The sequence below is a fragment of the Pseudomonas zhanjiangensis genome (assembly GCF_041027545.1).
Classification (GTDB): Bacteria; Pseudomonadota; Gammaproteobacteria; order Pseudomonadales; family Pseudomonadaceae; genus Aquipseudomonas; species Aquipseudomonas zhanjiangensis.
In genome coordinates, this window is the sequence record NZ_JBFTEG010000025.1 from 1 (window position 1) to 46,190 (window position 46,190).

The following is a 46,190-nucleotide window of genomic DNA, read 5'->3' on the forward strand; positions in this document are numbered from 1 at the left end:
GCGGATCGCCTGGGCGCCCAGGTGCAGGGCCTTGAGGCCCGATCCGCAGACCTTGTTCAGGGTCAGGGCCGGCACCGCATGGGGCAGGCCGGCCTGGATCGCCGCCTGGCGCGCCGGGTTCTGTCCGCTGCCGGCGGTGAGCACCTGGCCGAGGATCACCTCGTCGACCTGGGCGCCGTCCAGGCCGGTCTGAGCCAGCAACTGGCGGATCACCGCGGCGCCCAGTTCGGGGGCGGGGATGCTGGCCAGCGAGCCCTGGAAGCTGCCGATGGCGGTACGGGTGGCGGCGACTATAACGACGTCTTGCATGTTCGACTCTCCTGGAGAACCACGCCGTAACGGGCGTGACCGATAAGCAAAAAACCGCGCCGCAGGACGGCCATGCGTGGTGGCCCCCTGCGGCGCGGCGAGGGACTCAGAAGCTCATTTCGACGACATCGTCCGGCACGATCAGCGGCCCGGCGGTCTTGCTGACGATTTCCTCGATGCTCACCCCGGGGGCGCGCTCGCGCAGGATGAAGTGGCCGTTTTCAATTTCCAGGTAGGCGAGATCCGTGAGCACCTTGCGGATGCAGCCGCAACCGGTGAGCGGCAGGCTGCAGTGTTTGAGCAGCTTGGACTCGCCATCCTTGGAGGCGTGGGTCATGGTGACGATGATGTTGTCGGCGCCGGCCACCAGGTCCATGGCGCCGCCCATGCCCTTGACCAGTTTGCCGGGAATCATCCAGGAGGCGATGTTGCCGTTGACGTCGACCTCGAAGGCGCCGAGTACTGTGAGGTCGACGTGACCGCCACGGATCATGGCGAAGGACTCGGCCGAGGAGAAGATCGAGGCGCCCTTGACCGCGGTGACGGTCTGCTTGCCGGCGTTGATCATGTCGGCATCGACTTCGGCTTCCGTAGGGAAGGCGCCCATGCCGAGCAGGCCGTTCTCCGACTGCAGCATCACGTCGATGCCGTCCGGCACGTAGTTGGCCACCAGGGTCGGGATGCCGATGCCGAGGTTGACGTAGTAGCCGTCTTTCAATTCGCGCGCCACACGCTGGGCCATCTGTTCGCGGGTAAGTGCCATGCTGAAATCCTCTTGTTATGGTCCGATCAGGCGCGCAGGGTGCGCTTCTCGATCCGCTTCTCGAAACTGCCCTGGATGATGCGATCGACGTAGATGCCCGGGGTATGGATCTGGGTCGGATCGAGTTCGCCCGGCTCGACGATCTCCTCCACCTCGACCACGGTGATGCGCCCGGCGGTGGCCACCACCGGGTTGAAGTTCTGCGCGGTGTGACGGTAGACCACGTTGCCGAAGTGGTCGGCCTTCCAGCCCTTGACGATGGCGAAGTCGCCGGTGATGGCGGGCTCGAGGATGTAATGGCGGCCGTTGATCTCGCGCGCCTCCTTGCCTTCGGCGACCGGGGTACCGTAGCCGGTGGCGGTGAAGAAGGCCGGGATGCCGGCGCCGCCGGCACGCAGCTTCTCCGCGAGAGTGCCCTGAGGGGTGAGTTCCACCTCCAGCTCGCCGCTGAGCAGTTGCTGCTCGAACAGGGCGTTCTCGCCGACATAGGAGGCGATCATCTTGCGGATCTGCCGGTCTTCCAGCAGCACGCCGAGGCCGAAGCCGTCGACCCCGCAGTTGTTGGAAACCACGGTCAGCCCCTTGACGCCGCGGCGGCGGATCTCGGCGATCAGGTTCTCCGGAATGCCGCACAGGCCGAAGCCGCCGGCCAGCACGGTCATGTCGTCGGTCAGCCCGGCCAGGGCCTCCTCAAAGCTGCCTACCCGCTTGTCGAGTCCACTCATGTCGCTGCGCCTCTTGTCGTTGTCGGTTTGGCAGCCGTGCTGCCAGGAGCGAGTGAGAGCTTCACCGCCACGGACTGATTTGTTAAGTTTGTTTTTTTAAGCCATTAATCCGAAATCCAAATCAATGACCGTCAAGCAACTGCGCGCCTTCCTCGCCGTGGCCCAGAGCCTGAGCTTCGTCCAGGCCTGCGAGCGCCTGCACCTGTCGCAGCCGGCGCTGAGCCTGGCGATCAAGAATCTCGAGGAGTCGCTCGGTGGCTCCCTGCTGGTACGCACCACCCGCAGCGTCGCCCTGACGCCGGAAGGTGAACTGTTGCTGCCGATCGCCAGGCGCCTGCTGGCCGACTGGGACAACACCGAGGAACTGCTGCGCCAGCACTTCACCCTGCAACTGGGCAGGGTCTCCATCGCCGCCATGCCCTCCTTCGCCGGCAACCTGCTGCCGGTGGCGCTCAAGGCCTTCCGCACGCGCCATCCGCGGGTCAACGTGGCGGTACATGACGTGATCAACGAGCAGGTGCTGGAGATGGTGCGCAACCGCCGGGTCGAACTGGGCATCGCCTTCGAACCGCAGTCGCTCGACGGCCTGGAGTTCGTGCCCTTCTACACTGACCGCTTCGTCGCCGTGGTACCGGCCGACTGCGCGCTGGCCGAGGCGCATGAGCTGAGCTGGGCGCAGCTGCTGGAGGAGAGCTTTATCACCCTGCAACGCCCCTCGGCGGTGCGCCTGCTCTTGGAGGAAAGCATCGCCGCCGAACACGGCCGGCTGCCGGTGGCCTTCGAGAGCCATCAGCTGGTGACCGTCGGCCGCATGGTGGCCCAGGGCCTGGGGGTCAGCGCCGTACCCAGCCTGTGCATCCAGCAGATGGAGGAACTGGGCGCCCGTTGTGTGGCCCTGCATGGGCCGCGGGTGGAGCGCCGCGTCGGCCTGCTGCGCCTGGCCGAGCACGAGTTGTCGACGGCGGCCCAGGCCCTCAGCGATGTGCTGCTGCATGTCACCGACTGGAACAGCCTGAACCTGCCGATAGGCGAAGCACGCCAGGACGGCTCCTGAAACTCCCGTCAGGGCATACCCGCGCACTGGGCACAGACGTCCAGTTAGCCGCCAGGCAGCCGGCGGCTAGCCGGTCCGGGCGCCAGCCGCTAGTTTTATTAGGGGAGGCTGAAGCCGCTCCGCTGCCGATGTCGCAGCCCTGGCAGTAACGGTCGCTGCCGTTCAAGGAACACGCCGCGCGGCAGGATAAGGTGCCGTCGCCAGGCTCGGTGCACCGACAACCGTCCAGACGAGGAACAGACATGCAGAAGCCCCAGTGGAAACCCTCCAAGGATCGTATCGCGGCGACCCGGATGGACGCCTTTCGCCGCTTCGTCAACCAGCGCCACGGCCTCGAATTGACCGACTACCCGGCCCTGCACGCCTGGAGCGTTACGGCGCGCGAAGCCTTCTGGCAAGCCATCGTCGACTTCTTCGCGATTCGCTTCGCCGAGCAGCCCCATGCCGTGCTCGAGGAAGGCCTGCGCATGCCCAGCGCGCGCTGGTTCCCCGGCGCCGACCTCAATTTCGCCGAGCACCTGCTGCGCCGCCGCGACGACCACCCGGCCCTGATCGCCATCGGCGAGGACGGTTCGCGCGAGCAACTGAGCTACGCCGAATTGGCCAAGCACGTCGCCGGCCTGCAGAAGAGTCTGAAAAACGCCGGCATTGGCGTCGGCGACCGGGTCGCCGCCTGCATGCCCAACACCTGGCAGACGCTGGTCGGCATGCTCGCCGCCACCAGCCTGGGCGCCACCTGGTCGAGCTGCTCGCCGGACTTCGGCACCCAGGGGGTGATCGACCGCTTCGGCCAGATCGAACCCAAGGTGCTGATCGCCGCCGCCGGCTACCGCTACGCCGGCAAGAACCTCGACCTCACCGACAAGCTCAACGAGATCCTCGAGCGCCTGCCCTCGCTCGAGCAGCTGGTGGTGCTGCCCTACTCACGGCCCCAGGCCAAGGCCGAGGATTTCCGCAGCGACGCCGCGATTTCCCTCTGGGCCGATTTCTACCAGGCCGGCGGCGAGCCGCAGTTCACCGCGGTGCCCTTCGATCAGCCGCTGTACATTCTCTACTCCAGCGGCACCACCGGCGTGCCCAAGTGCATCGTCCATGGCGTCGGCGGCACCCTGCTGCAGCACGTCAAAGAGCTGGGCCTGCACACCGACCTGCACGACAGCGACACGCTGTTCTACTACACCACCTGCGGCTGGATGATGTGGAACTGGCTGGTTTCCGGGCTGGCCCTGGGCGCGACCCTGGTGCTGTTCGACGGCTCGCCCTTCCACCCCGGTCCCGAGCGTCTGATCGACCTGATCGACAGCGAGTCCATCAGCATCTTCGGCACCAGCGCCAAGTACCTCGCCGCCCTGGAGAAGGCCGGTGCCCGGCCCGGCAGCAGCCACCGCCTGGAGCGCCTGAGGACCATCCTGTCGACCGGCTCGCCGCTGGCCCATGAGAGCTTCGAGTACGTCTACCGCGAGTTCAAACAGGAGCTGTGCCTGTCGTCGATTTCCGGCGGCACCGACATCGTTTCCTGCTTCGCCCTGGGCAACCCGGTGCTGCCGGTGTGGCGCGGCGAGCTGCAGTGCAAGGGCCTGGGCATGGACGTGCAAGTGTGGAACGAGGCCGGCCAGGCGGTGATCGGCGAGAAAGGCGAACTGGTCTGCGTCAAGCACTTTCCCTCGATGCCGGTGGGCTTCTGGAACGATCCCGACGACGAGAAGTTCAGGGCCGCCTACTTCGACACCTTCCCCGGCGTCTGGGCCCACGGCGATTATGCCGAGGAAACCGTACACGGCGGACTGGTGATCCACGGCCGCTCCGACGCCGTGCTCAACCCCGGCGGCGTGCGCATCGGCACCGCCGAGATCTACCGTCAGGTGGAGAAGGTCGAGGAGGTGCTGGAATCCATCGCCATCGGCCAGGAATGGGACGACGACGTGCGCGTGGTGCTGTTTGTGCGCCTGCGCGAGGGCATGGCGCTCAGCGACGAACTGCAGGCGCGCATCCGCCAGGTGATCCGTGCCAATACCACACCGCGCCATGTGCCGGCCAAGATCATCGCGGTGGCCGATATTCCGCGCACTATCAGCGGCAAGATCGTCGAACTGGCGGTGCGCAAGGTGGTGCACGGCCAACCGGTGAAGAACACCGACGCCCTGGCCAACCCCGAGGCGCTGGAGCTGTACAGGGACTTGCCGGAGCTGCAGCGCTGAGCGATGGACAGCGCCGGTAAGATCGCCTAGCGTCGAACGTCAGACAACTTGCCGAGCCCTTGGGCAATGGACAAAGACCGTGCACAGTCCCGAGTACAAGATCAGAACCATGACCCGCGCGGAAGTCGATATCGCCGTCGACTGGGCCGCCGCCGAGGGCTGGAACCCCGGCCTGCATGATGCGGATTGCTACTATGCCGCCGACCCCAACGGTTTCCTCATCGGCCTGCTGGGAGGCGAACCCATAGCCGTCATCTCCGTGGTGAAGTACGACGATCACTTCGCCTTTCTTGGCTTCTATATCGTCAAGCCTGGATACCGGGGCCAGGGCTATGGCAAGCAGATCTGGAATGCCGGCCTGGCCTACCTTCGCGGCTGCACCATTGGCCTGGATGGCGTGGTGGAGCAGCAGAACAAGTACATGAAATCCGGGTTCATCCTCGCCCATGCCAACGTGCGCTACCAGGGATACGCGGGTGGAGAGGTTGCAGCCGATGCGCAGATTGTGCCCCTGGCCACCCTGCCCTTTGCCGACCTGATCGCCTACGACCGGCCGCTGTTTCCCGCCAGTCGCAGCACGTTTCTTCGCGGCTGGATCGATCAGCCCGAGGGTACCGCGCTCGGCATCCTCCAGGCGGGGCAACTGGCCGGCTACGCCGTGCTGCGCAAATGCCGCGTGGGCTACAAGATAGGCCCGCTGTTCGCCGACACGGCCGAGCTGGCGGAGCGGCTGTTCCTGGCGCTGAAAGCACGCGCCCCCGCCGGTGCGGAAGTTTTCCTGGATGCACCGGCGGTGAACGCCGCGGCGATCGAGATGGCCCAGCGCCACGGCATGACGGTATCCTTCGAGACAGCCCGCATGTACCTGGGCACCCGCCCGGAACTGCCGATCGAACGGGTATTCGGCGTCACCAGCTTCGAACTCGGCTAGACCGCGGAGACTGTCGGCCGGCAAACGCAACTCGCATTACCACTTCAGGGATGAACAGATGCAGCGCAGCTACCACCTCGCCCAGGTCAATATCGCCAAGGCCCTGGCCCCACTCGACTCGCCGCTGATGCAGGGCTTCGTCGAGCAGCTCGATCATATCAACCAGCTGGCCGAAGCCAGCCCCGGCTTCGTCTGGCGCCTGCAGACCGATGCGGGCGACGCCACCGCCCTGCAGCCCTACGAGGACGAACGGATCATCGTCAACCTGTCCGTCTGGGACTCGCTCGAGGCGCTCAAGACCTTCGTCTACAGCGGCGAGCACCTGGGCCTGCTGCGCAACAAGAAGCACTGGTTCGAGAAGCCCGACGTGCCCATCCTGGCCCTCTGGTGGGTAGCGGCCGGGCATCGGCCCGACCTCGCCGAGGCCAAGCAGGCCCTGGCGTGCCTGCGGGCACAGGGCCCGTCGGCGCAGGCCTTCAGCTTCGCCGCTCCGTTCCCGCCACCGCAGCAGCCTGCGCCAGTACCCGAAACGCAGGCCTGAGCGCCTGCCTCGCCGCCTATCAGACAACCACCTGATCACCGCCAAGGAGAGCCCATGCAACTGATCGGAATGCTCGATTCGCCCTATGTCCGCCGCGTCGCCATCTCGCTGCAGCGGCTGGGCCTGCCCTTCGAACACCGCGCCCTCTCGGTATTCGGCAGCTACGCGCAGTTCAGCCAGATCAACCCGGTGGTCAAGGCCCCGTCGCTGGTGTGCGCCGACGGCCGCGTGCTGATGGATTCGACCCTTATCCTCGACTTCGCCGAGCACCTGGCCGGCCCAGACAGATCCTTGATGCCCAGCGGCATCGGCGAGCGCCTACAGGCGCTGCGCATCATCGGTCTGGCCCTGGCGGCCTGCGAGAAGAGCGTGCAGGTGGTCTACGAGCGCAACCTGCGCCCGGCGGATAAACAGCACCAGCCCTGGCTGGAGCGGGTGACCGAGCAGCTGCTGCAGGCCTACACGGCCTTGGAAGCCGAACTGACCCGCGCGCCCCTGGCGTGCGAGCGCCACAGCATCGACCAGGCCGGGATCAGCACGGCGGTCGCCTGGCGCTTCACCCAGGCGATGCTGCCGGACCTGGTCCCGGCCGCACAGTTTCCGGCCCTGCAGCAATTCTCCGCCGCCGCCGAAGCCTTGCCGGAATTCGCCGCGGCGCCCCATGGACTGGGCACCTACCCGGTCAGTGACTGAAGTCCCCACCACCAGCAAGGAGTAGCACCGTGGCAGGCCAGTACCCCGACAAGATCAAGACCCTCCCGCTGTTCGATGGCCGCTTCGACGCCTACAAGCTCGAGGCCAGCGGCAGCGATGTGCTCTTCGCCTCCTACCCGGCCGGCACCTCGATCCCGGCCCATGTCCATGACACCGACAACTACGGGGTGATCACCCGCGGCGCGCTGATCCTGACCACCCAGGGCTCAACCCGCGTCTACGGTGTCGGCCAGTGGTACCACGTGCCGGCCGGCGTCGAGCATGCCGCCGAGTTCGCCGAAGACACCGACGAAATCGAGTTCTGGTTCAAAGCCGGCGCTTGAGCCCGGCCAAGGAGACACCCCATGCAATGGAACGCACTGGTCCCCGAACTGCTGGTCGTGGACTATCCGGCCGCCAAGGCCTTCTACCGCGAGGTCTTCGGCTTCCAGCTGCGCTTCGAGCGCGCCGAGGACCGCTTCGGCTACTTCGAGCGCGAAGGCGCGCAACTCATGCTGCTGCAGGCGCCCGGCGCGGTCAGCTGCGGACTGGATCAGCCCGGCCCCAAGGGCAAGGGTCTGCACTTTCAGGTTGAAGTCGCCGCACTGGACGAGCTGCTCGCCCGCCTGGAAGCAGCGGACATCGAGCTGACCACTGCGGTCAGCGACTTCTGGTACCGGGTCGATGAAATAGAGCACGGTCAGCGCGAGTTCTTCGTCGCCGACCTCGACGGCTATCTGTTCAGGTTCTTCCAGCACCTCGGCGAACGTCCTGCCCGCGGCGGGAATTCAAGCGAGGTGCTGGCAGCATCCGTCCCTAGCGCACAGGAGGCATCCGTTTGTCCATCATCAGCACCTGGCTAATAACCGCCAGCGCCGCAATCATTGGGCTGCTCGGCCTGCTGCATCTGCTCCTCACCTTCCTGGGAGACAAGCTGACTCCACGCGATGAGTCGCTACACAGCCGGATGCAGGCCGTCTCACCACGGATCAGCCGCGAAACCAGCATGTGGCAGGCCTGGATCGGCTTCAACGCCAGCCACAGCTTCGGTGCCCTGCTGTTCGGCGCCCTCTACGGCTACCTGGCGCTGGTGCACGGCGCCGTGCTCGGCCAGTCGCCGTTTCTGCTGCTGCTCGGGCAGCTACTGTTGCTGGGCTACCTGGGACTGGCCTGGCGCTACTGGTTCAGCGTGCCACGCCGCGCCATCCTGCTGAGCACGGCTCTCTATACGCTGGGGCTGCTGCTCCACTGGAGCTGAGCCCCAACGCTCAGGCCCCCATGCGCCCCGGGTCTTCCGGCTCCGGGTCTTCGGCGATGTCTTCCAGGGTCAGCTCCATGCCCCAGCTGGGCGCGGCGGCCGGCTCCGGCGCCTTGACCGGCGTATCGGCTGCCGCGGCGGCTGCCTGGTTGGCCGGATTCTCCCGGTGCAGCTTGAGCTTGAGGCGCACGTTGTTCGCCGAGTCGGCGTTCTTCACCGCCTCTTCCTCATTGATGGCGCCCTCGTGGACCAGATCGATCAACGCCATGTCGAAGGTCTGCATGCCCAGGTTCTTCGACTTCTCCATGGTCTCCTTGATCTCGGAGAACTCGTTGCGCTTGATCAGGTCGCGGATGGTCGGCGTGCCGAGCAGCACTTCCACGGCGGCGCGACGCTTGCCGTCGGTGGTCTTGACCAGGCGCTGGGAAACGAAGGCCTTGAGGTTGTTGCCCAGGTCGTTGAGCAGCTGCGGACGGCGGTCTTCGGGGAAGAAGTTGATGATGCGGTCCAGCGCCTGGTTGGCGTTGTTAGCGTGCAGGGTGGAAATCGCCAGGTGGCCGGTGTCGGCGAAGGCCAGGGCGTGCTCCATGGTCTCGCGGTCGCGGATCTCGCCGATCAGGATCACGTCCGGTGCCTGGCGCAGGGTGTTCTTCAGCGCCGCATGAAAGCTGCGGGTGTCCACCCCGACCTCGCGCTGGTTGATGATCGACTTCTTGTGCCGGTGCACGTACTCGACCGGGTCTTCGATGGTGATGATGTGGCCGCCGCTGTTGCGGTTGCGGTAGTCGATCAGCGCCGCCAGCGAGGTCGACTTGCCCGAGCCGGTGCCGCCGACGAAGAGCACCAGGCCACGCTTCTCCATCACCGTCTTGAGCAGCACCTCGGGCAGCTTGAGGTCCTCGAAACGCGGGATCTCCATCTTGATGTTGCGCGCGACTATGGACACCTCGTTGCGCTGCTTGAAGATGTTGATGCGAAAGCGGCCGATGCCGGCCAGGGAGATCGCCAGGTTCATCTCCAGTTCGCGCTCGAACTCCTCGCGCTGGGCGCTATCCATGATCGAGTCGGCGATCGCCGCCACCTCCCCCGCCTTCAAGGGTTCCTGGCTCAGCGCCTTGAGCGCGCCGTTGAACTTGGCGCACGGCGGCGCCCCGGTGGACAGGTAGAGGTCGGAACCATCCTGGCTGGCCAGGATTTTCAGCATTGAATGGATATCCATGAACCGCGCTTCCATCTTGGGGAACTATTACCTTAGGCCGAAATTCGCCTGCGCTGCGCGTCAGCCTGAAGGACTACAATGTGGCGCCATTCTGGTGGTTCGGCAAATGCTGGCACAATACGCGCCCGGTAAAAATGAGGACCCCGTCATGGCAAAGGCAATGGCCCGCCACATCCTGGTCAAGACTGAAGCGGAGGCCGCGGCGTTGAAGAAGCGCATCGCCGCCGGCGAAGCCTTCGATGTGCTGGCGCGCAAGTACTCCACCTGCCCGTCCGGCAAGCGCGGCGGCGATTTGGGCGAGGTACGCCCGGGCCAGATGGTCCGCGCCATCGACCAGGTCATCTTCAAGAAGCCCCTGCGCGAAGTGCATGGCCCGGTAAAGAGCCAGTTTGGCTACCACCTGGTCCAGGTGTTCTACCGCGACTGAGTCCGCACGCCCGCATTCTCGGGCAAGACTCGCGACCTCCACCGCCCCATCACCCGACGAGCATTGCAGGCGTCGAAGGGGGATCCAGGTCAGGCAACACGCGGCTTCCAGCCACTCTGGCAGCCCGCAAGACACCCTGAACGGTGTCAGCCTTGCGATTCAGTCCGGCCGCCACCTCACCCTGGCCGCCGCGAAGCTAGCGCAAAGACCAGGCTGACCGGCCTAATTGGTTTTGCTGTCAGCCCTTTGGCGATGCGTGGCCTTGTGCCGGTCAGGCCAGGCGCCGCCCGAAGGCGTCAGGCCTCGAGAAACGCCAGCACCGCCTGGGTAAAGCGCTCTTCGGCCTCGACGTTGGACAGGTGCGCGGCCTTCAGTTCGAGCAATTGCGCGCCGTCGATGCGCTCGGCCATGAAGGCGCCATCGCTCACCGTGGTCACCGGGTCGGCGCTGCCGGCGATGATCAGGGTCGGCGCCCGGATCGCGCCGAGTTGCTCGCGGAAATCGGCATCGCGCACCGCGGCGCAGTTGGCCGCATAACCCTGGGGCGAGGTCTGTGCGAGCATGGCCACCAGCGGTTCGACCTTGCCCGGTTCGGCGGCGGCGAATCCGCCGGTGAACCAGCGTGCGATCGAGGCGTCGCGCAAGGCCTGCATGGCCGCCTGGCCATCACGCAGAACCGTTGCTATACGCGGGTTCCACACATCGGGGCTGGCGATCTGCGCCGCGGTGTTGCACAGCACCAGCCTGTCCAGGCGCTCGCCGGCGTTGATCGCCAGCCACTGGCCGATCAGCCCACCCATGGACAGACCACAGAAATGTACCTTGGCAATGTCCAGGGCATCGAGCAGCGCCAGCACGTCGCGGCCGTTGTCCTCGATGCTGTAGCAGCCGTCGCTGACCAGCGAGTGGCCATGGCCGCGGGTGTCGTAGCGCAGCACACGGAAATGCTCGCTGAAGGCCGGCATCTGCGCGTCCCACATGTGCAGATCGGTGCCCAGGGAGTTGGACAGCAGCAGCACGGGCGCGCCCTCGGGCCCCTCGAGTCGATAATTCAATTCACCGTCGGCGAGTTGGACGACTGGCATGACGCAGTTCCTCACTAGATCATTCATGACAGGACGCCGCCCCGCAGACGCGACTGCTGTCGGCTGTGCTCCGGGGCGGCGCAGTGCTCAGTATCGCTGAATCAGACGCGCTCGATGGCCAGGGCCAGGCCCTGGCCGACGCCGACGCACATGGTCGCCAGGCCTTTCTTGCCGCCGGATTTCTCCAGCTGGTGCAAGGCGGTCTGGACCAAGCGCGCGCCGCTCATGCCCAAGGGATGACCCAGGGCGATGGCGCCGCCATTGGGATTGACCTGGGGCGCGTCGTCGGCCAGGCCGAGGTCGCGGGTGACCGCCAGGCCCTGGGCGGCGAAGGCTTCGTTGAGTTCGATCACGTCGAAGTCGCTGATCTGCAGATCCAGGCGCTCGCACAGCTTGCGCACCGCCGGTACCGGGCCGTAGCCCATGACCCGCGGCGCCACCCCGGCGCTGGCCATGCCCAGCACCCGCGCCCGCGGGGTCAGCCCATGCTTCTTCACTGATTCGGCGCTGGCCAGGATCAGCGCCGCGGCGCCGTCATTGACCCCGGAGGCATTGCCGGCGGTGACCGTCTTGCCTTCGCCGTTGACCGGTTTGAGCCTGCTCAGCGCCTCCAGGGTGGTCTCCGGGCGCAGGTGCTCGTCCTGCTCGATGACGCTATCGCCCTTGCGGCCCTTGATGGTCACCGGGACGATCTCCTCGGCGAAGAAGCCGGCGGCCTGGGCGGCGGCGGCGCGCTGCTGGCTGCGCAGGGCGAAGGCATCCTGGTCGGCGCGACTGATGTGGTAGTCGTCGGCGACGTTGTCGGCGGTCTGCGGCATGGCGTCCACGCCGTACTGGGCCTTCATCAGCGGGTTGATGAAGCGCCAGCCGATGGTGGTGTCCTCGATCTTCTGAGTGCGGCCATAGGCGCTGTCGGCCTTGCCCATGACATAGGGCGCGCGCGACATGGACTCGACGCCGCCGGCGATGGCCAGCTCCATTTCGCCGCTGGCGATGGCGCGGAACGCCGTGCCGATGGCATCCATGCCCGAGGCGCACAGGCGGTTGAGGGTCACCCCCGGCACCGTGTCCGGCAACCCGGCCAACAGTGAGGCCATGCGCGCGACGTTGCGGTTGTCCTCGCCGGCCTGGTTGGCGCAGCCGAGAAACACCTCATCGATTTGGCTCAGGTCGAGCTGCGGGTTGCGCTCGATCAGCGCCTTGAGCGGCACCGCCGCCAGGTCGTCGGCGCGCACCGGCGCCAGGCCACCGCCGAAACGGCCGATGGGGGTGCGCACGGCATCGCAGATAAACACCTCGCGACTCATTCTTCACCCCCGGTCTGGCCATGGGCCGCGGCAGTGCGGGCTTCCAGGTCGCGCAGGGCGGTCAGTTCCAGTTCGGTCGGCGCGGCGTTGACGCTGACCTCGTCGGCGAAACGGATCTGCCAGCCGGTGGCCTCGATCACCTGCTCGCGGCTTACCCCCGGGTGCAGCGAGGTGACGATGAACTCCTTGGTGCCGGCCTCCGGCTCCATGATGCACAGGTCGGTGATGATGCCGACCGGACCGGCGCCGGGCAGGCCGAGCTGCTGGCGGTGGTCGCCGCCTTCGCCGTGGCCGACCGAGGTGATGAAGGCCAGCTTGTCGACGAAGGTACGGTGCGACTGCTTGAGGATGATCAGCACCTGCTTGGCCGAACCGGCGATCTCCGGCGCGCCGCCGGCGCCGGGCAGGCGCACCTTGGGCTGGTGGTAGTCGCCGATCACGGTGGTGTTGATGTTGCCGTACTTGTCGACCTGGGCCGCGCCGAGGAAGCCGACGTCGATGCGCCCGCCCTGCAGCCAGTAGCGGAAGATCTCGCCGGTCGGCACTACTGTGTCGGCGGTCTCGGCCAGTTCGCCGTCGCCGATCGACAGCGGCAGCACGCTCGGCTTGGCGCCGATCGGACCGGATTCGTAGATCAGCACCACGTCCGGCGAGGAGGTCAGGCGCGCCAGGTTGGCGGCCTTGGACGGCAGGCCGATGCCGACGAAGCACACCGCGCCATTGCGCAGGCGGCGAGCGGCGGCCACGGTCATCATTTCATTGGTGCTGTAGGCGCTCATTACTTGGCCTCCTGCTGTGCGGCCAGCTTGGCCTGGAACTCGTTAAAATCGGCGGTGCCGCGGATGTATTCGTCGATCCAGGCGCTGAAGGTCTCGCGGTCGCGGGCGATCGGGTCCCAGGCCTGGTAGAAGCGGTTGTCACGCTCGGAGTAGCCGTGGGCGTAGGACGGGTGGGCGCCGCCGGGCACGTGGCAGACCGCGGTCAGGGCCCAGCTCGGCAGCACGCAGGCGTTCATCGGCGCGTTCAGCTCGTCGACGATTTCTTCCACGGTGACGATGCAGCGCTTGGCCGCCAGGGCCGCTTCCTTCTGCACGCCGAGGATGCCCCAGAGCAGCACGTTGCCCTGGCGGTCGGCCTTCTGCGCGTGGATCACGGTGACGTCCGGGCGCACGCTCGGCACCGCCGCCAGCACTTCGCCGGTGAACGGGCAGGTGACGGTCTTGAGCAGCGGGTTGACCTTGGGCAGGTCGGAGCCGGCGTAGGCGCGCAGCACCGCGAATGGCAGGCCGGAGGCGCCGGCGACATAGGCGTTGGCCATGTCGGCGTGGCTGTGCTCCTCGATTTCCAGCGGTTGCGGCCAGCCCTTCTCCACCGCGTCGCGCAGGCGGTGCAGGGAGCCGACGCCGGGGTTGCCGCCCCAGGAGAACACCAGCTTCTTCGCGCAACCGGCGCCGATCAGCAGGTCATAGACCAGGTCCGGGGTCATCCGTACCAGGGTCAGCTCGCGCTTGTTCTGGCGGATGATCTCGTGGGACGCCGCGGTCGGGATCAGGTGGGTGAAGCCTTCGAGGGCGATGGTGTCGCCGTCGTTGACGAAGCGCTGGATCGCCTCGCCAAGGGAAATGAGTTCGGCCATCGGAGTTACTCTCGCTCGGTTGACGGTGCCACCGCATGAGGGTGGCGGGTGAGTCCACAGTAAGGCGGGCCTGCCCGGCAAACAATCCGATAATCGCTTATCCGTGCGATTACCGAACAGAGTCTAACCCAGGACGTCGACCATGCCCTCGCCCAGCGCGCGCTGCGCGTCCAGGCGCTGGACAATGCGCTCGACTATCTCCAGCCGCGCGGCTGCGCCGGCACGCATCTCGCCCATGGCCCCCAGGGCGGCGGCGGCCTTCTCCAGGCCGGTGCGGGTGGACTGTCCGATATGCTCGACGCCGACCCGCGCCTCCTGCGCCGAGCGCTGCAGGCCGCCGGCGATCTGGCGAATCTGCTCGCTGGACTCGTTGGCGCGCTGGGCCAGGTGGCGCACCTCGTCGGCCACCACGGCGAAGCCCCGGCCGTGCTCGCCGGCACGCGCGGCCTCGATGGCTGCGTTGAGCGCCAGCAGGTTGGTCTGTTTGGCAATGTCCTGAATGCTGCCGACCAGGGCGCCGATACGCAGCGACTGCTGCGACAGCCCATCGAACACCTGATCGATGCTGTCCATATAGCCGGCCAGCTCGCGGATCGCCGCCTCGCACGCCTGGATGCTGGCGGCGCTGAACTGCACCTTCTCCGCGCCCGCCTGCGCCAGGTCGGTGGCGTAGCGCATGTCCTGCTCGGTGCGCAGAATGCCTTCGAGCAGTTGGACCAGGGGCGCGCGCAACGACAGGGCGCGATCGGCCGGCGCCTCGACGAGCGGCGCCGGCGGCAATGGCGGCGCCTCCGGTTCCGCTGCCGGCAGTGGCGGCGCCGGTAGTTGCAGTTCGACCAGGGTCGGCGGCAACCGCTGATACAGCAGCCAGGCCAGGCTGACACTGACCAGTACCAGCGCCGCCAGCCACCCGTGCAGGCGGCTGTCCAGCAGCAGGCCGGCGGCGGCCAGCACCGCCGTCAACTGCAGCAACGCCGCCAGGGGCTTCATCCAGCCACCTGACGACTCGGTGTCTATTCGGTTCATAGAAGGGTTCGCCAATTTCATGGGCCGATAAGCTCCTGAAGAATCTGCGCTGCCAGGCCGGTGACAGACCGGCAGCGCGCAAGCGCGGTAGGCGGTGCTCAGAACAGGTTCCAGCTGTAGTTGAAGACCAGCCGGTTCTCATCGACGTCGGTGCGGTAGTTGGCGCGCGCGGTGACGTTGCGCACCTTCACCCCCAGGCCCTTGAGCGGCCCGCCCTGCACCACGTAGCCGATGTCCAAGTCGCGCTCCCATTCCTTGCCCTCGAAACCGCGGCCGGTGTCGACGTTGTCACCGCGCAGGTAGCGCACCCCGGCGACCAGGCCGGGCACGCCCAGGGCGGCGAAGTCGTAGTCGTAGCGGACCTGCCAGGAGCGTTCGTCGGCCGAATCGAAGGTGAAGGTCGGCACCTCGTTGCCCAGCGGGCTGACGTTGGCGAACACCCGCGGCAGGCCGTCGTCGCCGAACATCGCCTGGTAGCCGAGGTAGACCGTGTGGGCGCCGTACCTGGCCGACAACAGGGTGAACGCCGCCTGGTTGTCCAGCTGGCCGATCAGCTGCTCGCCGTCCTCGCTCGAGTCGAAGTAGCCGAGGCTGGCGCCGAGCACCCAGTCGCCGAGCGGCTGACTGTGCTTGAGGCTGAAGTAGCGCTGGTTGTAGAGGTCCTCCAGCTGCGCGTACCAGGCGCCAACCGCGGTGCGGTTGGCATTGAAGGCATAGTCGGCGCCGGCATAGTTGAAGCGGTCGCTGGTGACCAGCTGGCCGGCCTGACGCCGCGGGACGAAGCCGACCATGGCCCCCAGCTCCTCGTCGCCGGCCTCGTTGCGCAGGCTGGTGGAGCGCAGCTGGCCGCCTTGCAGGGTCATGCCGGCGATCTCGTTGGAGACCAGGCTGACGCCCTGGTAGGTCGGCGGCAGCAAACGGATATCGCCGAAGTAGAGGATCGGCAGCACCAGCTGCTGTTCGCCGATCTTCAGCTCGGTCTTCGACACCCGGAGCTTGAGCGCGGCGCCCAGGCGACTGTAGTCGTCGGCCGCCCGCCCCTCGTCGGTCACCGGCAGCAGGCCGGTGTTGATCCGATCGGGGCTGCTGTCGAGCTTGAGCCCGAGCAGGCCGATGGCGTCCACGCCGACGCCGAGCGGCCCGGGGGTGTAGCCGGACTTGAAATTGAGGATGAAGCCCTGGGCCCACTCTTCCGCCTTGGACTGCTGGCTGGGTCCGACGATGTCGGCGTAGTCGCGGCTGAAGTAGTAGTTGCGGGCGGTCAGAGTCGCGCTGCTGTCCTCGATGAAGCCGCCCTCCCCGGCCTGGACCAGGGCGGGCAGGCTGAGGGCGATGGCGAGGGACAACAGGGCCGGTTTGGCTTGGAGAGTTTGAGTCATCGTGGTTTAGCTCTTTGTTGTTATTGAAAGTGTGCTGTTGCGCCACCCTTGCCGGGGGGTCAGCCCGGCAACGCAAGTGGGTGGTGTGGCCGCCGCCGCGTCAGGGCCTTCCTGGCCGACGCGACGGCAATGCGCGGTTGCTCGGGCGCGCTCTGCTCAGCGCGCGACTTCCTCCCGGGCCAGGCCCGCCGGTTGTGACGTCGGCTGCGCGACGCGATGGGCGCCGAGCAGCAGGTGCGCGGCGATGCCGAACACCAGGCCCCAGAAGGCCGCCGACAGGCTGAGGAAGGACATGCCCGAGGCGGTCACCAGAAAGGTGATCAGTGCCGCCTCGCGGTCGTCCGGCTGGGCCATGGCGCCGGCCAGGGCGCCGCCGATGGCGCCGAACAGGGCCAGTCCGGCCAGCGCCGCGATCAGCTCGCGGGGAAAGGCGCTGAACAGCGACACCAGGGTGGCGCCGAACAGGCCGAGCAGCAGGTAGACCAGGCCGCCGGCCACACCGGCGACATAGCGCCTGGCAGGATCCTCGTGGGCCTCGCGGCCGGTGCAGATGGCCGCGGTGATGGCGGCCAGATTCAGGCCGTGGCAGGCGAATGGCGCCAGCAGCAGCGAGCCCAGGGCGCTGCTGCTGATGATCGGGCTGGCCGGGGTCGGGTAGCCGGCGTTGCGCAGCACCGCCATGCCCGGCACGAACTGGCCGGTGAGCGCCAGCATCACCAGCGGCAGGGCGATATTCAGGCTGGCCGCCAGGCTGAACTCGGGGCTGATCCACACCGGCCTGGCCAGGCCGACCACCAGCGCCTCCTGGTGCAGCTGGCCGCTGGCGACGGCGATCGCGCTACCGACCAGCAGCACCGCCAGCACCGCGTAGCGCGGCAACAGCCGCTTGACCAGCAGGTAGCTGATGAACATCGCCAGCACCAGCAGCGGCTGACTGCGCAGCGAGACGAACAGGCCGGTGCCGAAACTGAACAGGATGCCGGCCAGCATGCCGGCAGAGATCGCCGCCGGCAGCTTGCCGATGACGCGGTCGAAGGCGCCACTGATGCCGACCAGGAAGATGATCAGGCTGGCGACGATATAGGCGCCGACCGCTTCGTTGAGGCTGATCTGCGGCAGCAGTGCGACCAGCAGCGCCGAGCCCGGCGCCGACCAGGCGATGATCACCGGCACCCGGTAGCGCAGGCTCAGACCGATGCCGAGCACGGCGCTGCCGATGGAAATCGCCCAGACCCAGGACGACAGCACGGCATGCGACAGGCTGGCGCTTTCGGCCGCCTGGAAGATGATCACCAGGGGACCGGCGTAGGAAATCACGGTGGCGATGAAACCGGCCACCACGGCGGACAGCGAGCAATCGTTGATCAAGGCTTTCATGAGGCCCCGCAAGGTATTGGTGGCATCCCTCCAGGGGAGGCTCTTGTTGTGGGTAAAGCCGCCGGAGGGTGGATGGCGCTCGGTCCATCCACCGCTGTGCGCTACGGGTGGGCAGGGTGGATGACCGCGTCATCCACCCTGCCCTTCCCTCAGGCCTGCTGCAGGGCGCGCGGGCGCTTGCTGCGCTGCTCGGCCTGCGGCGCCGGGGCCTTCTGCAGCTGGAAGTCGAACGCAAGCGTGGCGAAGCGGTTGCCCTGGACGCCACGGTCATGGGCGGCGGCCGCGTCCTCGACGAACTGGATGTCGCCGACCAGGCCGTCGCGGGTGGCGTAGGCGAAGTCGTCCCACAGGTACTGCTCGCCGGCCAGGTTGATCTGGGTGGTCAGGTGGCGATGGCCGGGGGCGGAGATGAAGAAGTGGATGTGCGCCGGACGCTGGCCGTGGCGGCCGAGCAGGTCCAGGCATTCCTGGGTCGGGCCGTCCGGGGCGCAGCCGTAGCCGTTGGGCACGATGCTGCGGGCGCGGTAGCGGCCTTCGCTGTCGGTGACGATGCGCCGGCGCAGGTTGTAGTCGGACTGGCTCTTGTCGAAGTAGGAGTAGTTGCCCTGGGTGTTGGCGTGCCACAGGTCGACCACGGCGCCAGCCACCGGCTGACCCTGGGTGTCAGTCACCACGCCTTCGAGGAACATCACGGTGGCGCGGTCCAGCTCGCTGCCATCGTCCATCCGCGCTTCGCCTTCGACCAGCGGCGCGCCGGCCACATAGAGCGGACCTTCGATGGTGCGCGGGGTACCGCCGGTCAGGCCGGCCTGGGCGTCCTTGGCATCCTGCAGCACGTCGAGGAAGTGCTCCAGGCCCAGGCCCGGCACCAGCAGGCCGACTTCATTGCGACCACCCAGGCGGTTCAGGTAGTCGACGGTCTTCCAGAACTCGTCGTCGGTGATTTCCAGGTCTTCGATGATCTTCGCCGCGTCGTTGATGATGCGCAGCATGATCTGCTTGACCCGCGGGCTGCCCTGGTCGTTGTTGAGGCCGGCGGCCTCGTTGAACAGGTTCTGGATTTCGGCAGTGTGGCTGACTTTAACGGTCATGATGATTACCTCGGTTTGTTGTTGTAGGCGAGATCAGCGGTCGTCCTGGTGAATCGACGAGGGGTGCCGGCACAGCGGCGCGACCTCGATGTCCATGTAGGGAAACAGCGGCAGCTGCATCAGGGTGTCGTGCAGCTCCTGCACGCTTTCCAGGTCGAATACGCTGAAGTTGGCGTACTGCCCGGCGATGCGCCACAGGTGGCGCCACTTGCCCTCGCGCATCAGGCGCTGGGCCAGTTCCTTTTCCTCCGCCTTGATCCGGGCGGCCAGGGCCGGGTCCATGTCCACCGGCAGTTTTACGGTCATCTTTACGTGGAACAGCATGGGGGGTTCTCCTGGGCGGCTAGCCTCGGCAAAGGGGTTCAGGGGCGGCGGAAGAACGCCAGGCGCTCTTCGTCCAGGCTCAGGCCGAGCCCCGGGGTGCGCGGGACCTGCAGGGCGAAATCGCGGTAGACCGGGGCCTCGCTGACGATCTCCTCGGTCAGCAGCAGCGGGCCGAACAGTTCGGTGCCCCAGGTCAGCTGGCGCAGGGTGACGAAGGCGTGGGCCGAGGCCAGGGTGCCGATGGCGCCCTCGAGCATGGTCCCGCCGTACAGGGCGATGCCGGCCGCCTCGGCGATCTGCGCGGTGCGCAGCACGGCACGCGGGCCGCCGTTCTTGGCGATCTTCAGGGCGAAGATGCTGGCGGCGCCGTCGGCGGCCAGGCTGAAGGCGTCCTCGACGCTCTCGATCGACTCGTCGGCCATGATCGGCGCCGGGCTGCGCTGGTTCAGGCGCACCTGGCCGGCGCGGTTGATCCGCGCGATCGGCTGCTCGATCAGGTCGATGCCGTTGTCGCCGAGCACCTGGCAGGCGCGAATGGCCTGGGACTCGTCCCAGCCCTGGTTGACGTCGACCCGCACGCTGGCCGCATCGCCCAGCGCGCGCTTGATCGCGATCACGTGGCGCAGGTCATCGGCCAGCGGGTTGGCGCCGATCTTCAGCTTGAAGATGCGGTGGCGGCGTGCCTCGAGCATCTGCTCGGCCTCGCCAATGTCCTTGGCGGTGTCGCCACTGGCCAGGGTCCAGGCCACTTCCAGGCTGTCGCGCACGCGGCCGCCGAGCAGCTCGCTGACTGCAAGGCCCTGGCGCTTGCCCTGGGCGTCGAACAGCGCGCTTTCCAGGCCGGACTTGGCGAAGGTGTTGCCCTTCGCTGCCTTGTCCAGGCGCAGCATGGCGGCGTTGATGTTGCTCGCGTCCTGGCCGAGCAGCAGCGGGCCGAGGTGGCTGTCGATGTTCTGCTTGATGCTCTCCGGGCTCTCGTTGCCGTAGGCCAGGCCACCGATGGTGGTGGACTCGCCGAGGCCTTCGATGCCGTCCGAGCAGCGCAGGCGGATGACCACCAGGGTCTGCTTCTGCATGCAGTGCATCGCCAGCTTGTGCGGGCGGATGGTCGGCAGATCGACGATGATCGCCTCGACGCTTTCGATCAGGACTGGGCTCATTGCGGCTTCCGGTCAGGTTCTGTGGATAGGGTTCAGGAGGCCGCCAGCGCGCCGGTCGCGGCACTGCGGCTGCGCTGCTGGCTGATGGCGAAGACGGCCATGGCGATGGCGGCGATGGCGCCCGGCACGGCGAAGGCGAGGAAGTTCAGTTGCAGCGGCAGGTTGATGCCCAGCAGCGCGCCGCCGAGCAGCGGACCGACGATGGCGCCGTTGCGGCCGATGCCCGAGGCCCAGCCGAGGCCGGTGGCGCGGATCGACAGGCCGTAGAACTGCGCGGCACAGGCGTACAGGAGGATCTGCGTGCCGATGGTGGTGGCGCCGGCGACGAAGATCAGCAGGTAGAGCACCGGCGTCGGGCTGTTGAAGCCGAGCAGGCTGATCGACAGTGCGGCGCTGACGAAGAAGGCCACCATCACCTTGACCAGGTTGAAGCGGTCGCCCAGCCAGCCACCGAGGATGGCGCCGGCCATGCCGCCGAAGTTCAGCGCCAGCAGGAACGACAGGCTCGAGCCCAGGCTGTAGCCGGCGTTGGCCATCAGCTTGGGCAGCCAGGAGCTGAGCGCGTAGACCATCAGCAGGCAGCAGAAGAACGCCAGCCACAGGCACAGGGTGCGCAGCCCGCGGCCCTCGCGAAACAGCTCCAGCACCGCCGCGCCCTGGCCCTTGGAGTCGCTCATCTGCAACTGGTCGGCGGCCTCCAGCCCCAGGCCCGGCTCGACCTTGCGCAGCACTGCGCGGGCCTGCTGGTCACGCCCCTGGCGCACCAGGAAGCCGACCGACTCGGGCAGTTTCCACAGGATCAGCGGCAGCAACAGCAGCGGCACGGCGGCGGCAAAGAACATCGACTCCCAGCCGAAGCGCGGCAGCATGTAGATGCCGACGCCGGCCGAGAGCATGCCGCCCACCGAGTAGCCGCTGAACATCACCGCCACCAAGGTGCTGCGCAGGCGCTTGGGCGCGTATTCGTTCATCAACGCCACGGCGTTGGGCATCAGACCGCCGCAACCGAGGCCGGCGATGAAACGGAAGATGCCGAACTCGGTGGGGCTGCTGGCGAAGCCATTGAGGATGGTGGCGCCGGAGAACAGCGCGAAGCAGATGGCGATGCCCTTCTTGCGGCCGATCTTGTCGGCCAGGGTGCCGAAGCCGAAGGCGCCGAACATCATGCCGAACAGCGCGTAGCTGCCCAGGGCACCGGCCTGCAGCGGGGTCAGGCCCCACTCCTGCATGATCGCCGGCAACACCACGCCGAAGATGAACAGGTCGTAGCCGTCGAAGATCAGCAGCAGCGCGCAGAGCGCCATGACCATCCAGTGAAAGCGCGAGAAGCGCGCGTTATCGATTACTTGGTTTACGTCTAGGGTTCGCATGGCATCGGTCTCTTGTTTTTGTTGTCGCAACTGCGTGGTAGGTGTGGGAGCGACTGACACCGCTCCCACGGGAATCAGGGTCAGCCCAGGTCGCCACCGCCCACCGGCAGGGTCACGCCGGTGATGTAGGCGGCCTCGTCCGAGGCCAGGAACAGGATCGCCCCGACCTGCTCGTCGATGGTTCCGTAGCGCTTCATCAGGCTGCTGCCGAGGGTCTGGTCGACGATCTGCTGGTACCAGGCCTGCTCCTGCTCGCTCTGCTCGGCAGCGTTGCGCGGGATGCGCCGTGGCGGCGCCTCGGTGCCGCCCGGGGCGGTGGCGTTGACCCGGATGCCGCGCTCGGCGGTCTCGAAGGCCAGGCAGGCGGTTAGCGCGTTGACCCCGCCCTTGGCCGCGCCGTAGGGCACGCGATTGACCCCGCGGGTGGCGATCGAGGAGACGTTGACGATGGCGCCGCTGCCCTGCGCGAGCATCTGCGGCAGCGCGGCGTGGCAGCACCACAGGGTGGGGAACAGCGAGCGGCGCACCTCGGCCTCGATCTCGTGCTCGCGGTAGTGCTCGAACGGCTTGGCCCAGATGGTGCCGCCGACGTTGTTGATCAGGATGTCGAGGCGGCCGAAGCGTTCGACCGCCGCCGCCATCACCCGCTGGCAGTCGCCGGCCTGCTCGAGGTCGGCGGTCAGGGTCAGCACCTCGGCGACCCCGGCCAGCTCGTCGGCCAGCTCATGCACCAGCTCGGAACGATCGACCAGCAGCAGCCGCGCACCCTCCGCGGCCATGCGTTCGGCCACGCGGCGACCGATACCCTGGGCGGCGCCGGTGACCACGGCGACCTTGTGTTGAAAGCGCATATTCATAGTCCCGACCTCGATCAAGGGTGGCGGCGTACCGACGCACCGACGCAGCGGCGCCCCGAGAGCGCGGGCCGGAGCCCGCGCCGCGAATAAAACAGGCCCGCCAAACGGAGAGCGGACCAAAGGAGCCTTCAGGCGCTGGCGGCGAACTTCTCGTAGTAGAAGTTGGCGGGCTGGATGCCCTGCTCGCGGATGTAGCCGCTGACGGCCTCGACCATCGGCGGCGGGCCGCACAGGTAGACATCCACGTCGCCGTCATTGAGGTGCTTGGGCGCGATGTGCTGGGTGACGTAGCCCTTGTGCGGGTAGCCGCTGTCCGGGTTGGCCACGCAGGCGCTGTAGGTGAAGTTGGGGATGCGCGCGGCGAAGGCCTCGAGCTTGTCCATCTCGACCAGGTCGAAGTCGTTGGTCACCCCGTAGATCAGGTGCAACGGGTGCGCGCTGCCCTGCTCGGCGATCTTCTCGAGCATCGCGGTGAAGGGCGCCAGGCCCGTGCCGCCGGCCAGCAGCAGCAGCGGCCGCTTGATCTCGCGCAGGTAGAAGCTGCCCAGCGGGCCGGCCAGGGTCATGCTGTCGCCGGCCTTGGCCAGGCCGGTGAGGAAGCTGCTCATCAGGCCGCCCGGCACGTTGCGGATCAGGAAGCTGACTTCGCCGTCCTTCTGCAGGGTGCTGAAGGAGTAGGCGCGGGTCTGCTCGCTGCCCGGCACCTTGAGGTTGACGTACTGGCCCGGCAGGAACGCCAGCTTGCTCAGCGACTCGCCCTTGATCGACAGGGCGATGGTGCTGTCGGACAGCTGGCGCACCGCGCTGATCGCCGCCTCGTAGCTGGCCTGCTGGGTCTTGCACACATCCGAGGAAGCCGGCACGCGCACCACGCAATCGCTCTCGGCACGCATCTGGCAGGTCAGCACATAACCCTGCTCGGCCTCTTCCTCGCTCAGCGCGTCCTCGACGTACTCCTCGCCGAGGTCGTACTGGCCGGCTTCGGCGAAGCACTTGCAGGCCCCGCAGGCGCCGTCGCGGCAATCCAGCGGGATGTTGATGCCCTGGCGATAGGCGGCATCGGCGACGGTCTCGCCGAGGTTGGCATCAATGAAACGGGTGACCCCGTCTTCGAAGTTCAGGGCGATCTTGTGGCTCATGGCACACCTCGCTTTAACACAGTTCGGTTGTCAAAACTCGGTTGGAGCGTCGATCGCGCAGGCAGACCCCGGGCATGGAGGGCCGTTGCCCTCCCCGCCCATGATTCGTGCCTTGCGCGGGCTCCGAACCGGGTCTCAAAGGTGGTAGACGTCGATGACCTGACGCACGTAGTCGTTCTTCAGGACCACCTTCTTGGCCTTGATCAGCGGGTTCGGCCCGCTGGTGTCGAGGGTGTAGAAGCTGGTGCCGTAGAAGTGGTCGACGACCTTGTAGCGAAAGCTCATGGTGTGCCAGTTGAAGCGCAGCTTGCACACCCCATCGGCCTGCTCGAGCAGCTCGATGTTGCTGATGTTGTGCGAGGTGCGCGTATCCGGAATGGTGGCACTGGAGCGCTCGGTGCGGATGCGGAACACCCGGTCTTCCAGACCGCTGCGGTTGCCGTACCAGATCAGCGAGATCTCGGTCTGCGGGTTTTCCACCAGCTGGTCGCGGTCGTCCCAGGCCGGCATCCAGAAGGTCGCGTCGCTGGCGTAGAGTTCCAGCCAGTCGTCCCACTGCTTGTCGTCCAGGTAGCGCGCCTCACGGTAGAGGAAGTCGCGCGCGGCTTCGTAGGTCAGGCTCATTTACGCGCCCTCCACGTGGATCAGCTGGTCCTGTTGCTCTTGCAGCGCCTTGATCATCTGCTGCTGCCAGTAGTGGTGCTGCAGCACGAACAGGCCTTCGTCCTCGGTGCGTACACCGGAGAGCAGCGGCTTCAGGTCGATTTCCCGGGCCGCCTCGTCGGCGCCCTCGACCCAGTGCTCGCAGCCGCGGGACATGTCGTTCCACTCCATGGCGCGACCGGCGAAGCCCTGCTGGCAGGCGCGGAACTCTTCCAGGTCGTCCGGCGTGGCCATGCCACTGACGTTGAAGAAGTCCTCGTACTGGCGGATGCGGCGGGCACGGGCCTCGGCGCTCTCGCCCTTGGGTGCGATGCAGTAGATGGTGACTTCGGTCTTGTCCACCGACAGCGGCCGGGCGATGCGCAGCTGCGAGCCGAACTGGTCCATCAGGTACAGGTTCGGGTACAGGCAGAGGTTGCGCGAGTTGCCGATCATCCAGTCGGCACGGGCTTCGCCGAACTCGCCGGCCAGGCGCTCGCGCTCGGCGAACAGCGGACGGTCTTCCGGGTTGTCCCAGCGGGTCCAGAGCAGCAGGTGGCCGTTCTCGAAGGAGTAGAAGCCACCGCCCTTCTTGCCCCAGCCGCCGGCGCTCATGGCGCGGATGTCGTCGCCGGCTTCCTTGAGCTTGCGCTGCTGCTGGGTGGCGGCGTAGTTCCAGTGCACCGCGGTGACGTGGTAGCCGTCGGCGCCGTTCTCGGCCTGCAGCTTCCAGTTGCCTTCGTAGACATAGGTGCTGGAGCCGCGCAGCACTTCCAGGCCGTCGGCGGACTGGTCGACGATCATGTCGATGATCTTCTTCGACTCACCGAGGAAGTCCTGCAGTGGCGCTACTTGATCGTTCAGGCTGCCGAACAGGAAGCCACGGTAGGATTCGAAGCGGGCGACCTTCTTCAGGTCGTGGGAGCCGTCGCAGTCGAAGCTCTGCGGGTAGCCGGCGTCCTTGGGATCCTTGACCTTGAGCAGTTTGCCCGAGTTGTTGAAGGTCCAGCCGTGAAACGGGCAGGTGTAGGTCGCCTTGTTACCGCTCTTGAAACGGCAGAGCATGGCGCCACGGTGGCTGCAGGCATTGATGAATGCATTCAGCTCACCATCCTTGTTGCGCGCGATGAAGATCGGCTGACGCCCCATGGTGGTGGTGTAGTAATCGTTCTTCTCGGGGATCTGGCTCTCGTGGGCCAGGTACAACCAGTTGCCTTCGAAGATGTGTTCCATCTCCAAGTCGAACAACCGAGGGTCGGTGAACATCTCGCGCTTGCAGCGGTAGATGCCCTCGTCCTTGTTTTCTTCCAGCAGGCTATCAAGGTATTCGAATCCCAGGTTCATCGCCGTGGCTCCGTTATTATTGTTTCAACGGAATCAAGGCTACGGCGCGGGACTGTCGGACAATATCCAGTTTGTGCGCGACCACTATCCGTTTTCTGCAGAACGGCGATTGCGGACCAACGGTCGCCGCGCGAGCACGGGCAACGCCAGGCGCGGCGGGACTTGTGGGGGGAGGATCAGGCGCGACTGAGGCGTCGCGGGGTCAAGCGCTGCAGTGCTCTAGCCGCGGCGGCGCAGGGTGTCCGAGGGCAGTTCGCCGAAGTTGTTCTTGTAGCTCTCGGAGAAGCGCCCCAGGTGCAGGAAGCCGTAGTCCAGGGCCACCTCGGTGACGTTGCGCACCTTGGCGGTGGGGTCGATCAGGCAGGCGTGCACCTTCTCCAGCTTCCTGTTGCGGATGTAGTGCTTGGGCGTGGTGCCGGCATGTCGCTCGAACAGCGCGTAGAGCGAGCGCGGGCTCATGCGCACCACCTCGGCCAGCTGTTCCAGGCCGATGTCCTGCTTGAGGTTGTCCTCGATGTACTGGACGATCCGCTCGAACGACGGGCAGCTCTCGCCCCACTCCTCGCGGCTGACGTTGTTGGCCAGCAGGCCGAGCAGCTTGGTGGCGATGATCCGCGTGTACTGCTCCTGCACCTGGGGGATCTGCTGCGCGCCTTCGGCCTCGTCGCAGACCAGGCCGAGCAGGTTGATGAAGCCGTCGAGCTGGCTGAGGTCGTGGCGCGCGCCGAAGCGGATGCCGTCGGCCGGCCGGCGCCAGTGGTTTTCCGTGCAGGCCCGGTCGAGGAAGGTCGAGGGCAGCTTGACGATGAACTTCTCGCAGTCGTCCGAATAGGTCAGGTCGACCGGATCGTCCGGATTGATCAGCAGCAGCTCGCCGGGGGTGAAGAAGTGCTCCTCGCCGCGCCCGCGCCACAGGCAGTGGCCCTGCAGGAGGATCTGCAGGTGGTAGATGGTCTCCAGCGCCGGCGAAGTGACCCGCACGCTGCCGCCATAGCTGATCCGGCACAGGTCCAGGCTGCCGAAGGTGCGGTGGCTGAGGCTGGCCTCGGGGTGGCCGCTGCTGGGCAGACGAATGCAATGCGAGCCGACGTGCTGATTCACGTAGTCGGAAACCGCATAGGGGTCGGCATTGAGAAAAATCCGACTCTTCTCGTTGAGCAGGCGACTGTCCATCTCTGAGGATGCTCTTATAGTTTTGTCTGACGCTGGGAGTCGGCACAGGCAAGGCAGCCGCTCACAGGTCTTTATATTCATACCGCCAAATCATCCGGGCCGTGGCCCGCGCCGATCAACGGTCCCGGTAGGCGGCACGCGGCATTCGGCGCCTGTGGTGAGCATAGCGCCTGTAACAGCTTAAAGAATTCGACCAAGGCAGAAGGCTCCGGCGACCGATAACCGCACGGAATCTGCGCATTGCAGCCCCGCGTCAGGGCCGGAACAGCTGGCTGCTCAGCTCGCGGCTGGCGGCGAGCATGATCGGCAGGAAGCGTTTCTCCAGTTCGCTGGCCGGCACCCGCCCGGCATGGGTGCTGACGTTCATCGCCGCCAGCACATGCCCGGCCGAGTCGTACACCGGCACGGCCAGCGAACGCAGGCCCTGCTCCAACTCCTGATCGACGATGCACCAGCCCTGCTCGCGCACCTGCTGCAGGCACTCCCACAGGGCTTCGGGGGTGTGCAGGGTGCGACTGGTCTTGACCTGCAGGTCGGCGTGATTGAGGTAGTCGTGCAGGCTGTCGTCGTCCAGCGCCGCGAGCAGAATGCGGCCCATGGAGGTGCAATAGGCCGGCAGCCGGCTGCCGACGCTGAGGTCCACCGAGATCAGGCGCTGGGGAATCGCCGAGCGGGCAATATAGAGCACCTGCTCGCCTTCCAGGGTGGCCAGGTTGCAGGCCTCGTGCAGCTGTTCGCTGATGCGGTCGAGGTAGGGCTGCGCCGAAACCGCCAGCGGTGTCGACGACAGGTAGGCATGGCCCAGGGTCAACACCTTGGGCAACAGTGAATAGGTGCGCCCGTCGGTGGTCGCATAGCCCAGCTTCATCAGGGTATACAGGCAGCGACGCACCGCGGCGCGGGGAATCTCGGTGCGGTGGCTGATCTGGGCGATGGTCAGGTGGCGCTTACGCTCCTGAAAGGCATTGATCACCGCCAGACCGCGGGCCAGGGAGGCCATGAAGTTCGGATCGCCGGCGAACTCGGCGATGCGCTGGGCCGGCGACACAAAGGGTGGCGGTGCCAGGGACGACTGGGGTGGTCGCGCTTCGCTCATAAGGCCTCCGGGACTGCGCAGGATCGAATGACGAGCGATTATCGAACCAAAGCCCGATAATCGCAATTTACCCTCGCTTTCTCGCCGACAACCTCGCACCCGCCTAACCAGGTGACGGCTACCGCCAGGTACCTACTGCAGATCGCGCAGGGTTCTGCCCGCGAAGCGGAACCCTTTCCCCTGCCGTTCCAAGCCCCGGCAGGAAGAGAAATACGCCCCGTCCCTGGTTGAATGTCGCTCAGGAACGGGCGCCATGCTTTCCCACATACCCATTTGATTGCGCCGTTAGGGGCGTAAGTGATTCTGTATAACCAGCGGATGATGCTGGTCCATGCTCATCCGCTATGTCAGGGCAGTGCCCGCAGGCCGGGCATCTCCGCACCCAGCAACCACTTTTGATGAATTGCCGCGAAGCTGCCGTCGCGCTTCATGCCGTCCAGCTCCGCCTGCCAGCGGGCAACCAGCGCGGGGGCCGTCTGCGAAGAGAAGGCAATGTAGCTGTAGCTGCGCAGGAAGCTGAACAGCAGCTTCACCTCGTCTTCGTCCAGTCCGCCGCGGGCCAGGTACGCCGGCAGTCCGAGGTTGTCCATTACCATCAGCTTCACCCGCCCGTGCTTGAGCATCTGCACCACCATGTCCGGTCCGGGGACCGGGCGCAGGTTGCTGAAGCCCTCGGCGAGCAACAGCTGATGGCTATACCAGTCGCGCGGTATGGCTATCTCGCCGTGGTGGCGGGCATCGTCCAGGCTGTCGATGCGCGGCGCCGAACGGCTCAGCCCGTAGAAGCTGGTGATGTTCACCGTGATCGGCCCCACCCACTGGAACAGGTTCTCGCGCTCTGCGGTGCGCATCGTCACGAAGAGCCCGGCATTGGGCTGAGTCAGAACCTCCCGGTAGGCACGTGCCCAAGGCACCATCTCCAGGGTGATCGGCTGATCGCTACGCCGGGCCAGTTCGCGCACCAGGTCTACCGCCATACCGGCCGGCTCTCCGGCGATACTGAAGTTTACCGGTGGATACTCCTGGGAATACAGGCGCAACGGCTCGGCCGGCAGTGACAGCGGCAGCCACAGGCCCAGGAGAAAGATCGACAACCGGCAATAAAGCAACGAGCGCAAGGCGATGCCCTCGGCAGCTGGCAATGGCTGTAGCTTAGCCCTGTGCACTGGGCCGCGTATCGATGTCCTCGCGCCCCCGGGTGCGGCGGCGCGGCCGTAACATTGGCTGAGCAGTAACGAGGAAGTGGCCTCCACCCAAGATGCACTACCGCAACGGATCGAACGTGCAAAGGGCCAAAACCGGCTAGTCAGGTGTCCGCGATCGCCCTACCGTACAACTGTCGCCGCACCTATGCGACAATGCGCCAAATATCTGGCCTAAACCCCGCATTCATATCCCAGCAGCTCGGCCCTCACGTGCAGATGCTGCTTTCTACGTATGCCCGCTGGATCAATTCAAGCTCCAATTGGAACGCACTGGAAAAGCTCGATATCGGTATCAGATCCGTATCAAGCAACTCCTGGCTGCTCTAAGTTATTGATAGGTAAGCCCCTTGATCTCCACCGCTAACATCACCATGCGATAAGCAATGGGGGCACGTGGATAGGTATGAGCAGGAAACATACGGGTTACGGCCACATGAGTACTCACTCAAACTCACTGATTGGTATCAAAATTGGTATCACTTGAGTAACGGCGTACTAGATCTAGCCCTGCCCGTAGCCCCCCACGAAACTCGACTCAACAATCAACATCCAGCATCGCTTGGTGTATCAGGTGTTGCATGAAGAGCAGGCGGTAGAGGTGCTCAGGCTCTGGTCGCACTACGAATAACAGCGTCTTCGACAAATCGTCGACAGTTCATAGCCCAGACAAGCAAGAGCCCTGAAACTCTTATGTTTTCGGGGCTTTTTGCATTGAGGTCTGGCGGCGAAGGAGGGATTCGAACCCTTACAGATATACATCGAGACCGCTCAGGGCCGCTGTTTTCCAACACTGCAGTCTGCCTATGCGGTCAGTAGCGGTGTAAAGAGGCAGGGTTTTGCCCCAAATCTGCCCCAAACCAGCAGGCATAAATCATGGGCAATATCCTCTCATTTCTTGACTGTTGGCAAAGCCGTTGCTTGACCACGCTGAAAGGCCCACTGGCTCTTCACTCCCCGGATCGCACCAAGCAACGGAGCAAAAAAGATGGCCGGTGCCTGTGCAGCTGCAACCTTAAACTCACAGAAAAAGCCTTTCATCTGGGCTCTCCTATCTTGGGTGGAGGTGTCTTGAGTTTTACATAACTGTAGCCATGCCACTACAGCTGGCATTAAGGGTACGCCCCAAGCCCTGAGCCCCGAGGTCGAAACCACCTCCCCGATCAGCACCTGCCTCCCCCTTGCACTATTCGGAATACATGGAGACTAGTCATTGTCACTAACGCAATGAGCCCCGGCAGTCGGGGCCAAGGGGAAAAAATGATCCTACTGACTGGGTTGATCTTGGCTATTCCCGGACTCATTTATTGGCTCTGGAAGCAAGAAAGCATCTATGCAAAACAGGCCCACCAGAAATGGCTGCGGTATCCCGATGTCGAGCTCTATCTGAGAAAAACCACGCCTGGCGGAAGAAAGTCTGGCCCCACCTGTCATCACTGTGGATCGCGCAGCATTCGTCAACTTGGCTGGGAAGAGAGACATGATGCTCGCCGCCTGCACAAATGTAATCAATGCAACACCTCGCTTTATCGCAGCTACCGCTAGACATACTCGTGCTCAATGCCTGTAGGTCAAAACTCTGTGCCACCGCCCTCGCGTATCAACCACATCGACATTCCACAGTGTGCAGCGACGGCCTTGCGGATGAACACTTGATTACTCGTCCGAGTTGCACTCCTGAATGCCTCTACCAGTTGGCAGGTAACCGGGGCGTGCCTATTGATCAGGCTCCGGTCAATAGCTCCTCATTACAAATTTCGAGGAAACCATGGAATTGCTCTATGTAATTATCGGCGTACCCACGTTCTTGCTGCTCACTGCGGCTATTGGGATACCTATTACCAAGCACCTTGATCGCAAGATGGCAGCCAAAATGGAGCATGTCATCTTCAAGGGAAAAATTCGCAAAAAACACTGAATAACAAGCGTGAGTCGACACCGGACAGATTGCGCCCCTGACAAGCAAGCACTGTGCTACTTCATTGCCCCTCTCGACTTGCAAATTTCAAAATTGCTGGAGACTGGAAATGCCAGATACCTCTGGCCCCCTTAATCGGGGATCATCAGTAGAGAAAACAGCATTATGAAGAACCTTATCAGCAAACTTGCCAGCCGTTTTTTCAGCACAAAATCTAGTAATGGCTACAAAACCATCATCTACCCAAAGCCAGGACATGCGCTGGTCATTCACGACATGCTGGATTTTTTCCCGCTAGTAGCCAATGAACATCTCGACCTACTGGCAGAGTTTTGGAGTATTGAAGAAATACCTGAAACCCACTCTGAACTCATTGAGTGGCCTACCCAAAATTTATCTTTTGAATGCTCCAGCCCCGATATCAATCCAGCCACCGGCTTCCCGATGCTGAATGACGTAATTGACGTAGCGGGAAATACTTTCGACATAGCTAGCCTCGACAACACTTTGGGCTCTGGCATTATCTGAAAAGCATTCGCTCATCATGTTCTGCCGTTTTCCAGAGCCGCCCTCTAATGCCAACTAATAACTAACTTACATAGAGACCGGGATACCCGTCATCGCAGTTAATAGGCGGAAGTAAGCGCCTGCTTTGAGTACCCGCCTCCTACGACTACAGACAATGTGTAGAGCGCCCCTGAACACTCATCTCTATATTAAGGAAACCCAATGACAATCAAGCTCGCCAGCGCCACAGTGGCACTCATATCCCTCTCCGGCTGCGTCACTAACTATATTCCTCTACCAGGTGAGTCACGCATCGATTACAAAGGTACCGTGGTTGGCTACCACCAGCCGAGCTTCGGTACCCTGTTTTACGCTAACAAGCAAAGTCAGGATCTTTCACTGCACAAGGATCAAACTGCGATGGTGATGGCATTGCACGGCTACCCCAGCCTGCAAGCAATGCCACAGGGGCACTTCACCGTAGCAGCGGCTAACGGGGCAAGCGCCGAACACGCCGAGATGTATCGCAACATGCCGCCTGCAACAACTGTTGCAACGGCGATGCAGTATGGTAAGTCCATCTCGGGAAATTTGGCGGATTTAGCTGTCGGTCAAGGTGGCATGTCGACATTAGCCCTCGCCGGCGCCCTTGCTGGGCCTGATAATTCCCAAAAAGACCCGCGTTACTCCTTCTCCAGCATTCTGTGTTTCAAAACCGTCGAGGGCTACGACGCCGACCGCGCCATTCGAGCGTGCTGGGACGACATAGAGAACAGCATAACCGCATTACCACAATATCGAGAGCCAGTAGAAATCACCCGTACCTGGAACGTGTTTCTGAAAGTTCCTACACCGAAAGGAGAGGAAGGACGTGTGCAAGCGCTGCTACAGCGCAGCCAGGCAGAATACGTAAAGGGCTTTGCACCCAAGCAGCTGGGCGGATACCCGGCACATATTTTTTCTGTGCAAGTCTCCTTTCGTACTCCCAAGGACGAGACGACTCGAACCACCCCAGAGCAGCTAAGCAAAGTGCTCGCCTCGAAAAAACCTACCAATCTGGTCTACCTGATTACCGAAAATCCGAAATGGAGCTTTACCGGTATCGGAGTTCCGGCCGGCCTAGTTTTTTAAGTCACGAGATGATGATCAGCCACCCGATCAATTGAACCTCCTCTTTTTGGCTGTAACCCGATACGGTCGCCTGTCCACTTCGGACCAAGTGCTCTCGGACAAAAGCAGGGCTCTCCGTCCGCTCGCTCCTGCCATTGGGAGCCTAAACCGACGAACGTCCGGACTGGGTCGAGAACAGCCCGTTGCTAACGGCTGCTAATGACCCAGACTGTGTAAACGTTGGCATCGACCTTGCTGTGATTTGATGAATTCGAAATCGGCGGGTGCGCCAATGAAGCGATTTATCCAGGGAGAGCACCGAGGGCAAAGCGCGCTGCTTGGTGCTTCTACTAGGGCTGCTAGGTAGGACTTTTCGCTGGGAAGTTTTACTTCCTCTAGCGCATCGACGATGGAGCCCACCTCCTGCCGATTTTTCAGTAAATACGCTTGTACGGGTTTACGGAGCAGCAGTTGGCTATTGCCTCTGGGTTTTTAGCCGTTGATGTAGGGAAGCCCCAGTGCATCGAGCACAGCGCTAATGTTCTGGTGATTGAGCTCGACTGAGGATTTGCTCCGGCCGCTCAACAATCGTCGCAGTGCTTGGTTGTGTTCACTCTTATTGAACGGAAGGCCCGCGGCTTCAGCGCTTACCCGGCTCACCGCTGCCGAAGCCACGGCACCGTACGCGACAGCCGAATGCCCTCAACTTCGACATCCACACCTTGCTCTACCAGTTGGTCGGCGTCGACCTTACCCAGAACCGTGGCATTGGGCCCTACTTGGCGTTGCGTTTGATCGCCGAGTGTGGCACCGACTTGAGTCGCTGGAGTACCGCCCGACAGACCACCTTGAAAAGGCTAAACTTGGGCAGTTGCTGGACGCATATCTGCGTTTACGAGAAATAACTCAAAATGCAAATATCAATAGCTCGTTTTCTAGTACTGTTCTGCCTGCCACTGTGCATAAACCCCTGCCATGCCGAAGTCCTCACCTGGGCGCTGATACCGCTACCGGGCGCGGTTATGGTGCAACTCGACGAACCCGGTGAGGGCTTCGTTCTCGACGCCCAGCGCTTGCTCGAGCGGGAGCTTCCCGAGTTAACGCACCAGCATCGCGCCAGCAGCGTGAGGCGCCTCGAACGGGAACTTGCCAGCGGAAGTCCGATATGTTCAATGACCATGCTGAGACGCCGCGAGCGAGACGACGTGGGCTATTTCATTGAGTACCTGCCGGTGCCGCCAATGGAGCTCGTTATCCGGTTGGAGAGCCTGCCTGAGTCAGCAATCGAGAACGGCAAGATCAGTCTGCTAAAGCTGCTGGATCTGCCTTTGCGGGGAGGTATCTCACCCACCCGTGCCTACCCGCTTGAATTGCAGGATCTGATCAAAGCCGGTGTTACCAAGGGCAGCATCGAAATCCTCGGCAGCCCCTCATTGAACGTAAACCTGATGGCTATGATCAGCCATCGACGTTTGGACTACACCTTTGAGTTCCCGGTGATCACCGAGCAGTACAGCCGAATCGCGCCGCTGTCAGAGCCACTGGTCAGCCTGCCCATGGCGGAGAGCCAGACACTCATTACCGCTGGCCTGTACTGCCCGCGTACTGCGTGGGGAAGGACCATGGCTGCGCGCATTGATGCAGCCGCGCGACGCTTGGCGCAGGCGCCCGATATCCTGTTGACGTTGTACAGCGTCAGCCAGCGCGCAATTTACGAACAACAGTTGCGCGACTATTTTCGCGCCCGCGCCACAGTACAGTTTCCGGGTGTAGAGCCACCTCTTCAAGTAGACCCTCCTCTGACAGCCGCTCCGAGTTCCACTGCCCCTTAGGGGCACTCTGAAAGACACTTCCCGAATCTGGTGAAATACGTCGATCCCACCACCCGAGTTCCTCGTGGCCGCCCCGCCTATTCGCTGCTGGCCATGCTGCGTATTCATCTGATGCAGAACTGATTCGGCTACACCGCCCTAGCCGATCCCGCCTAAGTGCGGGTGACGAGCCTGTTACCAGACGCCCTGCTTCCACTTCGGAAAGAAATGGTCGCCGGAGATTGGGGCGCGCGTACCCGACCACAGAGGACTCCATGGTTAGGCATGTTACTGCTTCATGTAGTAGCCCACAGCCACCAAGTAATGGCCGACCCGGCGGATAAACGCGCGCTTGGGTTCAAGTTGCAGGGTCACCGGGTTGCGCCACAGGTAATCGTATTCACCCATTCCCTTCTGCTCGGCTATGTCGAGCATCGCCTGACCGATGCGCTTGCCATCCGGCGTGGCCAGAGTAGCAAAGTCGCTGCCCACCAGGCGCTGGTTATAACCGTGGGCAACGAAGCGTTTGCTCTGCAGATCCACGGCAAACACGTAGAGATCATCCTGCAGGTAGTGCTTGTCATGGGCGTTGATAGCATCCAGGGTTTCCTGCGGCTGGCGTGCGATCGCCTGGGAGGCTCGTTCGAGGAGTTGCTGCGCCTGGCCGGCTTCCGCGCGCGCCATGTAGTAACCGACGCCAAGGATGTGGTCGCCGACGCGTTGGAAAAACGAATGCTTGCGCGCAACCACGCCGCCGAGACTCCAGTCGGTAAAGGGATACTCCAGTTCCGCCACCTCCGCCTCGCCGCCCTCCTCGGCCAGGCGCAGAAGCCTGGCACGATCCGCTTCGCCGACGACCACGCCGATATCCTGGCCCAGCAACATCAGGGAGGGGCCGCCGCTGGCGACCAAAGTGCCCTGGCGGTCGACAACGAAGACATACAGATTACCGACGGTGAACGGCCCCTCGCGACTGAACGCCGCCAGCGCCTGGTCGCCCTCCTGTCGGTAATAGGCCACCGCCTTTTCCAGCAGACTTCGAGCTTCCTGCTCATCTGCGCTGTAGCGTGAACTGGCAGTTGCTGGCGCTGGACTCTCTGCTGCCACGCCCAGTATCGGCAGAGCCAACACGGCCAGTAGAGTGCTCATGCGAATCAAATCGAACATGTGGCCTCCTCGTTTCAGCGTTGCTTGTTGCTTCGAGTCGTCAGCGCCGTGGCTCATGCCTCAGCCCTGTGATCCAGCCTCGACCAGTGCGGTTTCGCGGATCAGCTTTTTGTTGATCTTGCCGACGCTAGTCTTGGGAATGTCGGTGACGAAGCGGATCGTCCGGGGAATCGCCCATTTGTTGATCCGTCCGCTTTCGACGAATTGCAACAGGTGCGCTTCAATCGCCTGGCGGTCGAGGTTTTCGCCCAGTTTGCAGACCACCAACGCCATGGGGCGTTCCCCCCACTGCTCGTCGGGAATCCCCACCACCGCGACTGCATTAACCGACGCATGCGAGCTGATCAGGCTCTCCAGTTCCAGCGAACTGATCCACTCGCCACCGGTTTTGATCACGTCCTTGATGCGGTCCTTGATCTCCACCACTCCGCGACCGTCGATCGAGGCCATATCTCCGGTGTGTAGCCAGCCGCCATCCCAGAGTTCGGCGCCCTTTTGCGGCTCGCCCAGATAGCCCTGGGTCAGCCAGGGGGCGCGCACCACGACCTCGCCCAGCGCCTCGCCATCGTGCGCCACGTCGTTGCCGCCGGCATCGACGATGCGCAGGTCGACCAACGGGATAGGTACGCCGGTCTTGATACGCAGGGGCAGCTGCTGGTCCATCGGCAATGCCAGTTCCTCCTCCCGCAGGTGGGTCATGCACAGCAGCGGGCAAGTCTCGGACATGCCGTAGCCAACATGCATGCGCATGCCCTTCCCGGCCGCTTGGCCGGCCAGGCCCAGTGTCACCGCGCTGCCTCCCAGGAGGATCTTCCAGCCGGCGAAATCGGTGCGCTGGCCTTCCTCGCATTCGAGGAGCATCTGCAGGATGGTTGGCACGCAGTGCGAGAAGCTCACTTTTTCCGCGCGGAACAGGCGGACCAGCATGTTCGGTTCATAACGACCCGGATACACCTGCTTGACGCCAAGCGTTGTCGCCACATAGGGCACGCCCCAGGCATGCACGTGGAACATCGGGGTGATCGGCATGTAGACGTCGTTGGAGCGCAGCAGCGGCTGGCCCTCATAGGCTGCGAAGGTACCCAGTTCATTGAGGGTATGCAGCACCAGTTGACGATGCGTGAAGTACACGCCCTTCGGGTTGCCGGTAGTGCCTGTGGTGTAGAACAGGGTGGCGACCGAGTTCTCGTCGAAATCGGGGAACTCGAAGCTGGCGTCGGCCTGGCTCAGCAACGCCTCGTACTCCCCCAGCAATGGCAACTCGGCGGGCTGGGCGACGCTGTCGCTCAGCTGAACATAGCCCTTGACGGTGGGCAGCTCAGCGTGGATCTGCGTCAGCAGCGGCAGGAAGTCGTCATGCACCAGGACATAATCATCCTTGGCATGGTTCATGGTGTAGACGACCTGCTCCGGCGACAGGCGGATATTCACGGTGTGCAGCACCGCCCCAAGCATCGGCACGGCAAAGAAGCACTCCAGCGAGCGATGACTGTCCCAGTCCAGCAGGGCCACCGTGTCGCCGGCCTTTACCCCCGCCGCCGTCAGTGCATTGGCCAGGCGCTGGATGCGCTCGTTGAGGGTGCGGTAGTTGTAGCGCAGCTTATCGGCGTAGACGATTTCCTGATCGGGCTGGTATCGCACGCCTGACAACAGCAGGCGCTTGATCAGCAGCGGATAGTCGTATGCGCCTGGCGCCGGCGGAATTATTTTTGTCTTCGCCATGATCATTTTCCCAACTTTGGTCTTCTGATTTTTTGGTTATGCGAGCGCAGGGTACTCACGTACTTGCACACACAAGGCTCATCGCCGCGAAACGGCCGTCCGCTCAATAGGACAAACAGTAAATAGCCACCCTCCTGGCAGCTTTACATTCCGTGTCAAAAACTACTCATTTAGTGACAAGCTCGCGCTGTTCCCACGAACGTTCCGAGGCGTTCTGAGCGAGAAAGCGCCGCCGAGAAAGGAAAGCCCCCGGCACTTGGCCGGGGCTTTTGCTTAACGCAAAGCGCTTAGAACTGCGCGGCGTCCAGCAGGTACAGGCTCTCGCTGCCGGCCTTGACCGAGGCGCTGAGCGAGTGGATGCGCGGCAGGATGCGGGCGAAGTAGAAGCGCGCGGTGCCCAGCTTGCTGGCGTAGAAGTCGTCCTGGCCTTCCTTGCCCAGGGCGGCGCGTGCCATCAGCGCCCACATGTAGGCGTAGGCGGTGTAGCCGAACACCTGCAGGTACTCGACCGAGGCGGCGCCGATCTCGTTGGGGTTGGCCTTGGCCCGCTCCAGCAGGTCGGCGGTCATCTGCTCGAGGTTGGCGATAGCGGCTTTCAGCGGCTCGGTGAACTCCGCCAGGCTGCTGTCGGCCGAATCGGTGAAGACCTTGATCTCTTCGGCGAAGTGCTTGTAGAAGGCGCCGCCGCTACCGATCACCTTGCGCCCGACCAGGTCGAGGGCCTGGATGCCGTTGGTGCCCTCGTAGATCTGGGTGATGCGGCAGTCGCGCACCAGCTGCTCCTGGCCCCACTCGCGGATGAAGCCGTGGCCGCCGAACACCTGCTGCCCGTGGAGGGTGGTTTCCAGGCCCATGTCGGTGAGGAAGGCCTTGGCCACCGGGGTCAGCAGGGCGACCAGCTCCTCGGCGCGCTTGCGGGTTACCGGGTCCTCGCTGAACTTGGCGGTGTCGAGTTGCATGGCGACGTAGCTGGAGAAGGCGCGGCCGCCTTCGTTCAGCGCCTTCATGGTCAGCAGCATGCGGCGCACGTCCGGATGGACGATGATCGGGTCGGCGGCCTTGTCCTTGGCCTGCGGGCCGGTCGGCGCGCGGCTCTGGATGCGCTCACGGGCGTATTCGATGGCGCTCTGGTAGGAACGCTCGCCGGTGGCCAGGCCCTGGATGCCGACGCCCAGGCGCTCGTAGTTCATCATGGTGAACATGGCCGCCAGGCCCTTGTTCGGCGCATCGACGATCCAGCCGGTGGCGCCGTCGAAGTTCATCACGCAGGTGGCCGAGGCCTTGATGCCCATCTTGTGCTCGATCGAGCCACAGGACAGCGCGTTGTGCTCGCCCAGCGAGCCGTCGGCATTGACCATGAACTTGGGCACCAGAAACAGCGAGATGCCCTTGGGCCCGGCCGGCGCGTCCGGCAGCTTGGCCAGCACCAGGTGGATGATGTTCTCGGTCAGGTCGTGCTCGCCGCCGGTGATGAAGATCTTGGTGCCGCTGATCTTGTAGCTGCCGTCGGCCTGGGGTTCGGCCTTGGTGCGAATGATGCCCAGGTCGGTACCGGCGTGGGGCTCGGTCAAACACATGGAGCCGGCCCAGGTGCCGGCATACATGTTCGGCAGGTACTTTTCCTTCAGCTCTTCGCTGGCGTGGGCGTTGATCGACAGGCAGGCGCCGGCGGTCAGCATCGGGTACAGACCGAACGACAGGTTGGCCGAGTTGACCATTTCCTCGACCTGGGCCGAGATCACCTTGGGCATGCCCATGCCGCCGAACACCGGATCACCGCCGACGCCGACCCAGCCGCCCTCGGCGTAGGTCTGGTAGGCCTCGGGGAAGCCGGCCGGGGTCTTGACCTTGCCGTTGTCCCAGCTGCAGCCTTCCTCGTCGCCGCTGCGGTTGAGCGGCGCGATCACTCCGGCGGTGACCTTGCCGGCTTCCTCGAGGATGGCATTGGCGGTGTCTTCGTCCACCACTTCGGCCAGGGCAGGCAATTGGCTCCACAGCTTGGAGACTTCGAACACTTCATTGAGCACGAAGCGCATGTCGCGCAGGGGGGCTTGGTAGTCAGCCATGATTGAATCTCTCTGGTAAAAAGGGCGGTGGCCCAATGGAAGGAGGGTTCAGGCTTGCTGGGCAGCAGCAACGGCTTGCAATGCCACGACGATTGAGCCGTTACGACCTGCCGCTGGTAGCACGCCAGACAAAGCTCCCATGACCATGTCATGGGTCAGGGCCAGCCTTTGTGTGGTGTCCAGTTCGCTGGCAGCGCCGGAGATCGACAGGCTGTTGAGCCAGGTCACGGTGGCCTCCACACAGGCCCTGAGCACCGTCTCGGGTGCTTGAGCGCCAGCTGCACGCAGGCGAGACAAGAGTTCGCTTTCATACTGCTCGCGCATCTGGCGAATCTGCTGGTAGTGCGCCGGCGACAAGTTGCGCAGCTCCTGTTCAGCCATGAGGAAATGCAAGCTGCGCCGCTCATGCAGTGCGATATGCGCCCGCAGCAGGCCTTCCAGGCGCTGCGTGGCCGAGCCCGCGCGGGTCAGCGTCGCCGCGTCGTGCAGGTCCTCATAGAGCTCCTCGATCAGTTCGAAGAGCATTTGCTCCTTGCTAACGAAATGGTGGTAGAACGAGCCGGCGCCAATTCCCAGGCGCAGGGCCAGTTCGCGCATGCCGACCTGAGAGAACCCACGTTCGGCGAACAGCTCCAGGGCCTTGCTGCGAATCTGCTCGATCCGCGCCAGCGACGCATCATCTGTCCGATCGGGACAGTCGTGACTGGTTTTGCGCTTGGTATTCATGACGATGGACTCCTTGGCGCACCCGACAGCGCTCAGTACCCGGCAACGGATCAGGGATAGCGATGAAAGCCTTCGCCGCTCTTGCGGCCGAGGCGACCGGCCGCCACCAACTCGCGCAGCAGCGGCGCCGGGCGGTACTTGGGATCGCCGAACTCACGCTGGAATGCTTCCAGAATCGCCAGCAGGGTATCCAGGCCGATCAGGTCGGCCAGCGCCAGCGGCCCCATGGGCTGGCCACACCCCAGCTTCATGCCGGTGTCGATATCCTCGGCGCTGGCCAAGCCCTCCTGCAGGACGAAGATGGCCTCGTTGATCATCGGTACCAGGATGCGATTGACCACAAATCCCGGACGATTACCGGCGCTGATGGCGACCTTGCCGATGCGCTCGGCGAAGGCCAGGGTATGCGCCTGGCAGCTATCGCTGGTCTGCACACCGCGGATCACCTCCACCAGCGCCATCAGCGGCACCGGGTTGAAAAAGTGCAGACCGATGCACCGCTCTGGGTGGCTGACCCGCGCAGCGAGCTGACTGATCGACAGCGACGAGGTGTTGCTGGCGATGATCGCCTGGGCATCGACTTGGGCACTGAGCTGTTCGAGGATGCGCAGCTTGAGTTCGAGATTCTCGGTGGCCGCCTCGATCACCAGGCTGGCACTGGCCAGACTGGTGTAATCGGTCGAGGTGCTGATCCGTTCCAGGCTCGACTCACGCTGCTCGGCCCTCAGCATGCCCTTCTGCACCTGCCTTTCCAGGCCGTCGGCGATGACGCTGCGGGCTTCGTCCAGCGCCACCACGGCGACGTCCACCAGGGTCACCTGGAAACCGGCCAGGGCGCACACCTGGGCGATGCCGCTACCCATGATCCCGGCGCCGACCACGCCAATCCTTTCCTGATGCATGCTGTTCACCTGTCAGTGCCGTTCAGACGCGTTCAAAGATTGCCGCGATGCCCTGGCCACCGCCGATGCACATGGTCGCCAAGGCGTAGCGGCCCTGGATACGCTGCAGTTCGTGAATAGCCTTGGTGACGATGACCGCTCCAGAGGCGCCGACCGGATGGCCAAGGGAAATTCCCGATCCATTGGGATTGACCTTGGCCGGGTCGAAGTCCAGTTCGCGGGATACCGCACAGGCTTGAGCAGCAAAGGCTTCATTGGACTCGATGACATCTAGGTCGGAAACCTTCAGGCCTGCGCGCTGCAGGGCCAGACGGGTCGCCGGAATTGGTCCCAGGCCCATCAGCTCCGGCTCTACGCCGGCATGGGCGTAGCTCACCAAGCGCGCCAGAGGGCGCAGCCCGTCGCGCTGGACCGCAGTCGCGCTGGCCATGACCACCGCGGCGGCGCCGTCATTGAGTCCCGAGGCGTTGCCGGCGGTTACCGTACCGTCCCGCTTAAATGCCGTGCGCATCTGCGCCAACTGTTCCAGAGTGGTCTCCCCGCGTACATGCTCGTCGACCTCGAACAAATGCACGCCTTTGCGGGTCTTCAGTTCGACCGGGACGATCTGGCCGAGAAAACGTCCCTCGGCAATGGCCCGAGCCGCTCGCTGCTGGCTCTCCAGGGCCAGTGCATCTTGAGTCTCGCGGCTGATGCCCATGCGCTCGGCGATGTTCTCCGCGGTGACCCCCATGTGAATATTGTGGAAGGGGTCATGCAGGATGCCGAGCATGTAGTCGACGGCTTTCATATCGCCCATGCGCCCCCCCCAGCGGGCGCCGGGCAACAGATAGGCACCGCGGCTCATGGATTCGGCGCCCGCACCAACGGCGATGTCGCAGTCGCCCAGCCGCAAGCTCTGTGCCGCCGACACGATGGCCTGCAGCCCGGAACCGCAGAGGCGGTTGACGTTGAAGGCCGGGCTTTCCTTGGGAATGCCCGCGTTGACGGCCGCCACTCGGGAGAGATAGGCATCCTGCGGCTCGCTGGGAATGACCGTGCCCATCACCAGGTGCCCCACCCGAGAGGCGTCGCAGCCGCTGCGGTGCAGAGCGGCCTTGACCGCGGTGGTGGCCAGATCGGCCAGCGCTACATCCTTGAGCGAGCCGCCGAAGGAGCCGATCGCGGTTCTGGCGGCGCTAACGATGAAAACATCAGGATTGGACATGGGAGACTCCTAGGGCGCTGGCATCTTGAGGATGCAAGAGAAGGATGGGTGCAAGACCGTCACAGCGCGTTAGACTAGGGAGCGACGCGCCCCCTGCCTATGCCGAAAATGACCGCTTTGCCTGATGCTTTTTGCAACCCCGATTACAACCCGCAACGAGCGAGTGCCATGCAGGAAAAGGACTCGGTGGCCATGTATTTTGTCCGGGCCGCCCTCTACGGGCTGCGTGATGACCCGCAGCGCCTTTCCCAGGTTCTGCTGCAGGCGGGCATCTCCGAGCCATTACTTTCAGCATCCAACACTCGCGTCCCCGCCACGCAATTCGCCGCTCTGTGGCTGGCTGTGGCACAAGAATTGGACGACGAGTTCCTTGGCTATGACTCGCACGGCATGCCTCAGGGTAGCTTCGCCCTGATATCCCGTGGCCTGATCCAGACGGACACCCTCGGTCAGGCCTTGCGTCAGTGCCTGAGCAGCTTGCGCCTGTTCATAAGAGACATTCAGGGCGAACTGTCGCTGCACGGAGATCGAGCGGTGATCCTTCTGCACAACCGACAGCAAGACCCGTTGGTGCGTAGCGTCGCCGAGGAAATCTATCTGAGCGCAGTACTGGGCCTGCTGTGTTGGCTGGCAGGACGGCGTATTCCCGTTGATCGCTCCCAGTTCGGTCATCCGCGACCTGAGCATGGCGATGACCATCTTTTCTGGGGGCCAAACCTTTCCTATGAGGCGAGCCACACCGAAATCGAGTTCGCCGCCAATTATCTACAATTGCCGGTGGTGCAGGATTTACCGGCGCTGAAAAGTTTTTTGCGCACCTCACCGCAATGGCTGATCGTCCGTTTCAGCAATCGCCAGGGACTCAGTGCCTGGGTGTACAAGGCGCTGCGACATTGCAGCTACGAGCAATGGCCGACCCTGCCCGAGTTGGCGGCCGAACGGACCACGAGTGTCGCCAGCTTCCGCCGCCAGTTGCAACGCGAGGGCTTCTCATTTCAGGAGTTGAAGAATGAAGTACGCCGTGCGATTGCCTTCGACTGCCTGCGCAACAGTGAGTTGAGTATCGCGTCGATTGCCGAGAAAGCAGGCTTCCGCGAGGCCAGCGCATTCCACCGGGCATTCAAGCAATGGACCGGCGACAGCCCCGGCAGCTATCGGATGAAATGGCGCAACAGCGACTAGGGATGGTCCGAAGTAGCCCCATATTTTTGCCTGACCTCAGTACCTGCTGATTCTTGAAAGAGGCCAACCGATCCCAAGCACTCAGATCATCCGATCTTTCCAAGCTTTTTAGCCGTCTCGAGCACCTGGCGGCGGGCATTTGCCTCAATACAGGCTTACCTCTCCTGCGGCGTTCAGAAAATGCCGGCGCGCCATCCACAGGTTCGACAAGGCGAACAGTGTCACCAGTTGCGCTGGTGTAATTAACCAGCCCGCGGATACATGCTTGGAAAATGGGGTAGAACCCCAAAGCTACAACGGATTCAAAACGCCGCTGAAAGCTGAATCACTGGCCGGATAAACCTATACCAATGTTCAGAATTCATTGACCACAACACTGCAGGCAGAACAACAGGCCGCAATCAAGAGAGTTGTTGACACATTTCCCTCTTCCGAAAGCCGGCAGGCATTTTTCCTCCCCGTATCAGACGCCTCCCCCAACATCCCTAGGCTTTGCCCTTGGCTCATCTCGGCCGATGCAAGGCAAGGACTCGCGCACCCCCTTCCAACCACGATTGTCAACAGTGTTTCAAATAATTGATTGACGCAACCGTTTTTGCTGCGTATTTTTCGCAAAACATCAGAATGTGTCGACAATCTTCTAGGCGGCATCGCGGATCGGCTCGGTAGCCGACGGATCGGATCTGACCATCAGGTGGCGCTGGCAGACAGAACGGTCCCCATGAGCAGATTCGGCGAGTCACAAGCATGTAGTCATGATTAAAAGCTTGAGTGGGCCACCCCGCTTCACGTTTCAACGCACCATCTATCGCCCCTACCAAGGGCACCCAGCAGTCAGTCAAACCCCGAGGTGAGTCATGAGTCAGCTTTCCAGTCAGCGCAGCCCCGGCCAGCGTTTTCGCGATGCGGTTGCCGCCGAACATCCCCTGCAGGTGGTCGGCGCGATCAATGCCAACCATGCGCTGCTGGCCCAGCGCGCCGGCTTCAAGGCCATCTACCTGTCCGGCGGCGGTGTCGCGGCAGGCTCCCTGGGCTTGCCGGACCTGGGCATCACCGGCCTGGATGACGTGCTCACCGACGTGCGGCGGATCACCGATGTGTGCGACCTGCCGCTGCTGGTGGACGTCGACACCGGCTTCGGCAGCTCGGCGTTCAACGTGGCGCGCACCGTCAAGTCGATGATCAAGTTCGGCGCCGCGGCCATCCATATCGAGGACCAGGTCGGCGCCAAGCGCTGCGGTCATCGGCCGAACAAGGAAATCGTTACCCAACAGGAGATGGTCGACCGGATTAAGGCGGCGGTGGATGCGCGCACCGACGACAGCTTCGTGATCATGGCGCGCACCGACGCGCTGGCGGTCGAGGGCCTGGAGTCCGCCCTGGATCGCGCCGAAGCCTGCATCGAGGCGGGTGCCGACATGATCTTCCCGGAAGCGATCACCGAGCTGGCGATGTACAAGACCTTCGCCGACCGCATCAAGGCGCCGATCCTGGCCAACATCACCGAGTTCGGCGCCACCCCGCTGTACACCACCGAGGCGCTGGCCGGCGTCGACGTGTCCCTGGTGCTGTACCCGCTTTCGGCGTTCCGTGCCATGAACAAGGCCGCCGAGAACGTCTACACCGCGCTGCGCCGCGACGGCACCCAGAAGAACGTGATCGACACCATGCAGACCCGCATGGAGCTCTACGATCGCATCAACTACCACGCCTTCGAACAGCACCTCGACGCGCTGTTTGCCGCCAAGAAATAAGCGGCCCGCAGACGGCCCCGTAACGGTATTGATAAGGAGACAGAATGATGAGCACTACCCCAGAGACTGCCACCCCGACTTTCAAGCCGAAGAAGTCGGTGGCCCTGAGTGGCACTGCCGCCGGCAATACCGCGCTGTGCACCGTCGGCCGCACCGGCAACGACCTGCACTACCGTGGTTATGACGTTCTCGACTTTGCCAACCACTGTGAGTTCGAGGAAATCGCTCACCTGCTGGTGCACGGCAAGCTGCCCAACGTCGCCGAGCTGACGGCCTACAAAACCAAGCTCAAGGCCCTGCGCGGCCTGCCTGCGGCGCTGAAGGCGGCGCTGGAGCAGCTGCCGCCGTCGGCCCATCCGATGGACGTGATGCGCACCGGCGTCTCCGTGCTCGGCTGCCTGTCGCCGGAGAAGGACGACCACAACCACCCGGGCGCCCGCGACATCGCCGACAAGCTGATGGCCTCGCTGGGCTCGATGCTGCTGTACTGGTACCACTTCAGCCATAACGGCAAGCGCATCGAGGTGGAGACCGACGACGACTCCATCGGTGGCCACTTCCTCCACCTGCTGCACGGCGAGAAGCCGCGTGCCTCCTGGGTGCGTGCCATGCATACCTCGCTGAACCTCTACGCCGAGCACGAGTTCAACGCCTCCACCTTCACTTCGCGGGTGATCGCCGGTACCGGCTCGGACATGTACAGCTGCATCGCCGGCGCCATCGGCGCGCTGCGCGGGCCCAAGCATGGCGGTGCCAACGAGGTGGCCTTCGAGATCCAGAAGCGCTACGACA

General features: G+C 64.0%; 45 protein-coding genes and 4 pseudogenes. 20 read left to right on the forward strand and 29 right to left on the reverse strand.

Annotation, left to right across the window (positions count from 1 at the left end; genetic code table 11):
* The 3 genes from AB5S05_RS20225 to AB5S05_RS20235 form a co-directional block, all read right to left on the reverse strand.
* Positions 1-309, reverse strand: a 309-nt coding sequence (locus AB5S05_RS20225; RefSeq protein ID WP_500181020.1) for a thiolase family protein, incomplete at its 3' end; no start/stop codon positions are given.
* Between the two features lie 106 nt (positions 310-415).
* Positions 416-1,072, reverse strand: a complete 657-nt coding sequence (locus tag AB5S05_RS20230) for a CoA transferase subunit B (RefSeq protein WP_369289325.1) — start codon at positions 1,070-1,072, stop codon at positions 416-418.
* 26 nt (positions 1,073-1,098) lie between these two features.
* Positions 1,099-1,797 (reverse strand): CoA transferase subunit A, encoded by a 699-nt coding sequence (locus AB5S05_RS20235; protein WP_369289326.1) that lies wholly within the window; start codon positions 1,795-1,797, stop codon positions 1,099-1,101.
* A gap of 124 nt (positions 1,798-1,921) precedes the next feature.
* Here AB5S05_RS20235 and AB5S05_RS20240 point away from each other — a divergent pair, with 124 nt between their 5' ends.
* The 8 genes from AB5S05_RS20240 (at position 1,922) to AB5S05_RS20275 (ending at position 8,472) form a co-directional block, all read left to right on the forward strand.
* Entirely contained in the window at positions 1,922-2,851 is a 930-nt protein-coding gene (locus AB5S05_RS20240) for a LysR family transcriptional regulator (protein ID WP_369289327.1), read from the forward strand.
* Positions 2,852-3,093: 242 nt separating this feature from the next.
* Positions 3,094-5,049, forward strand: coding sequence for an acetoacetate--CoA ligase (locus AB5S05_RS20245; protein WP_369289328.1), 1,956 nt, complete (start codon positions 3,094-3,096; stop codon positions 5,047-5,049).
* A 109-nt stretch (positions 5,050-5,158) separates the two neighbouring features.
* Positions 5,159-5,980, forward strand: coding sequence for a GNAT family N-acetyltransferase (locus AB5S05_RS20250; RefSeq protein ID WP_369289329.1), 822 nt, complete (start codon positions 5,159-5,161; stop codon positions 5,978-5,980).
* Positions 5,981-6,038: 58 nt separating this feature from the next.
* Entirely contained in the window at positions 6,039-6,521 is a 483-nt protein-coding gene (locus AB5S05_RS20255) for a DUF3291 domain-containing protein (protein WP_369289330.1), read from the forward strand.
* A gap of 54 nt (positions 6,522-6,575) precedes the next feature.
* The gene (locus AB5S05_RS20260) at positions 6,576-7,214 is read left to right on the forward strand and encodes a glutathione S-transferase (RefSeq protein WP_369289331.1); all 639 of its coding nucleotides are present in this window, start codon (positions 6,576-6,578) and stop codon (positions 7,212-7,214) included.
* Positions 7,215-7,243: 29 nt separating this feature from the next.
* Entirely contained in the window at positions 7,244-7,558 is a 315-nt protein-coding gene (locus tag AB5S05_RS20265; RefSeq protein ID WP_369289332.1) for a cupin domain-containing protein, read from the forward strand.
* Between the two features lie 21 nt (positions 7,559-7,579).
* Positions 7,580-8,077: a bleomycin resistance protein gene (locus AB5S05_RS20270; RefSeq protein WP_369289333.1), complete on the forward strand. Its 498-nt coding sequence runs from the start codon at positions 7,580-7,582 to the stop codon at positions 8,075-8,077.
* On the forward strand, positions 8,053-8,472 hold the full coding sequence (locus AB5S05_RS20275) for an LIC_13387 family protein (RefSeq protein ID WP_369289334.1): 420 nt from the start codon (positions 8,053-8,055) through the stop codon (positions 8,470-8,472). Before AB5S05_RS20270 ends, AB5S05_RS20275 begins: the two co-directional genes overlap by 25 nt.
* Positions 8,473-8,482: 10 nt before the next feature.
* Here AB5S05_RS20275 and AB5S05_RS20280 read toward each other — a convergent pair whose 3' ends face one another.
* Positions 8,483-9,691 (reverse strand): PilT/PilU family type 4a pilus ATPase, encoded by a 1,209-nt coding sequence (locus AB5S05_RS20280; protein ID WP_369289335.1) that lies wholly within the window; start codon positions 9,689-9,691, stop codon positions 8,483-8,485.
* A 148-nt stretch (positions 9,692-9,839) separates the two neighbouring features.
* Between AB5S05_RS20280 and AB5S05_RS20285 the strand changes: the two genes are divergently transcribed.
* Positions 9,840-10,118: a peptidylprolyl isomerase gene (locus tag AB5S05_RS20285; RefSeq protein WP_369289336.1), complete on the forward strand. Its 279-nt coding sequence runs from the start codon at positions 9,840-9,842 to the stop codon at positions 10,116-10,118.
* Between the two features lie 296 nt (positions 10,119-10,414).
* On the opposite strand, the gene pcaD is transcribed toward AB5S05_RS20285, so the two are convergent.
* The 18 genes and pseudogenes from pcaD to AB5S05_RS20375 form a co-directional block, all read right to left on the reverse strand.
* Positions 10,415-11,203, reverse strand: a complete 789-nt coding sequence (gene pcaD, locus AB5S05_RS20290; RefSeq protein ID WP_369289337.1) for a 3-oxoadipate enol-lactonase — start codon at positions 11,201-11,203, stop codon at positions 10,415-10,417.
* Positions 11,204-11,304: 101 nt separating this feature from the next.
* A complete protein-coding gene (gene pcaF / locus AB5S05_RS20295; protein WP_369289338.1) occupies positions 11,305-12,510 on the reverse strand; it encodes a 3-oxoadipyl-CoA thiolase in 1,206 nt (401 codons plus the stop codon).
* A complete protein-coding gene (locus tag AB5S05_RS20300) occupies positions 12,507-13,289 on the reverse strand; it encodes a CoA-transferase subunit beta (protein WP_369289339.1) in 783 nt (260 codons plus the stop codon). The genes pcaF and AB5S05_RS20300 overlap by 4 nt, the downstream gene beginning before the upstream one ends.
* Positions 13,289-14,146, reverse strand: coding sequence for a CoA transferase subunit A (locus tag AB5S05_RS20305; protein ID WP_369289340.1), 858 nt, complete (start codon positions 14,144-14,146; stop codon positions 13,289-13,291). The genes AB5S05_RS20300 and AB5S05_RS20305 overlap by 1 nt, the downstream gene beginning before the upstream one ends.
* Before the next feature lie 123 nt (positions 14,147-14,269).
* Positions 14,270-14,677, reverse strand: a pseudogene (locus tag AB5S05_RS22265) (methyl-accepting chemotaxis protein); the annotation flags it as partial.
* A 593-nt stretch (positions 14,678-15,270) separates the two neighbouring features.
* Positions 15,271-16,551, reverse strand: a complete 1,281-nt coding sequence (locus AB5S05_RS20315; RefSeq protein ID WP_369289342.1) for an OprD family porin — start codon at positions 16,549-16,551, stop codon at positions 15,271-15,273.
* Positions 16,552-16,707: 156 nt separating this feature from the next.
* Entirely contained in the window at positions 16,708-17,928 is a 1,221-nt protein-coding gene (locus tag AB5S05_RS20320) for a benzoate/H(+) symporter BenE family transporter (protein WP_369289343.1), read from the reverse strand.
* Between the two features lie 149 nt (positions 17,929-18,077).
* Positions 18,078-19,019: a catechol 1,2-dioxygenase gene (gene catA, locus AB5S05_RS20325; protein ID WP_369289344.1), complete on the reverse strand. Its 942-nt coding sequence runs from the start codon at positions 19,017-19,019 to the stop codon at positions 18,078-18,080.
* 33 nt (positions 19,020-19,052) lie between these two features.
* A complete protein-coding gene (gene catC / locus AB5S05_RS20330; protein WP_369289345.1) occupies positions 19,053-19,343 on the reverse strand; it encodes a muconolactone Delta-isomerase in 291 nt (96 codons plus the stop codon).
* A gap of 38 nt (positions 19,344-19,381) precedes the next feature.
* A complete protein-coding gene (locus tag AB5S05_RS20335) occupies positions 19,382-20,503 on the reverse strand; it encodes a muconate cycloisomerase family protein (protein ID WP_369289346.1) in 1,122 nt (373 codons plus the stop codon).
* 32 nt (positions 20,504-20,535) lie between these two features.
* Entirely contained in the window at positions 20,536-21,873 is a 1,338-nt protein-coding gene (locus AB5S05_RS20340; protein WP_369289347.1) for an MFS transporter, read from the reverse strand.
* Positions 21,874-21,953: 80 nt separating this feature from the next.
* Positions 21,954-22,730 carry a 1,6-dihydroxycyclohexa-2,4-diene-1-carboxylate dehydrogenase gene (locus AB5S05_RS20345; protein WP_369289348.1) on the reverse strand — a complete coding sequence of 259 codons (777 nt, stop codon included), beginning with the start codon at positions 22,728-22,730 and terminating at the stop codon, positions 21,954-21,956.
* Positions 22,731-22,858: 128 nt separating this feature from the next.
* Entirely contained in the window at positions 22,859-23,869 is a 1,011-nt protein-coding gene (benC, locus tag AB5S05_RS20350) for a benzoate 1,2-dioxygenase electron transfer component BenC (protein WP_369289349.1), read from the reverse strand.
* A 135-nt stretch (positions 23,870-24,004) separates the two neighbouring features.
* Positions 24,005-24,493 (reverse strand): benzoate 1,2-dioxygenase small subunit, encoded by a 489-nt coding sequence (benB, locus tag AB5S05_RS20355; RefSeq protein WP_369289350.1) that lies wholly within the window; start codon positions 24,491-24,493, stop codon positions 24,005-24,007.
* Positions 24,494-25,855 (reverse strand): benzoate 1,2-dioxygenase large subunit, encoded by a 1,362-nt coding sequence (benA, locus tag AB5S05_RS20360; protein WP_369289351.1) that lies wholly within the window; start codon positions 25,853-25,855, stop codon positions 24,494-24,496.
* Positions 25,856-26,074: 219 nt separating this feature from the next.
* Positions 26,075-27,028: an AraC family transcriptional regulator gene (locus AB5S05_RS20365; protein ID WP_369289352.1), complete on the reverse strand. Its 954-nt coding sequence runs from the start codon at positions 27,026-27,028 to the stop codon at positions 26,075-26,077.
* 253 nt (positions 27,029-27,281) lie between these two features.
* Entirely contained in the window at positions 27,282-28,124 is an 843-nt protein-coding gene (locus AB5S05_RS20370) for an IclR family transcriptional regulator (protein ID WP_369289353.1), read from the reverse strand.
* A gap of 347 nt (positions 28,125-28,471) precedes the next feature.
* Positions 28,472-29,242: a substrate-binding periplasmic protein gene (locus AB5S05_RS20375; RefSeq protein WP_369289354.1), complete on the reverse strand. Its 771-nt coding sequence runs from the start codon at positions 29,240-29,242 to the stop codon at positions 28,472-28,474.
* A gap of 210 nt (positions 29,243-29,452) precedes the next feature.
* Here AB5S05_RS20375 and AB5S05_RS20380 point away from each other — a divergent pair.
* Together AB5S05_RS20380 and AB5S05_RS20385 are read left to right on the forward strand one after the other, a co-directional pair.
* Positions 29,453-29,656 (forward strand): annotated as a pseudogene (locus tag AB5S05_RS20380) (site-specific integrase); the annotation flags it as partial.
* Between the two features lie 214 nt (positions 29,657-29,870).
* Positions 29,871-29,957 (forward strand): annotated as a pseudogene (locus tag AB5S05_RS20385) (Txe/YoeB family addiction module toxin); the annotation flags it as partial.
* Between the two features lie 260 nt (positions 29,958-30,217).
* On the opposite strand, the gene AB5S05_RS20390 reads toward AB5S05_RS20385, so the two are convergent.
* Positions 30,218-30,367 (reverse strand): hypothetical protein, encoded by a 150-nt coding sequence (locus tag AB5S05_RS20390; RefSeq protein WP_369289355.1) that lies wholly within the window; start codon positions 30,365-30,367, stop codon positions 30,218-30,220.
* Between the two features lie 219 nt (positions 30,368-30,586).
* Here AB5S05_RS20390 and AB5S05_RS20395 point away from each other — a divergent pair, with 219 nt between their 5' ends.
* From AB5S05_RS20395 to AB5S05_RS20420, 6 genes and pseudogenes are all read left to right on the forward strand, one after another.
* Positions 30,587-30,871, forward strand: coding sequence for a hypothetical protein (locus AB5S05_RS20395; protein ID WP_369289356.1), 285 nt, complete (start codon positions 30,587-30,589; stop codon positions 30,869-30,871).
* A 223-nt stretch (positions 30,872-31,094) separates the two neighbouring features.
* Complete coding sequence (locus AB5S05_RS20400; RefSeq protein WP_369289357.1) at positions 31,095-31,244, forward strand: hypothetical protein; 150 nt, start codon at positions 31,095-31,097, stop codon at positions 31,242-31,244.
* A 165-nt stretch (positions 31,245-31,409) separates the two neighbouring features.
* The gene (locus AB5S05_RS20405) at positions 31,410-31,772 is read left to right on the forward strand and encodes a hypothetical protein (RefSeq protein ID WP_369289358.1); all 363 of its coding nucleotides are present in this window, start codon (positions 31,410-31,412) and stop codon (positions 31,770-31,772) included.
* 201 nt (positions 31,773-31,973) lie between these two features.
* Positions 31,974-32,882, forward strand: a complete 909-nt coding sequence (locus AB5S05_RS20410) for a hypothetical protein (protein WP_369289359.1) — start codon at positions 31,974-31,976, stop codon at positions 32,880-32,882.
* A gap of 629 nt (positions 32,883-33,511) precedes the next feature.
* Positions 33,512-33,709, forward strand: a pseudogene (locus AB5S05_RS22270) (IS110 family transposase); the annotation flags it as partial.
* Between the two features lie 174 nt (positions 33,710-33,883).
* On the forward strand, positions 33,884-34,693 hold the full coding sequence (locus AB5S05_RS20420) for a hypothetical protein (RefSeq protein ID WP_369289360.1): 810 nt from the start codon (positions 33,884-33,886) through the stop codon (positions 34,691-34,693).
* A 267-nt stretch (positions 34,694-34,960) separates the two neighbouring features.
* On the opposite strand, the gene AB5S05_RS20425 is transcribed toward AB5S05_RS20420, so the two are convergent.
* The 6 genes from AB5S05_RS20425 to AB5S05_RS20450 form a co-directional block, all read right to left on the reverse strand.
* Complete coding sequence (locus AB5S05_RS20425) at positions 34,961-35,839, reverse strand: cache domain-containing protein (RefSeq protein ID WP_369289361.1); 879 nt, start codon at positions 35,837-35,839, stop codon at positions 34,961-34,963.
* A 60-nt stretch (positions 35,840-35,899) separates the two neighbouring features.
* Positions 35,900-37,561 (reverse strand): fatty acid--CoA ligase, encoded by a 1,662-nt coding sequence (locus AB5S05_RS20430; RefSeq protein WP_369289362.1) that lies wholly within the window; start codon positions 37,559-37,561, stop codon positions 35,900-35,902.
* Between the two features lie 287 nt (positions 37,562-37,848).
* A complete protein-coding gene (locus AB5S05_RS20435) occupies positions 37,849-39,627 on the reverse strand; it encodes an acyl-CoA dehydrogenase C-terminal domain-containing protein (protein WP_369289363.1) in 1,779 nt (592 codons plus the stop codon).
* Between the two features lie 48 nt (positions 39,628-39,675).
* Positions 39,676-40,353, reverse strand: coding sequence for a TetR/AcrR family transcriptional regulator (locus AB5S05_RS20440; RefSeq protein ID WP_369289364.1), 678 nt, complete (start codon positions 40,351-40,353; stop codon positions 39,676-39,678).
* 50 nt (positions 40,354-40,403) lie between these two features.
* Positions 40,404-41,255, reverse strand: coding sequence for a 3-hydroxybutyryl-CoA dehydrogenase (locus AB5S05_RS20445; protein ID WP_369289365.1), 852 nt, complete (start codon positions 41,253-41,255; stop codon positions 40,404-40,406).
* Between the two features lie 22 nt (positions 41,256-41,277).
* On the reverse strand, positions 41,278-42,462 hold the full coding sequence (locus AB5S05_RS20450; protein WP_369289366.1) for an acetyl-CoA C-acyltransferase family protein: 1,185 nt from the start codon (positions 42,460-42,462) through the stop codon (positions 41,278-41,280).
* A 168-nt stretch (positions 42,463-42,630) separates the two neighbouring features.
* Between AB5S05_RS20450 and AB5S05_RS20455 the strand changes: the two genes are divergently transcribed.
* The 3 genes from AB5S05_RS20455 to AB5S05_RS20465 all read left to right on the forward strand — a co-directional run.
* Positions 42,631-43,644 (forward strand): AraC family transcriptional regulator, encoded by a 1,014-nt coding sequence (locus tag AB5S05_RS20455; protein ID WP_369289367.1) that lies wholly within the window; start codon positions 42,631-42,633, stop codon positions 43,642-43,644.
* A gap of 857 nt (positions 43,645-44,501) precedes the next feature.
* Positions 44,502-45,398: a methylisocitrate lyase gene (gene prpB / locus AB5S05_RS20460; protein WP_369289368.1), complete on the forward strand. Its 897-nt coding sequence runs from the start codon at positions 44,502-44,504 to the stop codon at positions 45,396-45,398.
* Between the two features lie 47 nt (positions 45,399-45,445).
* Positions 45,446-46,190 (forward strand): citrate/2-methylcitrate synthase (locus AB5S05_RS20465; protein ID WP_369289369.1); only part of this gene is annotated, 745 nt, incomplete at its 3' end.

Bases quoted from the DNA above. Each gene is read 5' to 3' on its own strand.
- AB5S05_RS20305 (WP_369289340.1), bottom strand. From the start codon at position 14,146: ATGGCCGAACTCATTTCCCTTGGCGAGGCGATCCAGCGCTTCGTCAAC.
- AB5S05_RS20420 (WP_369289360.1), top strand. From the start codon at position 33,884: ATGGTGCAACTCGACGAACCCGGTGAGGGCTTCGTTCTCGACGCCCAG.
- AB5S05_RS20400 (WP_369289357.1), top strand. From the start codon at position 31,095: ATGGAATTGCTCTATGTAATTATCGGCGTACCCACGTTCTTGCTGCTC.
- AB5S05_RS20435 (WP_369289363.1), bottom strand. From the start codon at position 39,627: ATGGCTGACTACCAAGCCCCCCTGCGCGACATGCGCTTCGTGCTCAAT.
- benC (WP_369289349.1), bottom strand. From the start codon at position 23,869: ATGAGCCACAAGATCGCCCTGAACTTCGAAGACGGGGTCACCCGTTTC.
- prpB (WP_369289368.1), top strand. From the start codon at position 44,502: ATGAGTCAGCTTTCCAGTCAGCGCAGCCCCGGCCAGCGTTTTCGCGAT.
- AB5S05_RS20340 (WP_369289347.1), bottom strand. From the start codon at position 21,873: ATGCGAACCCTAGACGTAAACCAAGTAATCGATAACGCGCGCTTCTCG.
- AB5S05_RS20245 (WP_369289328.1), top strand. From the start codon at position 3,094: ATGCAGAAGCCCCAGTGGAAACCCTCCAAGGATCGTATCGCGGCGACC.
- AB5S05_RS20390 (WP_369289355.1), bottom strand. From the start codon at position 30,367: ATGAAAGGCTTTTTCTGTGAGTTTAAGGTTGCAGCTGCACAGGCACCG.
- AB5S05_RS20455 (WP_369289367.1), top strand. From the start codon at position 42,631: ATGCAGGAAAAGGACTCGGTGGCCATGTATTTTGTCCGGGCCGCCCTC.
- AB5S05_RS20370 (WP_369289353.1), bottom strand. From the start codon at position 28,124: ATGAGCGAAGCGCGACCACCCCAGTCGTCCCTGGCACCGCCACCCTTT.
- AB5S05_RS20430 (WP_369289362.1), bottom strand. From the start codon at position 37,561: ATGGCGAAGACAAAAATAATTCCGCCGGCGCCAGGCGCATACGACTAT.
- AB5S05_RS20410 (WP_369289359.1), top strand. From the start codon at position 31,974: ATGACAATCAAGCTCGCCAGCGCCACAGTGGCACTCATATCCCTCTCC.
- benB (WP_369289350.1), bottom strand. From the start codon at position 24,493: ATGAGCCTGACCTACGAAGCCGCGCGCGACTTCCTCTACCGTGAGGCG.
- catA (WP_369289344.1), bottom strand. From the start codon at position 19,019: ATGACCGTTAAAGTCAGCCACACTGCCGAAATCCAGAACCTGTTCAAC.
- AB5S05_RS20260 (WP_369289331.1), top strand. From the start codon at position 6,576: ATGCAACTGATCGGAATGCTCGATTCGCCCTATGTCCGCCGCGTCGCC.
- AB5S05_RS20285 (WP_369289336.1), top strand. From the start codon at position 9,840: ATGGCAAAGGCAATGGCCCGCCACATCCTGGTCAAGACTGAAGCGGAG.
- AB5S05_RS20345 (WP_369289348.1), bottom strand. From the start codon at position 22,730: ATGAATATGCGCTTTCAACACAAGGTCGCCGTGGTCACCGGCGCCGCC.
- AB5S05_RS20230 (WP_369289325.1), bottom strand. From the start codon at position 1,072: ATGGCACTTACCCGCGAACAGATGGCCCAGCGTGTGGCGCGCGAATTG.
- AB5S05_RS20315 (WP_369289342.1), bottom strand. From the start codon at position 16,551: ATGACTCAAACTCTCCAAGCCAAACCGGCCCTGTTGTCCCTCGCCATC.
- AB5S05_RS20240 (WP_369289327.1), top strand. From the start codon at position 1,922: ATGACCGTCAAGCAACTGCGCGCCTTCCTCGCCGTGGCCCAGAGCCTG.
- AB5S05_RS20405 (WP_369289358.1), top strand. From the start codon at position 31,410: ATGAAGAACCTTATCAGCAAACTTGCCAGCCGTTTTTTCAGCACAAAA.
- AB5S05_RS20445 (WP_369289365.1), bottom strand. From the start codon at position 41,255: ATGCATCAGGAAAGGATTGGCGTGGTCGGCGCCGGGATCATGGGTAGC.
- AB5S05_RS20450 (WP_369289366.1), bottom strand. From the start codon at position 42,462: ATGTCCAATCCTGATGTTTTCATCGTTAGCGCCGCCAGAACCGCGATC.
- catC (WP_369289345.1), bottom strand. From the start codon at position 19,343: ATGCTGTTCCACGTAAAGATGACCGTAAAACTGCCGGTGGACATGGAC.
- pcaF (WP_369289338.1), bottom strand. From the start codon at position 12,510: ATGAGTCGCGAGGTGTTTATCTGCGATGCCGTGCGCACCCCCATCGGC.
- AB5S05_RS20300 (WP_369289339.1), bottom strand. From the start codon at position 13,289: ATGAGCGCCTACAGCACCAATGAAATGATGACCGTGGCCGCCGCTCGC.
- AB5S05_RS20270 (WP_369289333.1), top strand. From the start codon at position 7,580: ATGCAATGGAACGCACTGGTCCCCGAACTGCTGGTCGTGGACTATCCG.
- AB5S05_RS20365 (WP_369289352.1), bottom strand. From the start codon at position 27,028: ATGGACAGTCGCCTGCTCAACGAGAAGAGTCGGATTTTTCTCAATGCC.
- AB5S05_RS20250 (WP_369289329.1), top strand. From the start codon at position 5,159: ATGACCCGCGCGGAAGTCGATATCGCCGTCGACTGGGCCGCCGCCGAG.
- AB5S05_RS20235 (WP_369289326.1), bottom strand. From the start codon at position 1,797: ATGAGTGGACTCGACAAGCGGGTAGGCAGCTTTGAGGAGGCCCTGGCC.
- AB5S05_RS20425 (WP_369289361.1), bottom strand. From the start codon at position 35,839: ATGTTCGATTTGATTCGCATGAGCACTCTACTGGCCGTGTTGGCTCTG.
- AB5S05_RS20440 (WP_369289364.1), bottom strand. From the start codon at position 40,353: ATGAATACCAAGCGCAAAACCAGTCACGACTGTCCCGATCGGACAGAT.
- benA (WP_369289351.1), bottom strand. From the start codon at position 25,855: ATGAACCTGGGATTCGAATACCTTGATAGCCTGCTGGAAGAAAACAAG.
- AB5S05_RS20395 (WP_369289356.1), top strand. From the start codon at position 30,587: ATGATCCTACTGACTGGGTTGATCTTGGCTATTCCCGGACTCATTTAT.
- AB5S05_RS20335 (WP_369289346.1), bottom strand. From the start codon at position 20,503: ATGAGCCCAGTCCTGATCGAAAGCGTCGAGGCGATCATCGTCGATCTG.
- AB5S05_RS20280 (WP_369289335.1), bottom strand. From the start codon at position 9,691: ATGGATATCCATTCAATGCTGAAAATCCTGGCCAGCCAGGATGGTTCC.
- pcaD (WP_369289337.1), bottom strand. From the start codon at position 11,203: ATGCCAGTCGTCCAACTCGCCGACGGTGAATTGAATTATCGACTCGAG.
- AB5S05_RS20320 (WP_369289343.1), bottom strand. From the start codon at position 17,928: ATGAAAGCCTTGATCAACGATTGCTCGCTGTCCGCCGTGGTGGCCGGT.
- AB5S05_RS20255 (WP_369289330.1), top strand. From the start codon at position 6,039: ATGCAGCGCAGCTACCACCTCGCCCAGGTCAATATCGCCAAGGCCCTG.